The organism is Aquibacillus kalidii (genome assembly GCF_014280935.1).
Taxonomy (GTDB): domain Bacteria; phylum Bacillota; class Bacilli; order Bacillales; family Amphibacillaceae; genus Aquibacillus_D; species Aquibacillus_D kalidii.
In genome coordinates this window covers 57,672-110,348 of record NZ_JACLZI010000046.1, presented here as the reverse complement: position 1 = coordinate 110,348, position 52,677 = coordinate 57,672, and the positions used below count along the sequence as shown (strand labels likewise).

At 35.6% G+C, this 52,677-nt stretch carries 51 protein-coding genes and 2 other annotated features (1 of these 53 cut by a window edge); of the genes, 9 read left to right on the top strand and 42 right to left on the bottom strand.

The window, feature by feature from the left end:
* Nucleotides 1–203 precede the first annotated feature (203 nt).
* Complete coding sequence (locus H7K77_RS13750) at nt 204–689, bottom strand: dUTP diphosphatase (RefSeq protein WP_186578425.1); 486 nt, start codon at nt 687–689, stop codon at nt 204–206.
* Nucleotides 690–811: 122 nt separating this feature from the next.
* On the opposite strand from H7K77_RS13750, the gene H7K77_RS13745 reads away from it, so the two are divergent.
* Nucleotides 812–1,201 carry a sigma-w pathway protein ysdB gene (locus H7K77_RS13745; RefSeq protein WP_186578424.1) on the top strand — a complete coding sequence of 130 codons (390 nt, stop codon included), beginning with the start codon at nt 812–814 and terminating at the stop codon, nt 1,199–1,201.
* A gap of 286 nt (nt 1,202–1,487) precedes the next feature.
* On the opposite strand, the gene H7K77_RS13740 is transcribed toward H7K77_RS13745, so the two are convergent.
* The 17 genes from H7K77_RS13740 to polA all read right to left on the bottom strand — a co-directional run bounded on the left by H7K77_RS13740 (nt 1,488) and on the right by polA (nt 18,227).
* Complete coding sequence (locus tag H7K77_RS13740; RefSeq protein WP_186578423.1) at nt 1,488–2,069, bottom strand: TVP38/TMEM64 family protein; 582 nt, start codon at nt 2,067–2,069, stop codon at nt 1,488–1,490.
* Between the two features lie 67 nt (nt 2,070–2,136).
* Nucleotides 2,137–2,406 (bottom strand): DUF1294 domain-containing protein, encoded by a 270-nt coding sequence (locus H7K77_RS13735; RefSeq protein ID WP_407926438.1) that lies wholly within the window; start codon nt 2,404–2,406, stop codon nt 2,137–2,139.
* A 99-nt stretch (nt 2,407–2,505) separates the two neighbouring features.
* Nucleotides 2,506–2,862 carry a 50S ribosomal protein L20 gene (gene rplT / locus H7K77_RS13730; RefSeq protein WP_186578422.1) on the bottom strand — a complete coding sequence of 119 codons (357 nt, stop codon included), beginning with the start codon at nt 2,860–2,862 and terminating at the stop codon, nt 2,506–2,508.
* Between the two features lie 47 nt (nt 2,863–2,909).
* The gene (rpmI, locus tag H7K77_RS13725; RefSeq protein WP_186578421.1) at nt 2,910–3,104 is read right to left on the bottom strand and encodes a 50S ribosomal protein L35; all 195 of its coding nucleotides are present in this window, start codon (nt 3,102–3,104) and stop codon (nt 2,910–2,912) included.
* 54 nt (nt 3,105–3,158) lie between these two features.
* Complete coding sequence (gene infC, locus H7K77_RS13720) at nt 3,159–3,662, bottom strand: translation initiation factor IF-3 (RefSeq protein WP_186578420.1); 504 nt, start codon at nt 3,660–3,662, stop codon at nt 3,159–3,161.
* Nucleotides 3,663–3,789: 127 nt separating this feature from the next.
* Nucleotides 3,790–3,914: a sequence feature (ribosomal protein L20 leader region), on the bottom strand.
* Nucleotides 3,915–4,088: 174 nt separating this feature from the next.
* A complete protein-coding gene (locus H7K77_RS13715) occupies nt 4,089–5,063 on the bottom strand; it encodes an aldo/keto reductase family protein (protein ID WP_186578419.1) in 975 nt (324 codons plus the stop codon).
* A 92-nt stretch (nt 5,064–5,155) separates the two neighbouring features.
* Nucleotides 5,156–7,105 (bottom strand): threonine--tRNA ligase, encoded by a 1,950-nt coding sequence (gene thrS / locus H7K77_RS13710; RefSeq protein WP_186578418.1) that lies wholly within the window; start codon nt 7,103–7,105, stop codon nt 5,156–5,158.
* Between the two features lie 115 nt (nt 7,106–7,220).
* Nucleotides 7,221–7,474, bottom strand: a binding site (T-box leader).
* Between the two features lie 111 nt (nt 7,475–7,585).
* Nucleotides 7,586–8,434: a sporulation protein YtxC gene (gene ytxC / locus H7K77_RS13705; protein ID WP_186578417.1), complete on the bottom strand. Its 849-nt coding sequence runs from the start codon at nt 8,432–8,434 to the stop codon at nt 7,586–7,588.
* Nucleotides 8,435–9,170: 736 nt separating this feature from the next.
* Complete coding sequence (gene dnaI / locus H7K77_RS13700; protein WP_186578416.1) at nt 9,171–10,106, bottom strand: primosomal protein DnaI; 936 nt, start codon at nt 10,104–10,106, stop codon at nt 9,171–9,173.
* A gap of 26 nt (nt 10,107–10,132) precedes the next feature.
* A complete protein-coding gene (locus H7K77_RS13695) occupies nt 10,133–11,500 on the bottom strand; it encodes a replication initiation and membrane attachment family protein (protein WP_186578415.1) in 1,368 nt (455 codons plus the stop codon).
* Nucleotides 11,501–11,576: 76 nt separating this feature from the next.
* Complete coding sequence (nrdR, locus tag H7K77_RS13690; protein WP_186578414.1) at nt 11,577–12,038, bottom strand: transcriptional regulator NrdR; 462 nt, start codon at nt 12,036–12,038, stop codon at nt 11,577–11,579.
* 37 nt (nt 12,039–12,075) lie between these two features.
* On the bottom strand, nt 12,076–12,465 hold the full coding sequence (locus H7K77_RS13685) for a cytosolic protein (RefSeq protein WP_186578413.1): 390 nt from the start codon (nt 12,463–12,465) through the stop codon (nt 12,076–12,078).
* A 165-nt stretch (nt 12,466–12,630) separates the two neighbouring features.
* Nucleotides 12,631–13,008 (bottom strand): adenosylmethionine decarboxylase, encoded by a 378-nt coding sequence (gene speD, locus H7K77_RS13680; protein WP_328701123.1) that lies wholly within the window; start codon nt 13,006–13,008, stop codon nt 12,631–12,633.
* A 318-nt stretch (nt 13,009–13,326) separates the two neighbouring features.
* Nucleotides 13,327–13,935, bottom strand: coding sequence for a dephospho-CoA kinase (coaE, locus tag H7K77_RS13675; RefSeq protein WP_186578412.1), 609 nt, complete (start codon nt 13,933–13,935; stop codon nt 13,327–13,329).
* An 18-nt stretch (nt 13,936–13,953) separates the two neighbouring features.
* Nucleotides 13,954–14,586 (bottom strand): sporulation membrane protein YtaF, encoded by a 633-nt coding sequence (ytaF, locus tag H7K77_RS13670; protein WP_186578411.1) that lies wholly within the window; start codon nt 14,584–14,586, stop codon nt 13,954–13,956.
* Nucleotides 14,587–14,675: 89 nt separating this feature from the next.
* Nucleotides 14,676–15,500 carry a DNA-formamidopyrimidine glycosylase gene (mutM, locus tag H7K77_RS13665; protein WP_186578410.1) on the bottom strand — a complete coding sequence of 275 codons (825 nt, stop codon included), beginning with the start codon at nt 15,498–15,500 and terminating at the stop codon, nt 14,676–14,678.
* A gap of 87 nt (nt 15,501–15,587) precedes the next feature.
* Entirely contained in the window at nt 15,588–18,227 is a 2,640-nt protein-coding gene (polA, locus tag H7K77_RS13660; protein WP_186578409.1) for a DNA polymerase I, read from the bottom strand.
* A gap of 229 nt (nt 18,228–18,456) precedes the next feature.
* Between polA and H7K77_RS13655 the strand changes: the two genes are divergently transcribed.
* The gene (locus tag H7K77_RS13655) at nt 18,457–18,936 is read left to right on the top strand and encodes a PH domain-containing protein (protein ID WP_186578408.1); all 480 of its coding nucleotides are present in this window, start codon (nt 18,457–18,459) and stop codon (nt 18,934–18,936) included.
* Complete coding sequence (locus H7K77_RS13650; RefSeq protein WP_186578407.1) at nt 18,926–20,365, top strand: PH domain-containing protein; 1,440 nt, start codon at nt 18,926–18,928, stop codon at nt 20,363–20,365. The genes H7K77_RS13655 and H7K77_RS13650 overlap by 11 nt, the downstream gene beginning before the upstream one ends.
* Nucleotides 20,366–20,418: 53 nt before the next feature.
* Here H7K77_RS13650 and hflC read toward each other — a convergent pair whose 3' ends face one another.
* The 8 genes from hflC to H7K77_RS13610 all read right to left on the bottom strand — a co-directional run bounded on the left by hflC (nt 20,419) and on the right by H7K77_RS13610 (nt 29,094).
* Complete coding sequence (hflC, locus tag H7K77_RS13645; RefSeq protein ID WP_186578406.1) at nt 20,419–21,351, bottom strand: protease modulator HflC; 933 nt, start codon at nt 21,349–21,351, stop codon at nt 20,419–20,421.
* Entirely contained in the window at nt 21,344–22,333 is a 990-nt protein-coding gene (gene hflK / locus H7K77_RS13640) for an FtsH protease activity modulator HflK (RefSeq protein ID WP_186578429.1), read from the bottom strand. The genes hflC and hflK overlap by 8 nt, the downstream gene beginning before the upstream one ends.
* Nucleotides 22,334–22,638: 305 nt before the next feature.
* On the bottom strand, nt 22,639–24,018 hold the full coding sequence (gene pnpS / locus H7K77_RS13635) for a two-component system histidine kinase PnpS (protein WP_186578405.1): 1,380 nt from the start codon (nt 24,016–24,018) through the stop codon (nt 22,639–22,641).
* Nucleotides 24,019–24,714: a response regulator transcription factor gene (locus H7K77_RS13630; RefSeq protein WP_186578404.1), complete on the bottom strand. Its 696-nt coding sequence runs from the start codon at nt 24,712–24,714 to the stop codon at nt 24,019–24,021. It abuts the gene before it with no gap.
* Between the two features lie 227 nt (nt 24,715–24,941).
* The gene (mdh, locus tag H7K77_RS13625; protein WP_186578403.1) at nt 24,942–25,877 is read right to left on the bottom strand and encodes a malate dehydrogenase; all 936 of its coding nucleotides are present in this window, start codon (nt 25,875–25,877) and stop codon (nt 24,942–24,944) included.
* An 18-nt stretch (nt 25,878–25,895) separates the two neighbouring features.
* Nucleotides 25,896–27,167, bottom strand: coding sequence for an NADP-dependent isocitrate dehydrogenase (gene icd, locus H7K77_RS13620; RefSeq protein WP_186578402.1), 1,272 nt, complete (start codon nt 27,165–27,167; stop codon nt 25,896–25,898).
* A gap of 87 nt (nt 27,168–27,254) precedes the next feature.
* A complete protein-coding gene (gene citZ, locus H7K77_RS13615) occupies nt 27,255–28,370 on the bottom strand; it encodes a citrate synthase (RefSeq protein WP_186578401.1) in 1,116 nt (371 codons plus the stop codon).
* Between the two features lie 259 nt (nt 28,371–28,629).
* Nucleotides 28,630–29,094, bottom strand: coding sequence for a DUF441 domain-containing protein (locus tag H7K77_RS13610; RefSeq protein WP_186578400.1), 465 nt, complete (start codon nt 29,092–29,094; stop codon nt 28,630–28,632).
* A gap of 88 nt (nt 29,095–29,182) precedes the next feature.
* Here H7K77_RS13610 and ytvI point away from each other — a divergent pair, with 88 nt between their 5' ends.
* A complete protein-coding gene (gene ytvI, locus H7K77_RS13605) occupies nt 29,183–30,301 on the top strand; it encodes a sporulation integral membrane protein YtvI (protein WP_186578399.1) in 1,119 nt (372 codons plus the stop codon).
* A 47-nt stretch (nt 30,302–30,348) separates the two neighbouring features.
* On the opposite strand, the gene H7K77_RS13600 is transcribed toward ytvI, so the two are convergent.
* The 7 genes from H7K77_RS13600 to dnaE form a co-directional block, all read right to left on the bottom strand.
* Nucleotides 30,349–30,741, bottom strand: coding sequence for an FxsA family protein (locus H7K77_RS13600; protein ID WP_186578398.1), 393 nt, complete (start codon nt 30,739–30,741; stop codon nt 30,349–30,351).
* A gap of 218 nt (nt 30,742–30,959) precedes the next feature.
* Nucleotides 30,960–32,720: a pyruvate kinase gene (pyk, locus tag H7K77_RS13595; RefSeq protein WP_186578397.1), complete on the bottom strand. Its 1,761-nt coding sequence runs from the start codon at nt 32,718–32,720 to the stop codon at nt 30,960–30,962.
* A gap of 45 nt (nt 32,721–32,765) precedes the next feature.
* Complete coding sequence (pfkA, locus tag H7K77_RS13590) at nt 32,766–33,725, bottom strand: 6-phosphofructokinase (RefSeq protein WP_186578396.1); 960 nt, start codon at nt 33,723–33,725, stop codon at nt 32,766–32,768.
* 241 nt (nt 33,726–33,966) lie between these two features.
* Nucleotides 33,967–34,920 carry an acetyl-CoA carboxylase carboxyl transferase subunit alpha gene (accA, locus tag H7K77_RS13585; RefSeq protein WP_186578395.1) on the bottom strand — a complete coding sequence of 318 codons (954 nt, stop codon included), beginning with the start codon at nt 34,918–34,920 and terminating at the stop codon, nt 33,967–33,969.
* Nucleotides 34,917–35,777, bottom strand: coding sequence for an acetyl-CoA carboxylase, carboxyltransferase subunit beta (accD, locus tag H7K77_RS13580; RefSeq protein WP_186578394.1), 861 nt, complete (start codon nt 35,775–35,777; stop codon nt 34,917–34,919). Before accD ends, accA begins: the two co-directional genes overlap by 4 nt.
* Before the next feature lie 117 nt (nt 35,778–35,894).
* The gene (locus H7K77_RS13575; RefSeq protein WP_186578393.1) at nt 35,895–36,494 is read right to left on the bottom strand and encodes a FadR/GntR family transcriptional regulator; all 600 of its coding nucleotides are present in this window, start codon (nt 36,492–36,494) and stop codon (nt 35,895–35,897) included.
* Nucleotides 36,495–36,850: 356 nt separating this feature from the next.
* Complete coding sequence (dnaE, locus tag H7K77_RS13570) at nt 36,851–40,183, bottom strand: DNA polymerase III subunit alpha (RefSeq protein ID WP_186578392.1); 3,333 nt, start codon at nt 40,181–40,183, stop codon at nt 36,851–36,853.
* A gap of 674 nt (nt 40,184–40,857) precedes the next feature.
* Between dnaE and H7K77_RS13565 the strand changes: the two genes are divergently transcribed.
* The 3 genes from H7K77_RS13565 (at nt 40,858) to H7K77_RS13555 (ending at nt 42,020) form a co-directional block, all read left to right on the top strand.
* Nucleotides 40,858–41,190, top strand: coding sequence for a YtrH family sporulation protein (locus H7K77_RS13565; protein ID WP_186578391.1), 333 nt, complete (start codon nt 40,858–40,860; stop codon nt 41,188–41,190).
* The gene (gene ytrI / locus H7K77_RS13560; protein WP_186578390.1) at nt 41,190–41,711 is read left to right on the top strand and encodes a sporulation membrane protein YtrI; all 522 of its coding nucleotides are present in this window, start codon (nt 41,190–41,192) and stop codon (nt 41,709–41,711) included. The genes H7K77_RS13565 and ytrI overlap by 1 nt, the downstream gene beginning before the upstream one ends.
* A gap of 120 nt (nt 41,712–41,831) precedes the next feature.
* A complete protein-coding gene (locus tag H7K77_RS13555; protein ID WP_222599365.1) occupies nt 41,832–42,020 on the top strand; it encodes a hypothetical protein in 189 nt (62 codons plus the stop codon).
* A 71-nt stretch (nt 42,021–42,091) separates the two neighbouring features.
* On the opposite strand, the gene H7K77_RS13550 is transcribed toward H7K77_RS13555, so the two are convergent.
* Complete coding sequence (locus H7K77_RS13550; protein WP_186578388.1) at nt 42,092–43,039, bottom strand: DHH family phosphoesterase; 948 nt, start codon at nt 43,037–43,039, stop codon at nt 42,092–42,094.
* 162 nt (nt 43,040–43,201) lie between these two features.
* Between H7K77_RS13550 and H7K77_RS13545 the strand changes: the two genes are divergently transcribed.
* The gene (locus H7K77_RS13545; protein WP_186578387.1) at nt 43,202–43,501 is read left to right on the top strand and encodes a YtpI family protein; all 300 of its coding nucleotides are present in this window, start codon (nt 43,202–43,204) and stop codon (nt 43,499–43,501) included.
* Nucleotides 43,502–43,801: 300 nt separating this feature from the next.
* On the opposite strand, the gene H7K77_RS13540 is transcribed toward H7K77_RS13545, so the two are convergent.
* From H7K77_RS13540 to H7K77_RS13510, 7 genes are all read right to left on the bottom strand, one after another.
* Entirely contained in the window at nt 43,802–45,115 is a 1,314-nt protein-coding gene (locus tag H7K77_RS13540) for a DRTGG domain-containing protein (protein ID WP_186578386.1), read from the bottom strand.
* A gap of 493 nt (nt 45,116–45,608) precedes the next feature.
* On the bottom strand, nt 45,609–46,289 hold the full coding sequence (locus H7K77_RS13535) for a metal-dependent hydrolase (protein ID WP_186578385.1): 681 nt from the start codon (nt 46,287–46,289) through the stop codon (nt 45,609–45,611).
* 111 nt (nt 46,290–46,400) lie between these two features.
* The gene (locus H7K77_RS13530; protein WP_186578428.1) at nt 46,401–47,942 is read right to left on the bottom strand and encodes a polyamine aminopropyltransferase; all 1,542 of its coding nucleotides are present in this window, start codon (nt 47,940–47,942) and stop codon (nt 46,401–46,403) included.
* Between the two features lie 115 nt (nt 47,943–48,057).
* The gene (locus H7K77_RS13525) at nt 48,058–48,453 is read right to left on the bottom strand and encodes a DUF350 domain-containing protein (RefSeq protein WP_186578384.1); all 396 of its coding nucleotides are present in this window, start codon (nt 48,451–48,453) and stop codon (nt 48,058–48,060) included.
* Nucleotides 48,454–48,468: 15 nt separating this feature from the next.
* Complete coding sequence (locus tag H7K77_RS13520; RefSeq protein WP_186578383.1) at nt 48,469–49,152, bottom strand: DUF4247 domain-containing protein; 684 nt, start codon at nt 49,150–49,152, stop codon at nt 48,469–48,471.
* A 144-nt stretch (nt 49,153–49,296) separates the two neighbouring features.
* The gene (locus H7K77_RS13515; protein WP_186578382.1) at nt 49,297–49,965 is read right to left on the bottom strand and encodes a PspA/IM30 family protein; all 669 of its coding nucleotides are present in this window, start codon (nt 49,963–49,965) and stop codon (nt 49,297–49,299) included.
* A 15-nt stretch (nt 49,966–49,980) separates the two neighbouring features.
* Nucleotides 49,981–50,490 (bottom strand): DUF4178 domain-containing protein, encoded by a 510-nt coding sequence (locus H7K77_RS13510; protein ID WP_186578381.1) that lies wholly within the window; start codon nt 50,488–50,490, stop codon nt 49,981–49,983.
* 177 nt (nt 50,491–50,667) lie between these two features.
* On the opposite strand from H7K77_RS13510, the gene H7K77_RS13505 reads away from it, so the two are divergent.
* Entirely contained in the window at nt 50,668–51,762 is a 1,095-nt protein-coding gene (locus H7K77_RS13505; RefSeq protein WP_186578380.1) for a M24 family metallopeptidase, read from the top strand.
* A gap of 346 nt (nt 51,763–52,108) precedes the next feature.
* Here H7K77_RS13505 and ald read toward each other — a convergent pair whose 3' ends face one another.
* Nucleotides 52,109–52,677 carry the 3' portion of an alanine dehydrogenase gene (ald, locus tag H7K77_RS13500; RefSeq protein ID WP_186578379.1) on the bottom strand. Its footprint extends 547 nt past the window's final position, so only the last 569 of its 1,116 coding nucleotides appear in the window; its start codon lies off the right edge, out of view; the stop codon is at nt 52,109–52,111.

Sequence of the window (52,677 nt, the reverse complement as noted above, 5' to 3'; positions counted from 1 at the left end):
TAGAGAACCCAAAAGAATTCGCTATGTTAGAGGGCTCCTAACGTCGCGAAATTAGAGAACCCAAAAGAATTCGCTATGTTAGAGGGCTCCTAACGTTGCGAAGTTAGAGAACCCAAAAGAATTCGCTATGTTAGATCGCCTATCCTATTTATTACTGCAGAGTTTATAGAAATTGCGTCATAAATTAATTCTCTCCTATTAGTTCAATACCCGCTATCTTGTCTTTCAAAGTTTACTTTATTTTTTTCATAATAAGCATCTTTAACATTATCTTCAGAGAAACCTAAAGCGTTCCCTAATCCAATATATGTATAAATTAGTTCCTTGTAGCTTTCTTTACTTTGATCATGCTTAAATGCTATTATTTTTTCAAATACTATATTAAAGAGGTTTGTAAGGTCTTTTGTTTTTTCAACCCATTTTGATGGTAAATGATCGTATTGTTTATCCAATCCAATCGATAAAATGAAGTGAAGCCCATCCACATATTCTTCTAAAATAACCGACTGTGGACTTGCTGGTTTTGTGCTCCAAAATTTAAAACATTTCGTTTCATTTGCTAATTCTCCAACCTCTACAAGTAAGGCTAAAATTTTCCTGTCAAAAAGTTCTTCCGACTTTAATTGATGGTTTTCTTGAATATAGTTGTCCAATTTTTGTTGCATATTAAATAGTTCTAGCCAATCCATTATTCTCACCTTTTCTTTTTTTAAAATAATTATAACATTTATTATAAAATATTTTGAAACCTAACTAACTCCATATACGTATCTAAGTAGAGAAACTATGTGGAACAGGGAGACGGTATCGTATGATAGTCCTTATATTTAGATTATTAATCATCATTGCTATGGTTGTTTTATTGTATACAGCCTATAAGTACGTTATGAATCCAAAACGGAAGCTCGAGGTTGCACAAGAGAAAAAAGCTTTTTATTTTCTTGATGATCCTGAAAATATTAAAAAGAATTTTTTGATGACTTACAAAGGGTTTGTTTTCGAAGGCGAAAAATATCTTGGCACAACAGAAAACTCTTTCGATGTTGTAACAATTAGTATTTTTGCCCATAATTCTGATAAGTTAAAAGGGTTAGAAAGAAATGACCTTTATTTTTTGGAAGAGGAAATCCTCATACGTTATCCATATGCAAAAATCGAATGGAGATATCCTATCAATAAATTAGTTATTACGCAAATTTAGTGTCTTTATTTTGATAATTAGAGAGGGAAGTTCGTGGAATTCTGGATTCCTATAATAGTTGGAATACTTTCAGTTATAGGTTTACTTAGTGCCTCTCATTTTTACTACCAATCAGAAGAATACGATACGAAATATACTAACAAATAAATCTTATTTTGTAATTTGAAATATAAAATAGTTAAGTTGGTCCAACTGACTGGAGCGGAAATCACTATCGACAACTCAAAATTTATATATGCTAAAAAAAGTTTGGAGTTAAACATTAACTCCAAACTTTTTATGTTAGTTATGCACCTGTTTTTTCTACTTGGAAGAAATCCTCCCACTTCATACTAATCTCTTTTCTTCTTAATAAGTAAATAATCGGTAATAACGCTAGCAGGAGCACCCCTGCAACTACTGGTGAAAAACTAGAAATCCAATTTCCAATCGTAGTGTACACAACCGCTAATGGTATGTTAGCCAAGAAAGAAGATCGCATATATGTCTTAAAGTCAGCCGAAACTTCTAATAAACATAAAGATAACAGATGAAAGTGAATAAAAGGAACTAACCGCAATAAAGCAACCTGAGAAGTTGTTAATTCAGCGTTCTTCCCTATTAATTTATGTTTCATTTTCACTAGTTTCTCTGTTGTTTTCGGCATCCATTTAGTCATCCGAAAAAACAGAAAGCTAGAAAGAGTAATACCAATAACGGAATAGAGAGTACCCGCAACAGCACCAAAGATAGCGCCACCCGTGATGCAAATAAAAACTACGGGAAGAAAGAACAAAGGCCTAACTAAATGCATGCCAATAAATAAAAGCGGTGCGAACAACCCACCAGTTTCAATTATTGCCATCATATAAGTACTCATATATTCCATAGATAGCCTCCTTCATAGATGTCTTCTCTAAAATGTATGACAAGAGACGAGCTATTATGACAAACAATTAAAAATAGTACTGAATAACTAAATACATGTATATAACACTTATTAAGGGAAAAAGGAATTTAAAGCTCGTATGTTTTGTTTTATGTCTAAAGTGAACCATTCCAATCCACCCACCAAACGCTCCACCAACTAAAGCAAATAGCCATAATGTCTTTTCTGGAATTCGCCATGCTCCCCTTTTGGCCTTACTTTTATCCATTCCCATCAATGTATATGTAGCCAAATTAACAAATAGAAGATAAATAACTAGGATTATTTCAATTGACACTTAACAGCCTCCTAATAACTGATCTATATAATCTATATGAATATCTATATCTATCAAAAAAAGAGCCACTTCACAAGAAATGGCTCTTTTAAAAATACTTTATTTTAATGCAGCTTTAGCTTTGTCTGCAAGTTGTGCAAATGCTTGCTCATCATTGATAGCAAGTTCTGAAAGCATCTTACGGTTAACTTCGATACCCGCTAATTTAAGACCGTGCATTAAACGGCTGTATGAAAGATCGTTTAAACGTGCAGCAGCATTGATACGTGCGATCCAAAGTTTACGGAAATCACGTTTTTTGTTTCTGCGGTCACGATAAGCATATTGACCTGATTTGATAACTTGTTGTTTTGCTACTTTAAATAGAGCATGTTTTGAACCATAGTAACCTTTAGCTAGCTTTAAAATACGTTTACGACGTCTGCGTGTAACTGTTCCACCTTTAACACGTGGCATAGTAATTCCCTCCTAGTATATATCAACGAAATATTCGTGTAAGTTTATTATTTTGGTAGCATTTGTTTGATACGTTTGTAGTCACCTGCAGAAACGATTGCTGATTTACGTAATTTACGTTTTTGCTTTGTAGACTTGTTAGCAAATAAGTGACTAGTATATGCATGGGAACGTTTCACTTTCCCAGAACCTGTTTTTTTGAAGCGTTTAGCAGTACCACTATGTGTTTTCATTTTTGGCATGAATAGTTCCTCCTTGTTAGCTATAAACTTTTTAGCAATGTTATGCTTAGTTCCTTACTTTTCGTTCACTGGTGCAAGCATTAAGAACATACTACGACCTTCCATCTTCGGTTTTTGTTCAACCGTTGACAGATCTTTACACTCTTCAGCCATACGTTCTAATACCTTTTGACCTAGTTCTTTATGGGTAATCGCACGTCCGCGGAAACGAATAGATACTTTAACTTTGTCACCTTTTTCAAGAAACTTTCTTGCATTACGTAACTTTGTATTAAAGTCATGTTCTTCAATTCCTGGGCTAAGACGAACTTCTTTAACGTTGATGATCTTTTGCTTTTTACGTGCTTCTTTGTCTTTCTTCTGTTGTTCAAAGCGGAATTTACCATAGTCCATAATACGACATACTGGCGGTTTCGCATTTGGTGCAACAAGTACTAGATCTAAATTTCGTGTTTGAGCAATTTCCAACGCATCTTGACGTGATTTAACACCAAGTTGATCCCCATTTGAATCAATGAGACGTACTTCACGAGCTCGAATTTTCTCATTGACGTTCATATCTTTGCTAATAATCAGCCACCTCCGTAAATTTTTAAAAGCGCAATTATCAATGATCGCCTTTTAATATGAATGACATATTACAGTTACAGCCTTACGCAAGGCCAAGACAAGTTAAGAGTTTTAACACATAAAAAAAGTGTCGGTACACATACTGCACCCACACACAACTCCAGTTAAAATTCGGAATAGTAACCTGCCAACTGCATGTAGCGTCAATCAGGTGAGAAGCGGGTGCTTCTACTTGCCTCGAAGATCATATTCAATTTCACTTAAACTAGAATAACATGATTGAACAATACTGTCAACCAAGCTTCTCTTATACAATATGATTAATTTATCACGAATGTTAAAAATAAACAAGTATTATTTATATTTTAAAAAAAGTGGCGAAAAACTTATCGCCACTCTCGTTCATACATTGTCCTATCTTGCGGGATGAAAATCTTTAATATCTTCGAGTATAGCTTCAATTACGTTTAAGGTTTCAGTTGATAGTTCAATATCAACCGCTTTAACATTTTCTTCGATTTGGGACGGTCTACTTGCTCCAATAATAGCGGAGCTAACGCCTGGTTGACGCAATATCCACGCAAGTGCCAACTGTGATAAGGAGACTCCAAGATCCTGAGCAACCTTCCCTAACCTTTCAACAGTTACTAACACTCTTTCTTCAAAATAACTATTAATTACAAAGTTCGTATCATCGTTTGCTGCACGACTTTCGCTTGGAATATTAGTATTTGGTTTATACTTTCCTGTTAAAACCCCTTGAGCTAATGGTGAAAATACGATTTGACCAAGACCGTGTTGTTCTGAGATAGGTAGTACTTCCTCTTCTATATACCTTTCTATCATATTGTAAATTGGTTGATTAGAGATTAGTGGATGTAATCTTAAATCCTTGCTTATTCCAACCGCCTTTTCGATTTGAGCTCCAGTCCATTCACTCACACCTGCATACAGAATTTTCCCTTGTTTGACCAAGTCATCTAATGCATATAGTGTTTCTTCTACTGGTACTTCAGTATCGAATCGGTGGCACTGATATAAATCAATATAGTTCATATCTAAGCGCTTTAGACTAGCGTCACATTGTTCTATAATATGTTTTCTAGATAACCCACGGTCATTAGGACCCTCCCCCATCGGAAAAAAAACTTTAGTGGCAACCACATAACTACTTCGATCATAAGTTTTTAAAGCATTCCCTAATACTTCTTCTGCTTTTCCACTTTCATAGGCATTAGCTGTATCAAAAAAATTAATTCCAAGTTCATATGCTTTTCTTATACAATCTTCTGCAGTATTATGTTCAACCGATTTGCCGTAAGTTAGCCAACTTCCTAACGCTATTTCACTAACCTTTAACCCACTAGTTCCTATTCTTCTGTATTTCATTAAATTCCCTCCTAGGTATTGAAAAGGCATACATTTCTAAATTAGTTTAGCAAAAAAAGTTCTTCCTATCTATTAGGAAGAACTTTATAACCTTACTTTTTACGTAAAACTTTATTTTTAATTTCTGCTTCTATCTCTGAAACGAAATCAGATAAAGGTTTTGTTTCAGAATCTTTTTCACCATAACGACGAACATTCACTCCGTTGTTTTCGATTTCCTTATCCCCAACAACTAAAGCAAATGGAATCTTTTGTACTTGGGTTTCGCGAATCTTATAACCGATTTTCTCATCTCTTTCGTCGACTTCAACACGAACTCCATGAAGGCGTAACTCATCTTCCACCTTCTTAGCATAGTCCAAATGCACCTCTGCTGAAACAGGTATTATTTTAGCTTGTACAGGCGCTAACCAAGTTGGGAAGGCACCTTTATATTCCTCAATTAAAAAGGCAACAAATCGTTCCATAGTAGATACAACACCACGGTGAATAACTACTGGGCGGTGTTCTTTTCCATCTTCTCCAATGTAGGTTAAATCAAAACGCTCAGGTAAGTGGAAGTCAAGTTGAACAGTTGATAAAGTCTCATCTTTACCAAGTGCTGTTTTTACTTGTACGTCAAGCTTCGGACCATAAAATGCTGCTTCTCCTTCAGCTTCCACATAATCTAATTCCATATCCTCCATCGTTTCTTTTAGCATTGCTTGTGCTTTTTCCCACATTTCATCATTATCCACATATTTTTCAGTATCCTCAGGATCACGATACGAAAGTCGGAAGTAATAATCATCAATACCAAAATCTTTATATACATTTTGAACAAGCTCAACAACACGGATAAACTCGTCTTTTAATTGATCAGGTCTAGCAAATATATGAGCATCATTTAATGTCATAGCACGCACTCGTTGCAAACCAGCAAGCGCTCCAGACATCTCATGACGATGCATCGTCCCTAGTTCAGCAATTCGAACTGGGAGATTACGATAACTGTGTAATTCATTTTTAAATACCATCATATGGTGAGGGCAGTTCATTGGTCTCAAAACCAAATCTTCATTATCCATTTCCATTGTTGGGAACATATCATCTTTGTAATGATCCCAGTGTCCACTTGTTTTGTATAAATCAACACTACCTAATACTGGTGTATAGACATGGTTATAACCCAAACGCTCTTCTAAATCAACGATATATCGCTCGATTGTGCGACGAATGGAGGCACCTTTAGGCAACCAAAGTGGAAGACCTTGTCCTACTTTTTGGGAAACAGTAAACAACTGGAGCTCCTTACCCAATTTACGGTGATCGCGTTCTTTCGCCTCTTCACGTAAACGGAGATATTCATCTAGTTGACCTTTTTTCTCAAAGGCTGTTCCATAAATACGTTGCAACATCTTGTTCTTACTATCACCACGCCAGTAGGCACCAGAGATACTTAGAAGCTTGAATACTTTTATTTTACTAGTTGAGGGTACATGGACACCTCGACATAAATCAAAGAAATCTCCTTGCTCATATATAGTTACTGTCTCATCTTGAGGAATAGCATCTAATAACTCGAGCTTTAGTTCATCCCCAATCTCCTCATACATTGCTTTTGCCTCATCTCGAGTTACCTCTTTACGGACAATTTCAAGGTTCTCGTCTACAATTCTTTGCATTTCTTTTTCAATTCGTGGTAAATCCTCTGGTGTAATAGATTCTTCCATATCGATGTCATAATAAAACCCATTTTCTATCGTTGGACCAACACCCAATTTTACATTCGGGTATAAACGTTTAACGGCTTGTGCCATTAAATGTGCAGTAGAATGACGCATAATTTCTACGCCCTCTTCATTTTTTACGGTTATGATTTCAATTTCTCCATCACCTGGTAGTGGGGTCCGTAAATCATAAGCGTCACCATTTAATTTAATCGCTAATGCTTGCTTTTTTAATCCTGGTGATATAGATGCAGCTATATCTTCACCTGTAGTACCTTGTGGAAAATCCTTTTTAGTACCGTCCGGAAAAGTAATGACTAGTTGATTTGACATGTGTAATTCCTCCTTATATATTTCTAGGTTTAATTAGTGTGATAGACAGATGAAAGGTCAATACATAATGAAAAATTAACCATATAAAAAAGCACCCATCCTCTCTGCCTTGTCGCAAAGGGACGAGCGCTTTACTCGTGGTTCCACCCTAATTCCCGTTTATATTTAGTAAGAATTACTATAATAATAAACGGCTCATTAATAAATCCATAACGAAGATTAATCGCCACAAACTACTAACAGAACGTGTTCGAATGCAGAGTTCAGAGGTGGTAATCAAACGGTGGATAATCAGGAAGCTTGCAGCCAAATGACTTCCCTCTCTATTGATCCCTTCCGATATGATCTTGTCCTCATCCATACCTTTAATTTAAATTAATATATGAACGTTATTATAGCGATTAACTAAATAAAAATCAAGCAAACCTTGTCTTTTTTTAAGACATTAAGAAATATCGAATGAAAGGTTGCTATATAACATTAAACATAACTTTTCGGTATTAAAAAAGGAAATTTATCCATTGATTCAAATGTTACTCTTTCTTGAAACACATTAATCACTGTTAGGGTTTTGGCTTCTGAAGGACATTCACCGTAAATTTTAATTTGTTTAGGTGCCATTGCAATTAACGGAGTAAGGTTTACTTCTGTTTCATCTAAACCTACTATGTAAAGCGGTTCTTTTTGTATTAACGTTTTTATTTCAGATTCTGTAAACGCCTTTCCATCCTCCCTGAAAAAGCGAAAGTTGGTGCCTTGCAACACATGCACCACTTGTTCTTTAATCTGCCTTCTTGTAACAAACTCACGTAAAGACTGGATAAATGATTGATGCTCTTCCTCTCGCTTAAATTCATCAATGGCTAGTCCCACTACATCAACTAATTCTTTCTGATAAGCTTGTAAACGGAACTTAACAATCGAATCAAAATGAGTAATGGACTCTTTTTTATCCATCTCAAATAATTCAAATAAAAGACTTCTTGGTTCCTTGTCTTTTAAAATCTGCCCTAAGTCTTCATCTTCACCTGAAATGATCGATTGCGAGAGTTCCGCAATACGTTGAATTTCTTCTTTATTTTTGTAGTAATAATAATTTTGTATGATGTGATGGATCATCTGAATTTCTCTATAATAAACAAATACATCAATCATCGCCTTTTTAATTGCTAGTTGTTGTTTCTCTGTCCTCAAACCTCCGTGAACAACAATTTTATCCCCCCATTTTTCATTTGTTTTCCATGAAATACTTAAGTCCTTATTGTAATGTAATAACTGTTCATGAAAAGTCTGTGCTTCTTTTTGATTTTCAAAATATACTTCTAGCAATACATATCACCCTCACCACGCTCAAACTGTTACATTATATGGGAGAGAGTGTAAAAAAATGTGCTTTCTATCTAAAATAATACTCGATAGAGCCCTACTAGATTCATTCACCTCCTATAACTAATTGACAGCAATACGATTGAAACAGTAAGTGCAAGGAAATTAACTAAAATACTATTTAAGTATACTTTGTTGTTTTTTATTACATAGTTGAGATAAAATCACTAGTAACTGTATTCTATAATTAATTGAGTGCAAATGCGATGCTGTGGAAAAATACTCGCTTTCCGTGGGGAACGCTTCAGCTTCCTCGCTCGCAAAGAACACTCGCTGTGGGGTCTTCAGACTGTTCCTTTCCCACAGGAGTCTCGCATTTTTCCACAGCTTAACATGATCCTCCTCTCTAGTCAGCAGGGTCTAAGAAGTGTTAATTACATAGGTTTTAACAACTCATAACAATGAGAAAAATTTATATAGCGTAGGCAGAATACGGAGACTTCTGTGGGAACAGCACGCGTCCGAAGACCCCGGAAGAAGCGTTCTTTGCTGATGAGGAGGCTGAGGCCGTGCCCACGAAAAGCGGAGTATTCTGCCGAAGCGAGTGATCGCACCCATCAAATAAGTAAATATAAGAAAATTACTACTGGTGATTCTATAGATATTGCGTCATAAGTAGCAATTTTTAGAAAAAAAAGCCACTAAAAAAGAACCAATGTAACGATACATTGGTTCTTTCCTATAAGTCTCTTCGGTTAATACCAAATAAGGAAACTTCCTTACTCACTTGTTTAATTCTCTCAATAATTCTTCCTGCTTTTACTTCTTCCGTATCACCTCTTGTGGAGGTAGCTAAATGGTGCTCTAGTTGTTTTAGGCTATAATTTGAAGTGAAAAATACAGGTAATCTTTCCATCATTCTATATTGTAAAATGGATCCTAATATCTCGTCACGGAACCATGCTGACAAAGATTCAGCACCGATATCATCAATCATCAATACTTGTACTTTTTTAAATTCTTCCATTTTCTTATTAACAGAATCATCCTTAAGAGATGACTTCATCTCCCTAACAAATTCAGGCATATATATGAGCATAGTAGAAATTCTTTTTTCAGCAAGTTTATTGGCAATTGCCCCAAGAAGATACGTTTTGCCGACACCAAATGGTCCATAGAAGTAGAGACCTTTTTCAAATTGTTCTGAACTAATATTTTGAATATAGGATGCTGCTTCTCGAATGGCTTCATAACGTGTTTCCTCGTGACGATCTAGATTATCAAAACTAGCCTCTAGTATATCTTTCGGCATGTAAAGACTTTTAACCAATGATTGCCTTCTATTTTGATCTTCGTGTATTTCTTTTTTATAACATTTTTCATAAGCCAAATGAACATCATTTGACTCTACAGATAAATGTGGGGTATATCCTGGTAAGATATTTATACATTTTTCCAAGGAAGGGCAGTCTGCACAATTTTTAGACTGTGTTTTGTATTCGTAAAATTTCATCAAATTCCTATTAATATCCTGGTCAGACATTTCTGGATTCTCTCTTAAAATACCCTCTATCTCAGGATCATGAATTAACGCATTTTTAATCTTATTATAATTTTCCTGGAAATTCTTATTATCACGCATCCACTTTTTTAAAGATTCCTGAATTGATTCCATCATTCACCCTCCCTTTATTTACATGATCAAATATTGTTTAAATTATTTAAAAGTGCCTCAATATCCTCTTTTGATTCCTTATTAGTATTTTTCACTGACGACTTCTGTGAGCCCTCCTGTTTCTTTCTTTCACTAAACCAATCTGGAATAACTTCTTTTTTAGTTGGCTTCTTATAATAGGATTGTTTTTTGTTCGTATTCGTTCCCCATTCTTGGTATTTATTGTTCTCGGATTTTGCTAAAGCCATTGCTTGGCGAACTGTCGTAACATTCTTTCTAGCCCAGTGGCTCGCAATTTTCTCTAGATAAGATTTAGTAAGTTTCATATTTGTTTTTAATAGAACATAATGGATTAATACATTCATAACACCAGGATTAAGACCTTGCTGACTCATAACATCACTTACTACTTTTAAATCCTGCGTGGATGCTGAATTTCCACCACCAAGATCTTCTAACAACTGTCTAGGTGATATTTGTTCAAGCATCTTAATAAATTGGTCCTGTTTCGATAATGGCTTTTCTGTATTTTCTTTTTGATCCGAGTAATCACTTCTACGATCGACTAACTTAACCGTAGACTTCTGTTGTCTAGACTGAAATAAATCTAGACAGGCAGTCTTAAACTCTGTTTTATTTAAATCATTTTCATCTGAAACAGCCCATAGAACCGCTTTTTCAATATCCTGATCAGTCAAGTTGTAAAGAGCAATCATCTGTTCCATTAACTTCAAATTCGCTGCTGTTAATATTCTCTTGGAAGGTAGCATCCGTTGAGTTAACATTTGCTCCAGCCAGTTATAATCTATTGTTCCGTTTAAATTAGGCCCTTTGTTTACATCTTCATTCTTATTTTGATTAGTCTGAATCGGTGCCGAATTAGTATGCGTCTCGAATACATCATTGAAGTTTGCCGTCACATTTTCTCCAGTAATCTTGCCAGGAACTTTCGTATGAAAAAGATTAAAAACTTGATTGAATTTATCGTCACCCAGGTGATGATATAGTAATTGTGACAGCATACCATCCTCAAAAAACTCAGCTGGTGTAAAAGGTCTCTTTAATTTATATAAAAAGGTTTGCTGATGATCTATTTCCTGGATGTAGGACTCTAACAAACCTATTGCTTCCAATTTTAATCGAGCTTTATAGATAACATCTAAAGGTAAAGACAAATAATTCATTAACATATGATGTGTTTGTGGAATTTCTGAATGTTTTTTTAGCTGAAATTCACTTAATAATGTCTGATATAAAGATACTGCATGTGCACCAATTAAGGGCTGATATAAATGTGTTAATGATTGGAAATAAGAGGTTGAGATTTCTCCATAGAAAGAGATGCAAAATCCATCTACAGGCAGTAACTTTCCTATATGTTGTTGGTTGTCCATTTCCAATCCCCTTTCCCATTTTCAAAAAATGATTTGTAAAGTAAAAAAGAGCCGATATTTAATCGGCATCGATTTTTTATTTCTTATCAGTTCTGATTAAATCTTTTAATTCATCAAGAAAAACACTTAGGTCTTTAAATTGCCTATATACAGATGCAAACCGCACGTAGGCAACCTCGTCTACAGCAGAAAGGCGATCCATTACCATTTCACCTATTTCTTTACTCTGTATCTCAGAAGTTCCTCGGTTACGCAATTCTCTTTCTACTTCAATTGCAATAGACTCTATTTGTTCTATTGCTACTGGTCGTTTTTCACAAGCCTTTATTAACCCTCTCATCAGCTTGTCCCTACTAAATTCTTCTCTTGTCCCCTCTTTTTTAACTACAATCAAAGGAACCTCTTCAATCCGTTCAAATGTTGTAAAACGAAAGGTGCAATCTTCACACTCTCTTCTCCGTCTTATTGAACGGCCATCTTCAATCGGTCTAGAATCCAAAACCTTTGTATTTTTATATTGACAATTTGGACAACGCATCTATAATCAGTCCTTTATTTCTCCAGTAGTCACGGTTTTATGGCGTACCAATATATTCCAGTTCTTTTTTAAAATCTTCATAAATCTTACTAATTAATTTATGGCTATAGCCTAAATCAAAAGGGATCGATGACTCCGTTGTTATCGATAAATCAATCGCTGTACGAAATGGTTTAACCATTATAATGGTAACAATAACAAACGCTTTTTTCCCGCCACCTTTATAGTTCACACTTATTTCTCCATGTTCTTTAGAAACCGCTATAATCTGACAAGACTGCGATTTTCTAAAGTAGCCTTCCACTACTTCAAATGCCTTGTCCTTTGTCGTTTTAAAATAATGTGTTTGAAGCTTAGAATCCCAGTGTTTATCTTTTGTTTCAGAATGATTATTAAAATATTTATTAAAAAAGTCGCCAACAGCCATGTATCCAAGCACCCCACTATAATTAGTATAACCGTATTTAATCTTACAATTATTTTAACACGTTTTCCTAGAAAACGATATGTTAAACCTATTCTTTATATATAGAATGTAATCAAATTAATGAATTTAAAAAAGCCCTCGCTACCGATCAGCAAGGGCTAAATGTCATAATGCTTTGAATTTATTAATATCAACGGGACCAATTCCTCGAGGTACTTCTACTTTATCACATTTTTTAGATTCCAGTTCATCTGCTATATGCTGAGTTGCCACATTTGGGTCAATAATGTCTCCACACGTATAAACATCTATACTAGCGTAACCATGTTCTGGAAAACTATGAATTGTTAAGTGGGACTCAGAGATTATTACAACACCACTTACACCATATGGTGCAAATTTATGAAAAGCAACCTCACGAATCTCGGCACCAGCTTTTAGTGCTGCATTTACAAAAATCTGTTCAATCAATCCCATATTATTCAACTTTTCAGTATTACAGTCCCACATCTCAGCAATAACATGTCTACCCATTGTATCCACTATAGAACCCCCTTTAAAGATTGCTTTTTTTGAAAATAATGCTGGAGTTGCCACGAGTAAGTTAGTTCACAAATGCGCGTATTTATTCAAAAGTTTTCTTGGATAAAGGATTTGCTCGTTCATATGCAAAATGATATGCTTTACCACGATTTATACTTATTGTGGAAAGAAGTACACAGATTTCCCCTAAGTCCCATTCTTATTATGAGATTTACTAATTGGTTTATCCAGAAAAATAAGATTTCTATGTAGAAATAAGTAAAGCTTGTACAGCAATAAAACAGAAAAAGTTAAATCCCTCCTGTTTTTAGATCGTCATCAGCTATTGTCTAGTACATTCCAACGCTTTAAAATTTGTACTAGTTGGTTACCTGAGCTTTCTATTGTATAGCTATTATCAATAACGGCATCAGCCCATTCTGCTTTCTGTTTTACAGGTATTTGTGAACGGATTCTACTTGTTGCGTCTTGAATTGTTGAGTCATCCCTCTCCATTAATCTCTTGAGTTGTATTTTTTCATCAACATAGATAACCACAGTTTTATCAACTAAGTATGTTAATTTACTTTCAAACAGCAAAGGGATATCTAACACTACTGCTTTGTTACCTTGATCTACATAGTCTTGTTTTTGTCTAATCATTTCTTCCCTAACGGCCGGGTGAACAATGCTGTTTAATTTCTTGCGACTTCTCTCATCCGAAAAAACAATTTTCCCTAAGTGCTTCCTATTAATTGTCTTGTCCTCATTTAAGATAGATTCACCAAACTCTTTGACGACTTGTTGATAGGCCGTCCGCCCAACTTCAACGACTTCTCTCGCGATAATATCTGCATCAACTACCGGGATATTAAAACCTGAAAACATTTTTGCTACTGTACTTTTACCACTTGCAATACTGCCAGTCAAACCTATTATTATTGCCATACTACCAACACCTTTATGCTAAATCATCTTCATTATTCCAATAACAATTAATATAATTCCTGGTAAAAAGGATAATCGTTGTAACCAGCTCCAGTAGGACAATAAATAGCCACTTTTTAAACCTAGAAATAGAAATAAACCAGTTGTGAGCCCGATTCCACCAGCTGCAAACATAGGAGTAAAGCCTAGCAGTGCTGCCCCAATACCTGCACTAAACGAATCTAGAGACAAAGCAAACCCTAATAGAAATGCTTCAATACCAGTAATTTTCCCTGATTTATCAATATCCGCTACCATTGGTTTCTTCAAAATTTCAATTACGATACCCAGTGATTTAATTTCAAATTTAATGATTCTTGGTTTACCATCATGCTTGGATTTATCGGTTTTAAAGAATTGAATGATAACCCAAACTCCCACAGCTATTAGCAGCCATGCTCCCACGGCTTCTGCTATTTCAAATGATAGAAAGGTTGACATAAATCTGCCAATCTCCATCGCCATGTAAAATGTGACCGTTGAAATAAGTGCAATTACCAAAATAGACTGAATTGGTAAGATCATCTTTCTTAAACCATATGTGAAAGCGACCATGAAACTATCTAAACTAACCGCAATAGCTAACAAGAGAAATGTAAAAATTTCAGCCATATTAATTGCTCCCTTTCCATTCTTTTTCGTATCTCATTATATGGAAGGAGCCATTATTTGTGCTTATAAAAAGTGGCTGATACTGTATCCTAACTCTGACAGTTTAAACAAACGTGTGTACCTCTTCCTGCTACTTTCATTTTAGTAATAGGATTTCCACACTTCTGACATGGTTTGTTTTCTTGGCCATAGGCGTAAAGCTGTTGTTGAAACATTCCAATTTGACCTTGACTATTAACATAAGAACGGATTGTTGTTCCACCCTGTTCTACCGCTTCAGCCAGAGTCTCAATTGAAAAAGCTTGAATCCTTTCAACCTCTTCTATTGATAAATCACTCCCTTTTCTTGTCGGAAGTACGCCTGCTTTAAATAGCGTTTCATCAACATAGATATTTCCTAATCCTGCTACAACACTTTGATCAAGTAAAATGCTTTTTATATTACGTTCACTTTTATGAATTTTATTATAAAAAGTGTCAATAGAGAAATCACTCTCGAATGGATCTGGACCTAGCTGGTTTAATGGCTTGTCCAACATCTCCTTGCCTTTTTCAAAGACATGCATGGTACCAAATTTTCTTACATCATTATATCGAAGCTCACTTTTATCCTCAAAGTGAAAAATGACGTGAGTATGTTTTAGGATCGGGTCAGAATGGTGAAACACTCCATACTTCCCCTCCATCCTTAAATGTGATACCAATACATAATGAGAAAGATCAAATAAAAGGAACTTCCCTTTTCTTCTTATATCCAGTATGGTTTCCCCGACAAGTAAATGCTTAAACTCTTCGATATCATCAGGCTGTTTTATAATTTTAGACCATAAAACAGATACCTCTTTGATTGTTTTGTTTACTACTAAGTGTTTAAGTGTCTTTCGGATAGTTTCCACTTCAGGTAATTCAGGCATATTAATTCTCCTATAAATATATCTATCCCCTTAACATTTCCGGAAAAGGGAATAGATATGAAAGAATGATTAAAAAACTATTCATTTTTATTTAGCGTCATACCAGGTTTCCCCGTATGAGTAGTCTACTTTTAACGGAACGGAAAGCTCTATTGCACTTTCCATTGCTAATGGTACAATTTCTTTTAACTTTTCTAATTCTTCTGGAGGTGCTTCTAAGATCAATTCATCATGAACTTGTAAAAGCATGCGAGCTTGTAATTTTTCTTCTTTAAGTTTGTGATGTAAATTAATCATCGCTAATTTAATAATATCAGCAGCACTACCTTGAATAGGGGTATTCATTGCTGTTCGTTCAGCAAAGCTTCTCACATTAAAGTTTCTACTTGTAATATCAGGCAAATAGCGTCTTCTGTTCATGATCGTTGATACATAACCATTTTGCTTTGCTTCCTGAACAATATCTTCCATATATTGCCTAACTCCTGGATAACTATCCAAGTATCTGTCAATAAACTTCTTAGCCTCTTTTCTTGTAATACCGAGACTTTGAGACAAGCCATAATCACTAATCCCGTAAACAATACCAAAATTTACAGCCTTTGCTTGCCTACGCATATTAGAAGTTATTTCTTCTGCATCAACATGAAAAACATCCATTGCTGTCCTTGTATGAATATCCATATCGTTGTTAAATGCCTCTTGAAGTTTTTCATCTTTTGCAATATGAGCTAAGACCCTAAGCTCTATTTGGGAATAATCTGCAGCAAATATTACCCATTCCTCTTCAGTAGTCGTAAACGCTTGTCTAATCTTTTTACCTTCTTCCAAACGGATTGGAATGTTCTGTAAATTAGGATCAATTGAACTAAGTCGACCTGTTTGAGTTAAAGCCTGATTAAACCTAGTATGGATTTTTTGGTTATCCTTATGAACAACCTTTAATAACCCCTCAATGTACGTGGATTGCAGCTTACCTAGTTGTCTATACATTAAGATCTTAGGAATAATTTCATGACTGCCTTGTAACTGCTCTAATATGTCTGCAGAGGTTGAGTAACCAGTTTTTGTTTTCTTAATTACCGGTAATCCTAATTTTTCAAAAAGGATTGGTCCTAACTGTTTAGGCGAATTCAAATTAAATTTTTCTTCTGCTAATTCATATACCTCATCTTCAATTGTTTGGAGACGTTCCTTTAATTCTTCTCCCATATTTTTCAGACGCTCTACATCTACTTTTACCCCTGTTGCTTCCATTTCTCCGAGAATGAGCGCTAAAGGTAACTCCAATTCCTGAAGTAATGTCAACTGTTCGTTTTCTGTAAGCTCCTTCTCCACTTTCTCTTTCAGTGCAAAAATCATCATTGTTTTTCGCACTACATGATCAATTAACTTATCTTGATCAGGTAATTTCATTTTTGCGCCTTTTCCGTACACTTCCTCATCAAACAATACTTGTTTGTATCCCATACGATGACTAATCGCTGGAATATCAAAATGGTTCTCAGAAGGATCAATTAAATAAGCAGCTAACAATAAATCAAAGACAATTCCCTGCATATGAATATCGTGTTTCAATAATGCAACCGTTACTTTCTTAGCATCGAACACATACTTTTTCTGTCCTGGATCTTCTGCCCACTTTTTAAAAGAATCAGATTGAACAGCAACATCCGTTGGGATAAAATATTTCTTTTCCCCATTTACAACTGCAATTGCTTCAACGGAAGAAAGGTGATAATTGTCTCCTAGAATTTCCAACTCAATTGCTTCCATTCCAGTAAACATCTCATTTGTTACTGTATCTACTACTTCAACTTCTATATCTTCGAGTTCTTCTTGTTCTTCAGCTTCAATCGATACTTCCCCTGCTATTCTGGTCAATAATGATTGAAAACCAAGTTCCTTAAAGATGGAACTTACTTGATTAGCTTCATAGCCTTGATACGCTATATCATCTAAGCCTATCTCGATAGGGGATTCACACTCTATTGTTACTAACTCCTTACTCATAAAGGCTTCCTCTTTATGCGTTTCAAGCTTCTCCTTTAATTTCTTACCACTCACTTGGTCTAAATTATCATAGAGGTTTTCTAATGTTTGATATTCTTTTAAAAGTTTAACAGCAGTCTTTTCTCCAACTCCTGGTACACCAGGAATGTTGTCGGAATTATCTCCCATTAGTGCTTTCATATGTATGATTTGCTCCGGTCTTACTTCCATCTTTTGTTCCATGAACGTCGGCGTATAGGTATCGACTTCACTAATACCCTTTCTTGTTAAAGCTACTTTCACCTTATCGGAAACTAATTGGAGTAAGTCTTTATCACCTGAAATGACCTGAACATCCCAACCGTCCTGTTCCCCTCGTTTAGCAAGAGTACCAATGATATCATCTGCCTCGTATTCCTTTAGTTGATAATGCTTAATTTGGAATGCATCTAACACTTCCTTCAATAAGGGGAACTGCTCAGAAAGTTCAGAAGGAGTTTTTTGTCTACCTCCCTTATATTCTTGATAGGTCTTATGTCGGAATGTGGTTTTTCCGGCATCAAACGCCACTAAAATGTGGGAGGGTTTCTCATCTTCCAGTATCCTTAGCAACATTGTTGTAAAGCCATATACTGCATTCGTATAAACACCTTTATCATTGTTTAAAAGGGGTAATGCAAAAAAAGCACGATAAGCGATACTATTTCCATCTATTAAGACTAATTTTTCTGCCATTCTCATACACTCCTCTTTATATCCACTAATCATAATTTAGTTTCAGGCACATTAATAATTATTTCATTTTCCTATTCTATTTTACCATGTTTAGTTACTAGATGAAAAAAACAGCATTTTTTGTTAATTTTTATAGTTATCAGGAGATACTCTTTGTTATGATAATGATATTACTGAGGTAAATTTTTCTTACCACTTTTAACTATTCAAAAAGAGAGGGTGCAAGTGTATGAGACTTCCACCAAATAAGCGTATCAATGAAAGTGCTATTAAAGCTTGGAGATTATTTGCCACTTTAATAGCTGTCATTCCTCTAGCTGTAACTGTGGCCTTATTCATACTGGCATATTATTTTGATTTTTCAGTCTGGATCGGGATAGTTGCGCTTCTTATAAGCTTAATGGAGTCTATCATAACGATTATTGTTATACCAAGGTTACGTTGGAATCGATGGCGTTATCAAATTTTTGACGAAGAAATATACATTCAACATGGTATCTTGATTGTTTCCCAAACACTTATCCCCATGATTCGTGTACAGCACGTTGATACCAAACAAGGACCTATTCTAAAGAGGTATGGCCTAGCTAGTTTAACAATCTATACAGCAGCAACTACTCACGAAATTCCAGCATTATCATTGGAAGAAGCCTCAGAACTACGTGATTTGATTTCTGAACGTGCAAGGGTGGAACAAGATGATGTTTGAACCAAAACGATTACATCCAACCGCTATATTATTTTTTGGAATCAAAACATTAAGACAATCACTAGTCGGTCTTTTGCCAGTCATTATTTTAGCTCTTAATGATGGGTTCGTTTTATACACAATACTCGGCATACTTTTCATCCTGATCGTAGTAGTGGGGCAGAGCTTTCTATCTTGGTATCGATTTACCTACACACTAGAAGAAGATCAATTATTAATGGAACAAGGTGTATTAATACGAAAAAAAAGAACCATCTCCAAACATCGAATTCAGTCCATTGACCTAACACAAACAGTTGTTCATCGTATCTTTGGACTTACTAAGGTGCAGATTGAAACAGCTGGTAGTGATAGTAAAACAGATGCGGCCTTAAGTTCCTTGACACTTGAAGACGGAAAGTGGTTGCATGATCAATTAAAAATAAAACAAGAATCAGAAACATCAGCTATTACAAGCCTAGAAAATTCAGAGCAGGACAGTTATCCAAAACGAGTAATATCATTGAAAAGCTTAATAATAGCAGGTTCGACTTCAGGAAGTTTTGGAGTACTAATTAGTTTGGTAGCTCTACTTACTTTTGATTTAGATAGTTTTGTTCCTGAATCTTTTTACAATAAGGCAACTACCTGGTTTATTGGGCTGGCAATGGAAATGATGGTTTTACTTTCATTGCTCTCGATACTATCTGTGTGGATTCTAGGAATTTTCTCAACTGTAATAAAATATGGTAACTTTTCAATTACTCGGTACGATAGGGAATTGTTTATTACTCGTGGGCTACTTGAAAAAAAGCAAACAACAATTCCTCTTAATAGAATTCAAGCTGTTGGGATAAAAGAATCCTTAATTAGACAGCCATTTGGTTTCGCAACCCTTTATGTGGAAATTGCTGGTGGAGAAATTAATAAAAACGGAGATGCTCAGACTCTCCTATTTCCAATGTTAAAAAAACAGTCTATTCCAACTTTTTTAAAAGAGATCTTGCCTGAATATCAAAATGTCCCGAACCAATTTTCACCTGTTTCTAAGCGTTCTCTACCCTATTACCTTTTAAAAATGATCTGGTTACCAATGCTAGCAATTATTGTTGGAATTATTTTTGTACCTAACTGGATTTATATCCCTGGAATTGCATTGGTTGGTGCAGCACTAATAGGATTCTCTCAATATAAAACAAATGGTGTCCATTTATCGAAAGAGCAACTCACGATTCAGTTTCGCTTATTAACCAAAGAAACTGTCCTACTAAAACAACAACGAATCCAAGCGTTTGAGCAGAATCAACACCTTTTATATAAATGGCATAGATTGGCAAACATGAAGCTTTCTGTGTTAAACAATTTCACGGGTAGACATTACACCATACCAGGCTTAGAAATGAATCTAGTAAATGAATTAGCAAATTGGTTTTCTTACAAAAAAGAATAACACACCGTTAAAAAAGCTTCCTGTCCATTAATGACAGGAAGCTTTTCTTTTAGCTATTCAAAATAACCTAGCAAAAGGTCAGTGTATGGGGAGCCCTGTGGTAATATGATAGTTGTTTCCCCATCAATTGTTTTCTTGTAGGACTCAAGTGTTCGATACAATTGATAAAAATCTTCATCCTGTTTAAAGGAATTATTGTATATCTTCGCTGCTTCTGTTTCCCCTTGGGCTCGAATTTCTTCCGCTTCTGCATTTGCTTTTGAAAGCATTTCTTTTACATCACGATCCGTCTGGGCAATTATTCTATTCTTTTCTGCTTCCCCTTGAGATAAATATTCCTGGGCTTTTGATTCTCGTTCTGATATCATTCGTTGGAAAACGGATTGTTCGTTTTCATCTGGTAAATCTGTACGTTTGATACGAACATCATCCACTTGAATCCCGTAGTTATCCCGTGATAATAAGTCATTTACTCTTTTTGTTACTCGTGAGTTTAAATCTCCACGAGTACTTCCCTCTTCATTAATAATTTCATCGTAATTCATAGCACCTAATTCAGAACGAATGACAGAGAATATAAATTCACCCATTCTTGATTCAGCGTTAATTTCTGTTCTTGCATTGGCAATCATCGCAGCAGGATCTGTAATTTCCCATACCGCATAATTATCAATAATCATTCGTTTTTTGTCTAGTGTATTAATCTCTTTCTCTGTGACATCATAAACAATTTTTTTGTTTGGTAACGTAGTGACTGAATGCAAAATTGGGACTCTAAATTTTAACCCAGGATCTTTTTCATAACGTATGACCTCACCAAACTGTCTAACTACTTTATATTCGCCTTCTTTGACTACAAACATGCTACTTATAATTAGAAAAACCAATACGATAAATCCAAGTATTGTAATACCTATTTTTGTATATCGTTTGATATCTTTATTTGAACTATTTTTATTCATATCAAATACGTTTTCATCACTCATTAGATTCACCTTCTTCCGCATTCTTAGAAGTATCCTCTGTTACAGGTGGAACTGTTTTTACTGTTTCTGAATTGGCATTAGGATTAAGCGGTAAATACTTTAATGTATTTCCATCATCATTCATAATATAAATATTTGCTCCAGGTAGTACCTGATCCAACGTTTCTAGAACCAAACGTTGTTTTGTAATAGCTGGACTATTCTTATAAGCATTATAAAGTGCATTAAATTCTGCAACATTACCTCTGGCTATTTCAATTCTTTCTACTTTATCTCCTTCAGCACGGGAAATAATCGCATCCTTCTCACCTAGCGCTTCTTCTGTTTGTTGATTTTGATACTTTTCTGCTTCATTTTTCTTCGTGTTCATCGTTTCCCTAGCATCCGTTACTTTCATAAATGCTTGCCTAACTTCTTCATTTGGTAGATCTACTTCCTGAAGTTTAACATCTTGAATAGAGATTCCTATTTCATAGTCCTCTATTAAACTAACTAATAGATCACGAACTTCATTTTCTATTTCTGCTTTCCCGTCTGTTAATGCTTCATCTATTGTAGATGACCCAATGACACTACGTAGGGATGACGAAGTTGCGTTATAAAGTATTGTTTGTGGATCAACTGATTCAAATAAATACTTAGATGGCTCTGTAATTTTCCATTGAACAACTAAATCAGCCTGTACTATATTCTCATCACCAGTTATCATCTGAATCTTATCGGCGTTTTTTTTATCACCTTGGGCAAAACCAAAATCTAAACTAAAGGTTTCCTTTGATAATTTTTCTACTTCTTGGACTGGCCATGGTAATTTAAAATGAAGTCCTGGATCGGTAATGCCTTCTTCAGCCTCACCGAATGTTAAAATAACAGCTTGCTCTGATTCATCAACAGTAAACCAACTTGTTAATCCGACAATCCCTAAAATTGCTACACCAACAATAATGGCAACCCATGAATATATCTGCTTTAATGTCACAATTGCTCCCCCTTTTTTTCTCGGTAATTGTAATACGATTGTAACAGAAAAAAGGTTTCAATAATTAAAAAGTAACCATGTTTTTGAGAGTTTATTGTAATAATGACAGTTTCATAACATATCCTTCGCTATAAAAAGAAACTACTAATCTAAAGAGAAGTGTACTTTTATCATTAAGTCATGTCCTAATCGATAACCTAATAAAAATACAAGCAAAAAAAGCACTCAAAGATTGTTCCTATTGCTTCCTTTGAGTGCTTTTACCTATTGGATTGTTCCGTGAGCATTGTCTTTTTGAATTAAAGTAGCTACATACTGTTTTTGGGTAAAGTAACAATAAAGGAGCTCCCTTTATCTAGCTCACTCTTAATCTCAATACTCCCCTTATGAGCTTCTATAATATGTTTTACAATGGCTAACCCTAAACCAGTACCTCCTGTGTTTCGGCTCCTAGCTCTATCCACACGATAAAATCGTTCGAATATTCTACTTTGAAACTCCTCAGGGATCCCAATTCCAGTATCAGATACAATTATCTTTACTGTGTTAGCTGTACTATTCACCTTAAGATCAACCTGTCCATTATTCGGTGTATAGTTTATAGCATTATTAATTAAATTAATAAATACTTGCTTCAAACGACCTTGATCGCCTACCAGCTTTATCTCATCGCCAAGGGATGCTTTAAAAGTAATTTCCTTTTTCGAAGCCTGTTGTTTAGTTATTGGAAGTAATCCTTCTAACAGTTCTTTAATGTCAACAACTTCTGTTCGTAACCGTAGTTCTTCTTTTTCAAGTTTGGAAAGTTCTAATAAATCATAAACTAGTGCTTGTAGCCTTTCACTTTCCGATAGGATGATGGACAAAAATTGATTCCTTAGCTTTTCCTCATCCATCGCACCATCTAGCAATGTTTCAGCAAACCCTCTAATTGAGGTAATCGGAGTTTTTAATTCATGGGAAACATTAGCTACAAAATCTTTACGCATCTGCTCTAAGCGTTTTAATTCGGTTATATCATGAAATACAAGAACAGCACCTTTTAAATCATTTGATTCATTAAAGATAGGTGCTCCTACTATTTCTACAAATCGCTTCTCTACTTTCATGGATATGGTAAAGGAGTCCTTCACCTTTTCTTCATATAGAAATGCTTCTTGCACAGCTTTATGTATGTTCTCCTGTTCCAACACTTCATAGTATAAATAACCAATGTAATCCTTGGCCTCTTGCCCGAACATGTTTAGAAATTTTCTGTTAATTAAATGTACGTAACCTTTCTCATCAATTAACATTAATCCACTTTCCATGTTATCGATAACTGTTTTTAATTGACTACCCTGCATCTTCTCATGAACGTTCATTTCCTGTAAACTTCTGGCCAAAACGTTAATAGAGTTACTTAATTGTCCTGCTTCACCATAGTTATTTACATATGTTCTTGCCTTATAGTTACCTTTTACTAATTCTCTAGCAACCATGGAAACAGAACGAACAGGCTTTATATAATTTATGTAAAGATTATGTAAGAGAATAAAAAAAGTAGTAAGTCCGCCAACTAAGCAAAGTATTACAACAATTTGTTCATTCCCTTCAACCATAGGAGACAGAACAAAACCTATTAATATAAATACACTTAGTATTATGGCGATATAGATCAATAAAAAGCTAGATTTCTTGGAACCCATTTAGAAGGGTGCCTCCATTTTATATCCTAGTCCCCGTATAGTTTTTATATATACTGGGTGCTTCGTATCTGGTTCAATTTTCTCTCGTAAGTGACTAACATGAACATCTACTATCCTAGTATCTCCTACAAAGTCATAATTCCAAACAGCACTTAAAAGCTGATCTCTAGATAACACTTTCCCTTTATGCTTAGCTAGATAAAGCAATAATTCAAATTCCTTGCGCGTAAACGATAACGTTTGGTCTTTTATAGAAGCCTCATATTGGTCAGGATATATGGTTAGTTCTGAAATTTTAATAATAGACTTATCAAGAATGTTCTCACGTTTGTTAGTCCTTCTAAGAATTGCCTTAATTCGTGCTACTACCTCTTTTGGACTAAATGGTTTAGTTAAATAATCATCAGCCCCAAGCTCTAACCCTAACACTTTATCAAACTCGTCATCTTTTGCAGTTAGCATTAAAATAGGGGTATCGATTTGCCGTTGCCTTAATTGCTTACATACTTCTGTTCCTTCTAGTTCAGGTAACATTAGGTCGAGTACAATAATATCAAAGTTTTCTGAAGTTGCTTTCTCTAGACCCTCCATCCCTGTATAGGCAACCTCTGTTTGAAAGCCTGCTTTCTCAATATTATATTGAAGCAACGTTACAATTGATTGTTCATCGTCAACAATTAATACCTTCTGATTCATTTAAACACCTCATTGTCTATTCTAATTTCATCATACATTGTGTATTGTTTAATGTGAATAGATAGATAGAATAAAATCATCCTATAAAATGTAAATTTTTCTTTACATTCTATTATCTTTTCTATTTTTACTATTCGATAAAACTGTATTTCTCCAAAAAATAGAGCCATAATAAAATTAGAAAAGCACTTGTCACTATAATAGATGACAAGTGCTTAGCATGAAGATTAAAGGTTTTTCAACACATTTTTAACAGACTTTGCTGATTTCTCTAGCGCTTCTTTTTCTTCAGCTGTTAAATCAAGTTCAATAATTTCCTCTAGACCGTTTCCACCTATAATTGTTGGTACACCTAAATAGATATCAGAGTATCCATAATCCCCCTCTAAATAAGCAATAGAAGGTAGCACTCTTCGCTGATCTTTTAAGATAGCTTCTACCATTACAGTCAATGACGCTGCTGGAGCATAGTAGGCACTACCGTTTCCCAAAAGACTAACTATTTCTCCTCCACCATTTCTAGTTCGATCGACAATTTGGTTTAGACGCTCTTTGGAAATTAACCTTTCTATAGGAATCCCACCAACAGAGGAATAACGTATTAGCGGGACCATATCGTCACCATGCCCACCTAAAACAAAGCCAGTGATATCCTTTACAGATATATTTAACTCCTCTGAAACAAACGTACGAAATCTGGCAGTATCCAAAACTCCTGATTGACCGATAACACGGTTTTTAGGAAAACCTGATCCTTTAAATACAGTATAAGTCATTGCGTCAACTGGATTAGTTAATACAATTATAATTGTATCAGGCGAATGTTTTACGATGTCCTTTGTGATGCTTTTCATAATTGTTGCATTCGTATTAACTAGATCATCGCGATTCATTCCAGGCTTGCGTGCAACACCAGCAGTTATAATGACGATATCTGAATCTTTCGTATCCTCATATTTTGCTGTTCCAGTAATCTTCGCATCGAATCCTTGAACAGGACTAGCTTCTAGCATATCCAAAGCTTTACCTTTAGTTTGATCTTCCATTTCAGGAATATCGACTAACACAACATCAGCTAACTCCTTCTGTGCAATCATTAAAGCAGTTGTTGCTCCCGTAAAGCCTCCACCAATAACTGAAACCTTTTTCCTGTTTATAGACATAAGATAAACTTCATCCCCTTAGTCCATATTTTTAATAAGTTCGTCACCGAATTCAGATGTTTTAACTTCCGTTGCACCCTCCATCATTCTAGCAAAGTCATAAGTTACTACTTTTGAACCAATTGTTTTATCCATTGATTTTGTAATTAATTCAGCAGCTTCTCTCCATCCAAGGTGTTCTAGCATTAATACTCCTGAAAGGATGACAGAAGATGGGTTAACTTTATCTAATCCTGCATATTTAGGAGCTGTACCATGTGTTGCTTCAAAAATGGCATGACCCGTTTCGTAGTTGATATTCGCTCCAGGAGCAATACCAATTCCACCTACTTGAGCAGCTAGTGCATCAGAAATGTAATCACCATTTAAGTTCATAGTTGCTACAACATCAAATTCACGCGGACGAGTTAGGATTTGTTGTAAGAAAATATCTGCAATTGCGTCTTTAATGATAATTTTCCCAGCATCCTCTGCAGCCTTTTGTGCTTGATCTGCAGCTTCACGCCCTTTGTCCTCTACAATCTTATCATATTCAGCCCAAGTAAATACTTTATCTCCATACTCTTCTTCAGCCAGTTCGTAACCCCAGTTTTTAAATGAGCCTTCTGTAAATTTCATGATGTTACCTTTGTGTACAAGCGTCACACTTTTACGTCCCTCATTAATTGCATAATCAATTGCAGCACGAACTAAACGCTTTGTACCTTCTGCTGATACAGGTTTCACACCAATACCAGAAGTTTCAGGAAAACGGATGTTATGTACTCCCATTTCATTTTGAAGAAAATCAATCACTTTCTTCACTTCAGCAGAACCTTGTTGCCATTCAATCCCTGCATAGATATCTTCCGTATTCTCACGGAAAATAACCATATCAGTGTCTTCTGGTCGCTTTACAGGTGAAGGTACACCATCAAAATAACGAACTGGGCGAAGACATGTAAATAAATCTAATTCTTGACGTAGTGCAACGTTTAGAGATCTAATACCACCACCAATTGGTGTTGTCAAAGGACCTTTTATTGCAATCTTATAGTCACGAATAGTATCCAACGTTTCGCTTGGTAACCATTCACCCGTCTTGTCAAAAGCCTTTTGACCTGCATAAACTTCTGTCCATTCAATAGCTTTTTCACCATTATAAGCTTTTTCAACAGCAGCCTCTAATACTCTTTTTGATGCCGCCCAAATATCTGGGCCTGTTCCATCACCTTCAATAAATGGAATAACTGGTTTATTTGGTACGTTAAGAACCCCATTGTCTACTGTAATTTTCTCACCATTTGCCATTATAATATGTCCTCCCTATTCTTTATTCAATCAATACTAGTTTTATATAACTTAAATTTCTACAGTATCATTACTTATAGAAATTTTTTAACGTTGTTCAACTGGAACATAAACTTGATCCTTAGGTCCTACATACTCTGCACGAGGACGAATCAAACGATTGTTATCATATTGCTCTAAAATATGTGCTAACCAGCCAGAAAAACGACTCATAGCAAAGATAGGTGTAAATAAGTCATGTTTGATTCCAAGGCTGTGATAAACAGAAGCGGAGTAAAAGTCAACATTAGCTGGTAATCCTTTTTCTGCTTTAATATAGTCCTCGATCGCAACAGACATTTCATACCACTTTGATTGTCCAGTAATATTGGTAAGCTCTTTAGACATTTTTTTCAAGTGCTTTGCACGTGGATCTCCTTTACGATATACACGGTGCCCCATTCCCATTATTTTATCTTTATTAGCTAATTTTTCTTGAATATATGGGATAGCATTATCTACTTCGCCAATTTCAGTCAGCATCTTCATTACACGTTCGTTGGCTCCACCATGCAATGGCCCCTTAAGTGCCCCAATAGCAGCAGTAATGCCAGAATACACGTCTGATAACGTAGCAACACATACACGAGAGGTAAATGTTGATGCATTTAATTCGTGGTCAGCATGTAATACTAAAGCCTTGTTAATTGCCTCTACTTCAATATCCTTTGGCATATCACCATTTAGCATATAAAGGAAGTTTGTAGCATAACTAACATCTTTTTTGGGAGATATAGGTTCTTTACCGTCTCGAATTCGTGAAAATGCTGTTACAACTGTTGCTATTTTTGCTTGAAGTCTTATTGCTTTACGTAGATTAGCCTCTGGATTCATTTCATCTGCTTCAGAGTCAAATAATCCTAATAGAGAAACCGCTGTTCTTAAAGCAGCCATTGGATGGACAGATTTAAGATCATAAGACTGAAAATGATCAATCACTGCTTTCGGGATTTCCATATTGGAAGCTAATTCACTTCTAAAGTCGCTTAATTCTTGTTCATTTGGAAGTCTTTTATTCCATAACAAGAACACTACTTCTTCAAAACTAGAATTTTCAGCAAGATCATCAATCTTATAACCAACGTATGTCAATTGATCATCGATAATAGAACTAATTGACGATTCTGTAGCAATAACCCCTTCTAGTCCTTTAGTTGTTGACATTGCATCCCTCTCCTTTTCTTTTCCTAGTCTCTAGTAATCAACTTTGACCTATGTTGTTAGATGATTACTAGTTCACATATATAAGGTCAAAAGCATAAGGCACCCAACAAACTATTTTATGCTTCTGATCATCCCCATTGTCAATTATAAACAATTAAGAATTGTTAGTAAAATGAAAACGATTAAATTTTATGATGATTTACCATAAATGGTAATAGTTATTTCTTAAAAAGAATAGACTAGCTTAGCTAATTTTTTGTTAGGCAATAAACATATCGACTAGTTTCATAACCATATAGGCGATGCCTGCTCCAATAAGGGGACCAACTGCTACACCGTGGAAAAATACAACTGCTAATATGGTTCCCATCACTAAAGCGGTTGTAATATGAGGATCATCAGCAAGAAGGGTTAACCCATTCTTTGCAATGAGGGCCACAAAGATCCCAGCTCCTAATGCTATCCAACCATAATAGGATTTAACACTTTGTAAAAGATCTTTAAAACCTATCTCTCCTGTGGCAATCGGAACTAGTACTGCAATAGTTATAACGGTTACGCCTAGGCTAATACCTTTGTCCTGCAAATAGGGAAATACTTTATCATCGAGTCTGAAAAGTTTAATACCTAGTAAAACGTATACTGCAATCATAATTGATTGGTTTTTCCCTATATAACCTAATAAGAAAAGTAACAGTAAAAATATAGTTGATTGATTAAACATATGTATGCCTCCAAGTAAGCCTTCTTAATAGTACCACATAATCTTTCCACTTGAAAAATATATATATTTATAGGGGGTGAAATAAGGAATGTCACTAAAACACGTATATCGTTTGATTCGATTCATTATTGTACTAGCAGTAATTACTGTTTCGTTAATTTGCTTATACTACTTAGCTAGATACACCTATCCATTTATATTTGCATTATTGATTGCTTTTATTATGAATCCGTTTGTTAATACGTTAGAAGAAAAAGCTAACTTCAACCGTGCTTTTGCTGTATTCCTTTCCTTATTACTAGTAATAACAACCATCATTGGAATACTGACGCTTTTTGTTGTGGAACTCATTAATGGAACTACCTATTTAGCCGACCACATTCCAAGTAATTTTAAAAGTCTAATCCTATTTTTACAGGAATTAATTTCAGAAAAAATTACGCCCTTGTACGAGAAACTTGCCAACATGATAACTAGGCTAGACAAAACGCAACAAGATCTTGTTGTCGACCATCTACAAGGAATGGGACAAGACATAGCTTCAACAGGTGCTGATGTGATTCAAAATTTATTACAAAGTATCCCTTCTACACTGAAAATTTTACCTAGTTACGTCACTACGCTATTATTTTCCCTACTAGGTACATTTTTTATCAGTAAAGATTGGTACAAGTTAAAAAATACATTCATTAAAATAATGCCAAGACAAGTATCCGTTTCTAGCGGTGATGTGTTAAGAGGGTTGAAGGCAGCTTTTTTCGGGTTTATTAAAGCACAATTTACCCTAATAACCATTACAGCTATTATTGTGCTCATAGGGTTACTAGTTTTAAAGGTAAAGTACGCCGTAACGATAGCAATTATTATTGGAATTGTAGATTTACTACCATACTTAGGGACAGGTATCATTTTTGTTCCTTGGATTCTTTATTCTTTTTTCACAGGAGATTATCATTTATCAATAGGATTGACTATTTTATTTATGACGGTCATTATTCAAAGACAATTAATGGAGCCCAAGGTTTTATCCACTAACATTGGGTTACACCCTCTGGCAACACTTATTTCTTTATTTGTTGGCTTTCAAATTGCTGGTTTTGTTGGACTCTTATTTGGCCCAATAGCGCTTGTTGTAATTAATACATTAATTAAGACAGGCATCGTTAATCAGTTGTTTTTATATGTAAAAGGCGATGGTCCTAACTAATCATAAAAATCAGGGTAACCAATTGTTATAATTAGTTACCCTTCAAATTACCTGCGAAAAATAGTAATTGTTCCTCGATCCAACATTCTCCGTAAATTCTTTTGCATCCAAACTTTTATCAATTTCCTTGAAGGAGGTGCAAGCAATAAAAAACCAATTAAATCTGTTATAAATCCAGGTGTAAGTAAAACAACTCCACCAATAAGAATACAAATCCCATTAAAAATTTCCTCTTGGGGAATTTGTCCATAAGATAAAGCCTGTCTAGCCTTATTTAGGGTTTCTAATCCTTGTTGCTTCGCCAACCAAGCCCCAATGACACCGGTTAGAATAATTAAACCAACTACCCACCAAGGACCTATCTGACCTCCAGCCCAAACAAGTATTCCAATTTCTAAAGCTGGAACAATTAAAACAAATAACAAAATCCAACGAAACATAACGCTATCTCCCTTTATAAAGAAATGTAGCTTACTATTACAAATAAAACTAATAGAATTAGTTTATCATATTACACCATAACTATCAGTTCTGGATTTCGTTTCAAAAAATCCTATATTTTTTAAGAGTCTATAGATATTGAGATAAAAGCAGCAATATTTAGAATAGAGCCAAAAAAAGAAGAAGGAGGTTATCCTTCTTCTTCTGGTCTTTCTAATTATAATACACTTGCATGTCCTACGTAGATATCACCTTTGTTAGCATCAATCGTAATATCTTGACCAGTTTGAACTAAGTCAACAGCTTTCTCTACACCAACAATAACCGGAATCCCTAAACTTAATCCGACAACTGCAGCATGAGATGTTAGGCCGCCCTCTTCAGTGATCAGTGCACTAGCTTTTTCAATTGCAGGCATCATGTCCTTATCTGTTCCATAAGTTACAATAATATCGTCTTGCTTTACTTGAGCAAGTGCTTCTTCAGCGTTTTTTACAACAACTGCTCTTCCATAGGCACTTCCTTTTCCGACACCTTGTCCCTTAGCAAGAACATCACCAATAATGTGAATTTTCATAAGGTTAGTTGTACCACTTTCACCAACTGGCACACCAGCAGTTATAATAACACGGTCACCCCTCTTGAAGCATCCATTAGATAAACCACGATCTATCGCTTCATCTAATACATCATCAGTAGAAAGTGCTAGCTTACCTGTGATTGTTTCGACACCCCAAACAAGTGACAATCTTCTGCTAACTTGTTCATCAAAGGTAACTGCAATAATTGGAGCTTCTGGACGATATTTAGAAATCATTCTTGCTGTATGACCACTAACTGTAGGTGTAAGAATTGCATCTACATTTAAATTCATAGCAGAGTGATTCACAGATTGACTAATAGCGTCAGTTATTGTCATGTCTGTTGATTTTGAGCGAACATCCAAAATAGCTTTATGATTTAAAGCAGTTTCAGCTTTTGTTGCAATATTACTCATCGTACGAACAGCTTCTACAGGATAGTCACCAGCAGCAGTTTCACCTGAAAGCATTATGGCATCTGAACCGTCAAAAATCGCATTAGCAACGTCTGATGCTTCTGCACGAGTAGGTCTTGGGTTTCTTTGCATAGAGTCTAACATTTGCGTAGCTGTAATAACTGGTTTTCCAGCATTGTTACACTTGCGAATCATATCTTTTTGAACAAGTGGTACATCTTCAGGTGGAATTTCAACACCAAGATCTCCCCTTGCTACCATTAACCCATCACTCACCTGAAGGATCGCATCTAAATTGTCAACACCTTCACGGTTTTCAATTTTAGGAATAATATTGATATGTGTTGCATTATTTTCTTCTAATAATCCTCTAATTTCTAATACATCAGAAGAACGTCTTACAAATGAAGCAGCAATAAAGTCTACTCCTTGTTCAATTCCAAACTTAATATCCTGTGCATCCTTTTCAGTAATTCCAGGTAAGTTAACACTTACATTCGGGACGTTTACACCCTTCTTATTCTTAAGTAACCCAGAATTTAAGGCAGTAGTTTTCAATTCTTTTTTGTCTTTAAGAATTTCTGTTACTTCTAATTCAATTAGACCATCATCTAACAATAATTTCGATCCAACGTGAACATCTTCAATAAGTTGAGGATATGTAACCGAGATTCTTTCATTTGTTCCTTCAATATCCTCCATAGAAACAAACACAGTATCCCCTTTGTTAAGCTGTGCTTGTCCATCTTTCAATACGCCAGTTCTAATTTCAGGACCTTTCGTATCTAATAAAATAGCTACTGTCTTCCCAACCTTTTTAGCAGCTTCTCTTATATTCTTAATTCGTGCACCATGCTCTTCAAAGTCACCATGTGAAAAATTCAATCGTGCGACATTCATCCCATTTTCAATTAATTGGACTAATTTTTCAACTGATTCTGAAGCTGGCCCTATTGTACAAACAATCTTAGTTCTTCTCATTTCATTTTTCCTCCTTAAACAATAACAACAACATCCATTTTTTATTTATATAGATAATTCGTTAGACAATTTATACATATTTAGATCTATCTCATGTGGATGAGTTAGAATCTCAATAATATCATGATCTACAAGTTTATTTTGTTGGATACCAACCATTCTACCTGCCTTACCCTCAATAAGTAAATCAACTGCTCTGGCTCCTAAACGACTTGCTAGTACGCGATCAAATCCGGATGGGGAACCACCACGTTGAATATGTCCAAGCACAGTAACACGTGTGTCCATGTCTGTAGCGTCTTTAATTCTTTGACCATATTCCATACCATTTCCTACACCTTCAGCTAGTATGATAATACTATGTTTTTTACCTCTAGCTTGACCACGCTTTAGTTTATTGATAACATCTTCAAAATCATCTGGACGTTCTGGAATCAAAATACTTTCCGCTCCATCTGCAAGCCCAGCCCACAGCGCTAAATCCCCAGCATTGCGCCCCATAACTTCAACCACATATGTACGTTCGTGGGATGTTGCTGTATCTCTAATTTTATCAATAGCGTCAATAATAGTATTTAATGCAGTATCGAATCCAATCGTGTAGTCAGTACCTGGGATATCATTATCAATTGTACCTGGAACTCCAATACACGGATAACCTTTTTTTGTTAGTTTTTCCGCACCTCGAAATGATCCATCTCCACCAATGACAATTAACCCTTCAATACCAAATTTATTTAATTGTTCAATAGCTTTTTCTTGCCCTTGTTCTGTTTTAAACTCTTCGGATCTAGCAGAATAAAGAATCGTTCCGCCTCGTTGAATAATATCTCCAACTGAGCCGAGTTCCATCTTTTTTATATTACCTTCCATCAACCCTTGGTAGCCGTTATAAATACCGAATACTTCCATGTCGTGGAAAATTGCTTTCCTTACAACAGCTCTTACTGCAGCGTTCATCCCTGGAGAATCTCCACCACTAGTTAAAACACCAATTCTCTTCATATCGTTCACCTCTAAACTTTAAGATTTTCCCCTTATTCTGTGTTCTCCCCATAAAGAGTATAACCTAAACATGTTGAATTCCAATACTGATTATACATGAAACGATTTCGAATCTCACCCCTAAATATGACAATTTTGGAGCATTTGAGATAAAAATATAGTTACCCTTGCCAAAAAAACGTTATGACAAGGGTAATGGTTAATAAAATCACCCAAAAAAAGAGTCAAAAAAAATTACAAATTAATTACTAAAATGACCAATTTGTTTGTATTTTTCCCATCTTTTTTCAAGTAATTCTTCTATTTTTAATTGTTTATATTTTTCTAATGAATTTTCAATAGTTTTATCAATGTACTCAGCTTGTTGTGCCGGATCTCGATGTGCACCACCCCTTGGTTCCGGGATAACTTCATCAATAATCTGCAATCTCTTCAAATCATAAGAAGTGATTTTTAAAGATTCAGCTGCCTGTTGGGCTCGATTAGAATCTTTCCATAATAAAGCTGCGGCACCCTCTGGTGAGATTACCGAATAAGTAGAATTCTCAAGCATATGAATTTGATCACCAATACCTAAGGCAAGTGCACCACCGCTACCACCTTCACCTATTACGATACATATGATAGGAACTTTAAAGCTAGCCATCTCCATTAGATTTCTTGCGATAGCCTCACTTTGGCCACGTTCTTCCGCGGCTTTACCTGGATAGGCACCTTTTGTATCAATAAATGTAATAATAGGACGGTTAAACTTATCAGCTTGCTTCATATGTCTTAGGGCCTTACGATACCCTTCTGGATGTGGACTACCAAAATTTCTTTTGATATTATCTTTTGTATTTTTCCCTCTTTGATGACCGATTACGGTAACAGGTTCTCCTTTATACTTAGCAATTCCTGCAACAATCGCTTCATCATCTGCAAACAAACGGTCTCCATGAAATTCAATAAAATCAGTAAATAAATGGTCGATATAATCAAGTGTGGTTGGTCTTTCTGGATGTCTTGCTATCTGAACCCGATCCCATGGTTTTAACTTCCCATAGATATCTTTCTCCAGGTTGGCTAGTCTACTCTCTAATGTAGATATTTCATTACTAAGATCTATTTCACTATCTTTGGTAAGGTTCTTTAATTCGTCTATTTTTTCTCTTAATTCAATCACAGGCTTTTCAAATGGCAACGCATGCTTCATTGTCTTCCCCCCACTGATTGATGTATGTCTAAAATAGTTGTTAGTGTAGCCTTCATTTCATTCCTCGGTATCACCTTATCTAACTGCCCGTGCTTCAACTGAAATTCTGCGGTTTGAAAATCATCTGGTAGTTTCTCTCTTATGGTTTGTTCAATGATACGCCTTCCAGCAAACCCAATTAAGGCACCTGGTTCGGCAAAGTTGTAGTCTCCTAGGGAAGCAAAACTAGCAGACACTCCACCAGTTGTAGGGTTAGTCATAATCGATATGTATAGACCACCCGCTTCATTAAGGCGTTGAATCGCAACAGATGTCTTACTCATTTGCATTAAGCTTAAAACACCTTCTTGCATTCTTGCTCCACCTGAAGCAGTAAATACGATAATAGGAATAGATTCAGTACGAGCATTCTCAATTGCTCTAGCTATCTTTTCTCCTACTACTGATCCCATGCTTCCCATTCTAAAGCGAGCATCCATTACTGCAATAGCGGTCGGAAAGCCATTAAGTGTCCCTTTTCCTGTTACTACAGCTTCATTCAAACCTGTTTTGTCTCTATCCTTCTCCAACTTATTTTCATAGTCAGGAAATTGTAATGGATTTTTAGATAATAAATGCTTGTCCCATTCCGTAAAGGAGTCTTCATCTAATAAGCCCTTAATGCGGTCATATGCCGGTAACTGATGATGGTGCCCACACTCTGGACAAACATTCAGATTCTTTTTCATCTCTTTTCGATAAAAGATCTTTTGACAACCATCGCATTTTTGCATTAAGCCTTCCGGTACATCCTGTTTTGCCTCTTTCCTAGGAATTGAAGCATACTTTTTCTTTTTTCCAAAAATATCTTTAAGCAAGGTTGTTCCTCCTTTTAAACGAAAACATTAGAAAACTTTAGAATATGCACAACCACGAGTATCGAAATCTCATATTTGAGATCCTTTTCTCTAATCCTGAAGTTGTTTAGTTTCTTTTTATTCTTTTTGATACAGGTTATCGATTTGGTCAACATGATTATTACTTAGTAATTCTATAACATTGAAATAGAAATTTTTATCATACGTTGTTCCCTCGATAGTATAGGAGAATTCCTCCATTAGCTGCCAGACTTTCTGCATTAAATCATTTCCACTATAGGTAAATATTGAGGAAAAAAAATCAAAATGTCTTTTTCTGTCATCAAGTTTATCATCATTGATAATTAATAACAATTTGTCTATTTTCACGTGCGAGCGAATCATTGCTAGTTTAATTGCTTCCTTTTCCATTATCCGTTTTGCTTCAAAGATATTGGATTGAATAGTAGGTTCTTGAAAAATATAAGCTGATAACAGCTCGATCATATGGTAAGGTCGATACGATCCGAGAAACGTTCCTTCCCCATGACGTGTTTCAATTAATCCTAACAATTCCAAAGCTCTCAAGGCTTCACGCACAGAAGATCTTCCAGCATTTAACCTTTCAGATAATTCCCTTTCTGAAGGGAGACGGTCTCCAGGCTTTAATGCATTTTTTTTTATAAGGTGTTGAATTTCAGCTAATACTTCTTCATAGACCTTCGCTTTTATTGACATAAAAGGTACTTGTCACTCCTTTGGATCTAGCAGGTCCTGTAGCACCCGAAAGCTTGATGAATATTAGTAGTTTGGTTCATACTAACTCTATTCCTTTCAAGCTTTATTTCGTTCAAAACAACAATTGGTCTGACCACTTTATTCATTATAACAGATGGTTTTTTTGTGTAAAGTTTAGAGCACATTCTCTCTAGTTTATGCTATATACCAACGAAAAAATGTCAGTAGATTTGCAGAAACTAGGGATAGAATCCTTCGACAACTAACAAAAATCTATGTAGAGGCTACTATTGCTGATAGTTAGCTTCATACAATAAAAAAAGCATAACGTCCAATTTCTTTCGGACGTTGATGCTTCATTTTTTTAGAACCACTTGATCTTTTCCAAAAGTGGCAATTAATTTCTTCATACAAGTATGATTTCGATTTAAATAATACTTGCTTGATAATCGATATGTTGCTTTCTTATTTTCTTGAAAAACGATAATTGGAGTATTGCCTGGGAATTCTTCCGCTATTTCTTTAATAATAGTAAGTGCTTGTTGTTCCATGTCTGCCTTAACTTTAATAAAAATTCGTTCATCCGTAGTCTCCAGCAAATTTTGTTCATCAAAAGGGGAAATTTCTGAAATCAATAATTGAACTCGATTATTTCTTTCTTCGGGCTTTCCTTTAATGAACACCATTACTTCTTCTTTTAGCCATCTGTTAATTTGACGATACGTTTCAGGAAAAATGACAGCCTCTCTCTCATCAGTCTCGTCTGACAGTGTGACAAAAGCCATTGGTTCTCCCCGCTTTGTACGGATCGTTTTAATATTTTGGATAACAGCACTCGTTGCTATGTTGTTTTTCCCAATAAATTTAGTCAGTTCTAGTAAACTTAGATAGCCATTCCTCCGAAGTGTGTCCCTATATTCCGTTAGAGGATGACTGGAAATGTATAATCCTGTTAGTTCTTTCTCAAATTGTAATTGCTTTATTTGTGTAAACGCTTCTGTCTCGAAGTATGTTACGTCAAATTCTACGGCTTTCTGGAAAAGAGAAGGTTGATCGTCAAATTCACTAAACAATTCCCCCTGTTCCAATGCTTGGTCAAGGGAACTTAATAAACTAGCACGATTAGAATAGGTCTCATCAAAAGCACCTGCTAGGATGAGTGATTCGATGACTGGACGGTTAACTATATTTAAGGGTACACGTAAACAGAAATCAAATAAATGCTTAAACGGACCTTGTTTCCTTGCTCGGATTATTTCCCGGATAACTTGATGTCCTATCCCCTTGATTAGTAATAACCCCATCCTTAGATTACCTTTTTCAACTGTAAACTTACCAAAGCTTTTATTAATGGAAGGTGGTAACAAAGTTATACCTAATTCACGTGCTTCCCTTATATATAAATGAATTTTGTCTTGTTGTCCCGTAATAGAGCTTAAAGCCTCAGCTAGAAAGTGTGCTGGAAAATGGGTTTTTAGATATGCTAATTGATAAGCAATCATGCTATAAGCTACAGCATGACTTCGATTAAATCCATAGTTTGAGAAGCGAACAATCCAATTAAATACTTCGTCTGCTACTTCCTTAGTGTACCCCTTCGCTATACAGCCTTCTATAAAACGTTGCTGTTCCTGCACAATGGCACCCTTTGATTTTTTACTGACAGCCCTTCTTAACGTGTCGGCTTGGCCTAAAGAAAAACCTGCCATCTTACTAGCAATTTGCATTATTTGTTCCTGGTAAACAAGAACGCCATACGTATTTTTCAATATAGGCTGTAAATCTTGATGTGGATACTCTACTGACGCTTTCCCTAGTTTCCGGTCGATATAGAGTGGAATGAATTCCATTGGACCAGGACGATACAGTGCATTAACAGCTACCACATCTTCAAAATCGTTAGGCACTAATTTGGTTAACACATTTTGCATACCTTGAGATTCTAATTGAAAAACCCCATTCGTCCTTCCTTGCTGTAACAATTTAAATGTACGCTGATCATCTAATGGAATATTTTTTAACCCAATTTTAATCGTTTCTTTTTTGTTTATAGAGGTAATAATTTTCTCCATTAAGGTCAGATTTCTTAGCCCTAAGAAGTCCATTTTTAATAACCCAATCGATTCCAAGTCCTTCATTGCAAATTGTGTGAGATAAATCTCACCGTGAGATCTGGTTACAGGTACGTGATTTGTCAATGGTTGTTCACTAATTACAACCCCTGCAGCGTGAGTCGAAATATTTCGTGGCAACCCTTCTAGCTTTGCTGCAATCTTAAATAACATCTGTAGTTTCTTTGATTGTTTTACATAGGATGTTAGCGCACTTGATTCTTTTACACTTTGCACAATCGTTTTGGAACTTTGAGAAGGAATTTCTTTAAGAATGAAGGTTGCATCCTGATCGTCAATATCCATCGTTTTAATAAGTTCTCTTAATATAGAGCGCGAAGCAAAAGTCCCAAACGTAATGATCTGAGCAACATGGTCTGGTCCATATTTATTTTTCACATATTCTATCACTTCATCTCGCCTTTGATCAGAGAAATCGATATCTATATCTGGCATTGATATCCGTTCTGGATTAAGAAAACGTTCGAATAGCAAATTGTAACGAATTGGATCAATATCTGTAATTCCTAAAATGTATGCTACTAACGAGCCTGCTGCAGATCCTCTACCCGGTCCTACCATGATGCCTTCCTCTTTCGCATAGCGAATAAAATCCCAAACGATAAGGAAATAATCACTAAATCCCATAGAGTCTATAATATCCAACTCATAATGTAAGCGTTGTGAAACATCTAAAACAGGTTGGTTGTACCTTTCATGTAAGAAGGAATGACACAGTTGCTTCAGAAAGCTTGAAGCTGTTTCACCTTGCGGAACAGGATAGTTCGGTAGCATTCTTTGCTCAAAATTTAGTTTTACCTTACACTGCGCTGCAATCCATTCAGAGGTCTCAATACATTCTGGCCACCAGGCTAGTCGCTTTCTTACTTCTTTTTCATCTGCTAAATGTTGTTCTTTAGGACCTGACACAGTATCAGCATTCCACTTTGTTCCAGTTCGAATCGCCTGCAAGCATTCATATGCCATTTGGTCTGATTCCAATATGTACCTAACATCACTTATAGCTGTGACAGAGATGTCCTCCTGACTACAAACAGTTTTTAATTCCTTCTCTATTTGTCGTTCTTCCCCACTAATACCTAAATAGAAATCTACCTGTTCCGTCAAAAAGGACCATTTTTCTAAGTGCTGCTTTACTCTATCTATATAATGATTGTTTAGCCATTCATAAACTGGACTGTCCAATAGTGGTAACACGATGATTATATCTGTTAAATAGATGGAAAGATCCTCTCTCGTAAGGCTTCCTTCTTGTAATTGGATATGTGAACTTAGTTTTATTAGTTGTTGATACCCAATGTTACTTTTAGCATATAATATTACCTTTTCTGTCTCGGATTCATCTATTTGCATATCTACAATTAACCCTATGATTGGGTTAATCTTCTTTTGCATGCATGCTCGGTAAAAGGATACAGCACCATACATAACATTTTCGTCTGTTAATGCTAAACTTTTAAATCCAAGCTCTTCTGCACGCTCCACTAGCTTATCAATTGAAACAGAGCTTTTCATTAAACTATATCCACTTCTTACTTGTAAGTGACTATATCCCATATCTTCCCCACCTTGTATGATTTAACTTAAAGGTTACTTTCTGATTATTATATTATAAGGCACTTCCCATGCATTACAATGTTACTTTCTTAATGACACAGTTGAGAGAAACTCTCTAATAACTGTATTCTTTAATTAACTGAGTGCAAGGGCGCAAAGATGATTACTCAAGTAGTCCCCTCGCTCGCTGTGGGGTTTTCAGACTGTTCCTTTCCCACAGGAGTCTCGCATTTTCCCTCTGCTTAGTATAACTTTCTTTTCTAGTGAAAAAAGTCGGATTCGTTGATATATTGGTATTTCGTATCACTATACAAATTTAGAATTTCTCAATTAGCGTAGGCAGAATACGTAGACTTCTGTGGGAACAGCACGCGTCCGAAGACCCCGGAAGAGCGTTCTTTGCTCTGAGGAGGCTGAGGCCGTGCCCACGAAAAGCGGAGTATTCTGCCGAAGCGAGTTATAGTACTCATCCAAAGAATTAGTTATTACTGGAGAGTCTATGTGTACTCTGACAAAAGGATCAATTAATTCTAGATCTATCTTCTAACTTACTATTATAGCGGAATTATCACTGACATTAAAATGGTTAACATAACTAGTCCAACATTTTCATAAATTTAATAGAGAAAATTCATTTGAAGTGGGATTAGCTTAAATGAAAAGGAGAGGGAAACATGGAAGAACGGTTTATTTCCTCGATGATTCAGTGTTATTTTATTGCACTTGGTGTCGTATTTGGGGGATCGATTATTGGCAGCATTGGTGCATTTGCTACAGGAGAACCTCCCTTCACCCTCATGGGTAGAATAGCCAAAAGCCTGCGTATATGGGCTATAGTAGCTGCTATTGGTGGTACATTTGACGCTATATCTAAGTTTGAAAGAGGGATATTTGAAGGCTCTACACTGGATATGGTCAAACAAATCCTATTAATAATTACCGCTATGGGAGGAGTTCAAACAGCTCTTTTAGTTATTCAGTGGTTTATTCAGGAGGAGATTGAGTAATGCATATCCCTCCCTATTATAAAAAGGAAAGTTGGCAACGTTTTTTTGCTGGGACATTCTTCGGGGGTATTATTGCCTTCATTGTTTTTATATACATGTATGGCCAATTGTATGAGAATTGGGTAGAAGAGAACATCAATTTACGCGCTAGAGTAAACGAATTAGAAACAAATAATAAAGTATTAGAGGAAAATAAAAAGGAAGCAGATAAACAATCTCAACAGCAGCTGTCTATCGATGAAATCACTATTTCTATTCAAAACCTAAAGGAGCTTAAATTAGAAAAAGACAGCCTAATGAAACACCAACTTGAGCAAGCAATAAAGGAAGAAATTATACATATTATTGGTCAGGATGTTCAATCAGTTGCAGACAACTATCAATTACTTATTTCTACAATCGAAAACAAAACATATAAAATTGATAACCTATCTGAATTCACTTATAGTGCTACAGTAAATCGCTTGTTTCTGACACCTTCGTTTGTCCAAATTCATGTTGAGTTATCCATATCCAAATAGATTTGAAACTTTTTTGAATTTTTATCTACAACCGTACAAATTGATGTGATATTTAATATAATTAAAGTAGATGAAAAACGCTTTCATTTATCGAAAGGGTGTGAAATGACTATGTTTATCATGAGTCGAAGTCAAATGGCGAGAGAGCAAATTAGTCGGCTTCAAAAAGGATTCTCAGCCTATGCGGAATCAGAAGATCTCGTAAGGCTTATTAAACGAGAAATCGAGATAATGGAACTCCCTGTTATTTGTGAAGAAACCGAGATTGGTTACTGGTTTTTCCCGGCCAGTCCAAACCAGAAGCATTAACATTTTTAATCTGCCTTCTCTATGTACAAAGGGACGTGCCATAATGGAATGGTACGTCCCTTTTTTTAACTTCATACTCTATAATCTAGACAAACTTGTTCTAAGTCAGCAATTAACTGTTGCATTTCAGCCCAATTATAAATAGTTGCACCAGAAGCTAAGGGATGTCCTCCACCGTTATATTTAGCTGCTACCTCATTAATAACAGGACCTTTTGATCTTAAACGAACACGTATCAATTCTTCTTCTTCTACAAAAATAGCCCAGGCGCGAATACCATCTATGTCTCCCAGTACCCCCACTAGAGAGCTGGTTTCGGATGCAGTTATTTGAAACTCTTTCAGTTTATCTTTCGTAATCTTTACAGAACTAACACCTGCTTCGGATATTTCAAAGTTTTGTAATATGTAACCTTTAAGTCTGGCTATGTTTTGTTTTGTATTGTACATTTGTTCGTATAGTTCTGTCCTATTGAAATTATAGGTAACTAAATCTGATGCATAACGAAATGTCTTTTCCGTACTACTAGGAAATAGGAATCTGCCTGTGTCACCAACTATCCCACTATAAAGTAAACTAGCAGCCTCGTCGTTACACTTTAACCCCATACTTTTACCATGAAGAAACAGTTCATAAATCATCTCACTTGTTGAACTAGCCTCTGTATTAACCCAGCTGACATCTCCATATGTATCTACATTAGGATGATGATCTATTTTAATAAGTTCTTTCCCAAAAGAAAATCTATCATCTGATATGCGTGCCTGATTAGCTGTATCACAGACAATTACCAGTGCATTACGATACGTTTCTTCTTTAATTTGGTCCATAATTGCTAAAAAAGATAAAGATGGGTCTTCATCCCCTACGGTATAGACATTCTTATATGGGAATGAGTGTTGGATGATTTTCGCTAGTCCTACTTGAGAACCATAAGCATCTGGATCGGGACGAACATGACGATGAATAATAATCGTATCATATTCTTTAATTTTATTAACTATAGTATCTAATACCATAACAAGGTAACACTCCTTTTTGTACTTCCTAGTTAATAGGACTATCCGCTCACATTTTTTGCTGATCTGTTTAAGGATACCTTAAATTAGTGGTAATTTCCTAGCAAAACTTCTTAAAAAAAGCTACAATGAATAAAGTGTTAAATAGATAGGAGAATTTAAATGATTGTTTTCCCAATTGTCATCATTATATCCATTGTCATGTGGGTCTACTACAAAGTCTCGATTACAAAATCGACAGATCAACTCTATCAGGTTTACCAAAACGCTAAAGGTCGGGTTTGTTTAGGTGTCTTTTTAATATTCTTCTGGATAAACCAATACCTTTATTATCAAACTAGTATATCACTTTATATTGCGATCGCATTCTTAATTTTAGGTGGTATCCAATTATACAGCGGCTATAAAAGAACCATTCACTATGCTCAAGAGTTGAAAAAGAGAAAGGCATCCGTTTCGTGATAATTAGTACCCTATCTTTGGGTACTTTTTTGTTTACTTATATTTTTAAACTAAACAGATTCTTTTAATTCTGTATAATATGCTTACCCGATCAAGATTTCGCTATAAAAATAGGCTCCATGTTGGTTTAATTGATTACATTTCTTACTCTTACTGACATGACTATTATAGTAGTTTTAGATCTAATAACTATTTGATCCGTAGAATCAACAGTTAATGGTCAGTTAGGAGCTTGTGAAAGTACGGAGCTTTGGATACGACTACCTAAACTGAAGTCATTTATGTATGAAAAAGGCTTTGTCATCGATCTATTAATTGAGCCATTAAAACAGCTTTACTAACTAGTAATTTTTCAGAGTACACCTCAACATCGACTTTGGCCGATTTTCGGCCTACTTCTAATAATCTAGGTCGGATCTCAATTGTACTTTCTAATTGAACAGGCTTAATAAAGTAGACAGAAATATTTTCAACTACTAAGTCCCCTTTTTTAGATTGTCGCAATGACCTACTTGCTGCTTCTGTTACAAAAGAAACAAGAACGCCATAGGAAAGAGTCCCTAACTGATTGGTCATTTGGGGTGATACCTCTGAACGATAATAGAATTGATTGTTGTCATCTTTAAGCGCTTCTAGTCTACTCGTTACAATATCATCTATCGTTTCCCCGACTTGTGGTTGTCTCTGTATATGTTGTAACGCCTTTAGAACATCCTGTCTAGAGATCAATCCCTCTAATCGATGATGATTATTAACCACAGGCATAATCTCAATACCTTCCCACACCATCATATGGGCAGCATATGCCAACGATGTTTCCTTTACAACCGTCATTGGATTTTTAGTCATAACCTTATCGATCGTTAAAAACTTATCTTTGCCAATTACATCTTTTGATGTGACCATACCAGTTACACGGTTATTATCATCAACTACTGGGTATCTGCTATGCGTTGTTTGTTCATTCAACTCATACCAACGGGATAAGAAATCCTTAGTCGTTAATGAGTAAGTTTCTTCTATAGGTGTAAAAATATCACTCACTAATACGATTTCTTTTTTGATTAATTGATCATATATTGCACGGTTAATCATCGCAGCTACTGTAAAGGTATCGTAACTAGTCGAGATAATCGGGAGCTTTTTCTCATCAGCCAATCTTTTCACATGTTCATCCGTATCAAAGCCACCAGTAATTAACACGGCTGCTTCTTCTTCCAATGCAAGTTTATGCGCTTCGACTCTGTTACCAACGATTAATAAAGAATCACGTTCTGTATAACGCATCATTGCTTCTAATTTCATGGCGCCAATAACAAACTTATTTAATGTTTTGTATAGACCTTCTCTACCACCAAGAACCTGCCCGTCCACAATGCTAACAATTTCAGCAAACGTTAGATGCTCAAAATTCTCTTTCTTCTTCCGTTCAATCCTTATTGTTCCTACTCTTTCAATTGTACTAACTAACCCTTGATTTTCTGCTTCCTTAATTGCACGGTATGCGGTACCCTCACTTACATTTAATTCTTTGGCAATTTGCCTTACTGAAATTTTGTTTCCAACTTTTAGCGATTCTATAAATAGTAATATCTGTTCATGTTTGGTTGCCAAGTCTAGTCACCAATCTTTCCATCTGTACTAATGGTATTCTCTTTATTGTTATTATACAGATGTCTTAAGATTGTATCAATTTTTTCCAAAAACTATTGGCATATGAGACTAATTTTTTATCTCACAGATTAACCTTAATGTCTATAATTACACCTAAGGAACGCATAAATTCAATAAATAAAGCAGATAGAAGAAACATAAAATCTAACTAGATTCTCGGATCCATCCAATTAAATCATACAGAAAAATATAGTCATGAAGATGAAAAAAGATGACTGTTACATAATATTTACTATTCTGTTATGTTATTTTATAATAAAATCTTTCTTTTCTATTGTTGCTTTGAAAACAATACTATAAAAAATACAACGTATGTAATTTTCTTTATTGCATTTTTTACATCCGGTAGACTTCCTCTTATCTTAAAGAACGAACATGCGTGATTAGCCAAATAAAAAGACCAGGGAGCAACAATCCCTGATCCTATATTGACTTAGAGTTCAATCATTTCCCCAGGTTTAAGAGCAATACCTTTTCCAGGCTTAACTTGGCTAGCAAAAGCTTCTCCGTCCTGTTCAATTAAAGGAAAAGTATTATAATGCATTGGTACAACTGTCTTTGCGCTTATCCACTCAGCAGCTAATAAGGCATCCTCAGGTCCCATTGTGAAATTATCTCCTATTGGTAGAAAAGCTAAATCAATATCATTCCTATCCCCAATTAATTTCAGATCAGAAAATAATGCTGTATCACCAGCATGATAGATCGTCTTTCCTTCTGTCATTAGTAGAATTCCAGCAGGCATACCACCATAAATTTTATTCCCATCTTCGTCTACAAATAAGGAACCGTGAAATGCTGGTGTTAATTTCACTTTCCCAAAATCAAACTGGTGGGCTCCCCCAATATGCATTGGATGGGTCTTTAGTCCACGCGATTCTAAGTAAATGGCTAATTCATTGGGTGCTACTACTAATGCACCGGTCCGTTTTGCAATATCAATTGTGTCACCAACATGATCGTTATGCCCATGTGTTAACAGAATAACATCTGGCATTACTTTATTAGCCTCTAAGTCACATGTTCCATTTCCTGTAATAAATGGGTCAATTAAAATCACATGTTCATTAGTTTCAACTCGAACTACAGATTGTCCATGAAAAGATACCTTCACTACGCTCGCTCCTTTACTATCATAGCTATTACCTAATTATAGGTACTCCTAGATATTCTATACCCTCCTCTAGCGTAGTTTTAACATTAAAAAAGGAAAATCATTAGTATCCTAATAATTTTCCCATGAGTTTTCATATATTCCGATTAGTCTCGGATCTATTAACGTATTTGGCTTTAATTCTTTTATACTCCCATTTTTGGTTGTGATAATGCTATCTTCGTCTTTTCCGAATTTTGTTAAGCCAACCAACATATCTGTGCTTAGAAAACGGGTTGGAACAGCTATATTTAGTTTAGATAGGGTTATATCATTGCGACTTGCAAATACAAATCCCCAATTCCCAAAACTCGGAACATCAACATGTAGGTTTTCTACATGTAGTCCTGTAGATTCAATTGTTTTAGATATGGTCCAATACACTTCGGTAGCAAATACTGGACTAGTAGATTGAACCATCATCGCCCCCTCAGGTTTTAGATGATTTCTTGCGAGGGAGTAAAACTCTTTTGTATATAGTTTATTAAGACTTTCATCATTCGGATCAGGTAAGTCAACTAAAATAACGTCATACCATTTTTGACTATTCTCCAGGAACTTAAAGGCATCTTGATTTAAAACCGTAACCCTCTCATCTTTTAATGATCCATCATTTAATTCTAGTAGATGTGGATTATGATTCGCTAGATCGATAACCGCCGGGTCTAGGTCAACCAAAGTAATTTGTTTAACGTCGTTATACTTTAAAACTTCCTTTACAGCAATCCCATCTCCACCACCGAGAATTAATATGTTGTCATGGTTCGATGCTTGTGCCATGGCTGGATGAACTAGTAATTCATGATATCGATATTCGTCAAAAGAGCTAAATTGTAAACCACCGTTCAAATATAACCTTACGTCATTACGATCTTTAGTAACAACAATCTTTTGGTACTGACTTTCTTCCATATGAATAATTGGGTCCTTGTACAATTTCTGTTCAAATGTTTGCGCCATCGACTCCCCAAAAAATAAACCAAACAGTAATAGTGACCCGATGATTACTCCTACTACTGCATGAAGCTTACTATTTGCTATTTCTTTTCTAAACAACCAAAGGACCACTAGTGCTACAGCAAGATTAATACATCCAACAAAAAAAGCTGTATTGACCATTCCTAGTTGTGGCCTTAAGAAAAATACAAATAAAAGCCCACCGATCAATCCACCAGCATAGTCTGAAAAAAGCACACGTGCGGTACTTCTATTTAAAGACACACCAATTTCGTTCGCCTTCCGAATTAAAATCGGTAGTTCTACACCTGTTAATCCCCCAACAATTAAAGTGATGCCATATAAAAACAATGCATCAGTTCCTGCTGATGAATAGGCTGTTATGCCAAACATAGCGAAACTTGAAAATCCACCAACAAGCGCAACAAAGAATTCTATGTATATAAAGGAGATTAACAGATTTTTTAATACCTTTTCACTTAAACTAGCACCTATCCCCATACCTGTTAGAAATAAGGAAATAGTCAGGGTATACTGTTTAACCCCATCGCCTAAGATATACGATCCTAGTGCCCCAAACAATACCTCAAAAATGATTCCACAAATTGATACGATTCCAGATGCCCAATATATAAAATGACTTTGTCTGACTTTCATTTGATCCAAACCATATCACTCCGATAATTTTCTGTTAAATTGTTATTAAAACATGTAAAAAGGAAGGTCTGACCCTACAATCATATGGGTCAGACCTAATTAAAGTCTATATTTCTTATGTAATGGAAGCTCCAATTACAAAGGCTAGACCTATTGATACGGCTAACGAAACAATACCAACTGCTACATTATTTTGTTTAATTTGCTCCTCCACAGAGAATTTTCTCGTAAAAGCTTCAAATAACAAGTATGCAATCATTTGTAAAACTACTCCATAAGCACCCCAGATGAGCGTTTCCCAAACAGTAATACTATTGTAAATAGCAAAAGAAAGAATAATACATATCCCGATAATTTTACCCGCAATTGATAAAGCAACCGCTTGATTCCCATTAGAGATTTCTTCCCAGTCCTTATACTTTCTCGTAATCCATTCAAAAATGACAAGTCCAATGAACACAACAATAATTGCAATAACGAAATAAACAAATGTTGAAATAAACTGTTCCATTATTAATAACCTCCTTTATTTTCCTGCACTAGGGCCACCGCCGCGAACAGAAGACATTCCCCTATTCGTGTTTAAGCCACCACTATTATATTTCTTGGTTGTAGAATATCCTCCATAACAGCTTCCATCTGCGCACTTTGACTTACGTTTCTTAGCCCAATCATCTACATCAAGTACATCGTCTAAGATCTTAAGGGCAAAGTAGGTTTGGAGAAAACTAGGCGAATAGTTATCTCGAACAAATTGGTCACTTGCCACTTCAATAAGTGTAGAATCAGGATCTTCTTCACTTTGTTTAATCGTCACGAAATGATCTGGATAGATCAAGACCTGTTGATTATCAATTAACTCACTCTGTTGCTTAGGTTCAACTGTGCTCGTTAAAGTGGAAACAAGTTCAGAAACAGTGAATTTATTAGTAGCATAAACAATTGCAATGTTATTTTCTCCTTTTACTGTCTCTAAAAGGTTAAAATTATCACCTATGATAGTAGAAATATCGTTCGTACTTGAATTTCTTATCTGGCTTTTCATCTCATCTTTTGTTGGTTCATCAGGTAAATTTTGCACAGAGACAGATGGCTCTGAAACATCACCCTGAAATTCCTCGAAATCTGCAAATGGGTCTGAACTACCACATGCTGATAAGATCGCTAGTAACAATGTGAAAGTAATCCCAGCGAGTACTTTTTTTATCACCTTTACTCCCCCTTTCTACTCCTATTCACAAATATAAACCCTTGTGGTGAAACAAGGGTTTATTTTCATACAGTTCCCTATACTTAAAAGGTATGCACTCATTCTACCATAAAATGCCACCAATTATTTAAAAATCTGAAACGGTTATTCTTTACCCATTTTCTTTTTCAGGGCTGCTAATTCATCATCGACACTATCTTTTTCTAGTTCTTCAAATTCATCATCCAAGGTTCTACTTGCAGCAGAAAGGTCTTCACTTGTGTCAGCTTCCGCTTCAAATTGAAGTACTTTTTCTTCCATGCGTTCAAACCCTCGTTTTGAATCATCATTACCAATTGAAGACATAGTACGGTTCATCTTCGTTCTAGTTTTCGCTGATTCTGCACGTGCTTTTAGTGAATCCTTCTTCAATTTCATGTCTTGATATTCTTTTTTCATCTCATCAAGCTTTTCACGAAGTACATCTGCATCTTTTTTGGCTCTTTCCCAAGATTCTTTTAGCGTGTTAGCTTGCTGTTCATGGTCTTTTTTATCCTGTAAGGCGCGTCGAGCAAGATCTTCATTACCTGATTCGATAGCCTTTTCTGCTTGCTCTTGTCTTTTATCTACTAATGCTTGGGAATCCTCATATTTTCTTTTTAACATTTTTTCATTCGCAATTTGTTTTGCGACTGCACTTTCAACTTCTCTTATATCTGACTCCATATCTCTCATAAACTGATCTAGCATTTTAACCGGATCTTCAGCCTTATCTAACATAGCATTCAATTCTGAACTAACAACCGTTTTTACTCGACTAAATAACTTAAACATTCCTATTCCTCCTTATTAATTAGAACCTGCAATAATTTTTAATTCATAAGCCTCAATTGAATAACCAAGACTTGCTTCAATTTCAGTACCCCAATATTCTAAACTGATAAATTGTTCTTCGTCATCATCACAATACTCAGCATATTCCATCATCATGCCGTTAATATTTTTACTTCTTCCTTCCCCTACTACTCTCGCCTCACCTTCCTCATCAAGATAAAATACTTTTCCTTCATAGTTTAGCTTCTTAGGGAAGACGCCTTCAATCGGTAATTGTATTTTCTTATATATACCTAACTCTAACTCATCATCCATTTCTGCAGATAGCCATAATGTGTTGTTACCTTCCAGAAGTTGATAAGCTATCCACTCGTAGGAGCCTTGCCGGTATGTTATCTTTCCAATCACTTCATAATCACCTAGATCGTAAACTACAATATCACCGACCTCGATCGATAATGGCGTTCTTTCTTTTATTTCTGGTTTTGATTGTTGCTTGGAAAAAAGTTTGGAGAAAAACCCCACTAGTGCACCTCTTTTCTAAAATCCTTTTCAAATAAGAATACGATATGAAGATGAAAAAGTTTCATTTTTATTAATTTTTTTCTGTATTTTAATCTTAACAAAAACAAACGCCGTTCACCATGTATGTGTCTATATTTGCTATACTAGTTGCAAACAAATAATAAAGGTGGATACATAATGGACAGATTCAATCGACTTCATAAAGAAATGAAACAAGCAAAAATAGATAGCCTTTTCATCACCTCAAAAGCTAACATCTATTATTTCACTAATTTTTATACAGAACCACACGAAAGACTTGTTGCTGTTTACGTAGATCTTTCGGGAAATTCATTGTTAATCTTACCTGAAATGGAAAAAGAAAGTGCAATAGCATCAGGTTGGAAGGGAGATCTTTTACCATATAATGATCAAGATAATCCATGGCATATGTTCGAGAAATACTTAAGTGTATCTAACCGCTCACTAGATTCCTTGGGTATTGAAAAAGATCATGTAACCGTAGAGCGCTATGAACAGATTACAAATCTCTTTGTAAATGCTAACATAGTGGACGCAAAAGAAACGTTAGCAAACCTACGTGTGGTAAAAGACAAACAGGAACTTGATATATTAAAGCAAGCTGCTGCATTCGCTGATCTTGGTGTAAAAACTGGAATTGAGGCCATTGAAGAAGGCAAAAGTGAATTAGAAATACTTGCTAAAATAGAGTATGCCTTAAAAAAACAAGGAATTCGAGAAATGTCTTTCTCTACTATGGTGCTTACCGGAAAGAAAACCGCATCACCACATGGGCACCCAGGACTTGAAAAGGTTTCAAAAGGCGACCTTGTCTTATTTGATCTTGGGGTTATTTTCCAGGGGTATTGTTCTGATATAACAAGAACAGTTGCATTTAAAACTGTTAATGAACAACAAAGAAACATTTATAATACTGTGTTAACAGCCCAACAAAAAGCAATAGAAGCTGCTTCGATTGGTAGACCAATGAACCATTTGGATTATGCTGCTCGAAATTACATTACTGAACAAGGATATGGAGAGTATTTCACACATCGAATTGGTCATGGTATTGGAATTGATGTACATGAATACCCTTCCTTAAATGCTACTAATGAATTGCCTTTAAAAGCGGGAATGAGTTTTACCATTGAACCAGGCATTTATGTCCCTAATATTGGTGGGGTAAGAATAGAAGATGAGATATTCATGTCTGAAAAAGGGGCTCAACTTTTAACAAACTATCCTAAGGAATTACAAATAATTGGCTAACATTAGAAAACAAGGCTAGATATTCCAAGCCTTGTTTTCTTTTCTTTAGGGAACTGCGTCTCCCAGTAATGCTGTTTAGCAGGTTACCTCGACACAAAGGGGACAAAGAAGCATAGTCAAAGGAATTTCCCCGACTTAGGTCGGACACGGAAATCAGGTAATTTTCCCCCATGGTTGTAGCATTCCACATAGGGATATAGGTGCATTATTTACTTTCGGTGTTCAAAAAACATAACGATTAGGAACAATTAGAACAGCTATTTCCGTCGATATAATAAATTGTTATAGTTCAGCTCGATTAGAGAACTACTTAGAACCTATATTACAGAATCAACCATAGAGATATCTATTTTATTAGTTTATCTAGCTTTTCATATGGTAGCTGATGGGCGTCAGCTACAGCTTTATACGTTACAAAGCCATCTATCGTATTAATCCCTTTTGCCAATGCAGCATTATCTTTACAAGCTTGTTGATACCCTTTATTTGCTATTTGTAGAGCATAAGGGACTGTAACATTAGTTAAACCAATTGTCGATGTACGCGGGACTGCCCCTGGCATGTTTGCGACAGCATAGTGAAGAACGCCATGTTTCGTATAGGTCGGATTATCGTGTGTTGTAATTCTATCTGTTGTTTCAAAGACCCCACCTTGATCGATGGCAACATCTACAATTACTGCTCCATCAGGCATTGCCTTGACCATATCTTGAGATACTAGTTTTGGCGCCTTTGCTCCTGGAATCAACACGGCCCCTATCACAAGATCAGACTCTTTAAGCTCTGTTTCTAATGTAACAGGATTCGAAATTAAAGTTTGAATACTAGACCCAAAAAGATCATCAAGTTGTCTCAAACGCTCCGGGTTAACATCTATGATGGAAACATCTGCCCCCAATCCGATTGCAACCTTAG

Excerpts from the sequence above, each read along its gene's own strand:
- H7K77_RS13750 (WP_186578425.1), bottom strand. The coding sequence starts at position 689 with ATGGATTGGCTAGAACTATTTAATATGCAACAAAAATTGGACAACTAT.
- H7K77_RS13745 (WP_186578424.1), top strand. The coding sequence starts at position 812 with ATGATAGTCCTTATATTTAGATTATTAATCATCATTGCTATGGTTGTT.
- H7K77_RS13740 (WP_186578423.1), bottom strand. The coding sequence starts at position 2,069 with ATGGAATATATGAGTACTTATATGATGGCAATAATTGAAACTGGTGGG.
- rplT (WP_186578422.1), bottom strand. The coding sequence starts at position 2,862 with ATGCCACGTGTTAAAGGTGGAACAGTTACACGCAGACGTCGTAAACGT.
- rpmI (WP_186578421.1), bottom strand. The coding sequence starts at position 3,104 with ATGCCAAAAATGAAAACACATAGTGGTACTGCTAAACGCTTCAAAAAA.
- infC (WP_186578420.1), bottom strand. The coding sequence starts at position 3,662 with ATGAACGTCAATGAGAAAATTCGAGCTCGTGAAGTACGTCTCATTGAT.
- H7K77_RS13715 (WP_186578419.1), bottom strand. The coding sequence starts at position 5,063 with ATGAAATACAGAAGAATAGGAACTAGTGGGTTAAAGGTTAGTGAAATA.
- thrS (WP_186578418.1), bottom strand. The coding sequence starts at position 7,105 with ATGTCAAATCAACTAGTCATTACTTTTCCGGACGGTACTAAAAAGGAT.
- dnaI (WP_186578416.1), bottom strand. The coding sequence starts at position 10,106 with ATGGAATCAATTCAGGAATCTTTAAAAAAGTGGATGCGTGATAATAAG.
- H7K77_RS13695 (WP_186578415.1), bottom strand. The coding sequence starts at position 11,500 with ATGGACAACCAACAACATATAGGAAAGTTACTGCCTGTAGATGGATTT.
- nrdR (WP_186578414.1), bottom strand. The coding sequence starts at position 12,038 with ATGCGTTGTCCAAATTGTCAATATAAAAATACAAAGGTTTTGGATTCT.
- H7K77_RS13685 (WP_186578413.1), bottom strand. The coding sequence starts at position 12,465 with ATGGCTGTTGGCGACTTTTTTAATAAATATTTTAATAATCATTCTGAA.
- coaE (WP_186578412.1), bottom strand. The coding sequence starts at position 13,935 with ATGGCAATAATAATAGGTTTGACTGGCAGTATTGCAAGTGGTAAAAGT.
- ytaF (WP_186578411.1), bottom strand. The coding sequence starts at position 14,586 with ATGGCTGAAATTTTTACATTTCTCTTGTTAGCTATTGCGGTTAGTTTA.
- mutM (WP_186578410.1), bottom strand. The coding sequence starts at position 15,500 with ATGCCTGAATTACCTGAAGTGGAAACTATCCGAAAGACACTTAAACAC.
- polA (WP_186578409.1), bottom strand. The coding sequence starts at position 18,227 with ATGGCAGAAAAATTAGTCTTAATAGATGGAAATAGTATCGCTTATCGT.
- H7K77_RS13655 (WP_186578408.1), top strand. The coding sequence starts at position 18,457 with ATGAGACTTCCACCAAATAAGCGTATCAATGAAAGTGCTATTAAAGCT.
- H7K77_RS13650 (WP_186578407.1), top strand. The coding sequence starts at position 18,926 with ATGATGTTTGAACCAAAACGATTACATCCAACCGCTATATTATTTTTT.
- hflC (WP_186578406.1), bottom strand. The coding sequence starts at position 21,351 with ATGAGTGATGAAAACGTATTTGATATGAATAAAAATAGTTCAAATAAA.
- pnpS (WP_186578405.1), bottom strand. The coding sequence starts at position 24,018 with ATGGGTTCCAAGAAATCTAGCTTTTTATTGATCTATATCGCCATAATA.
- H7K77_RS13630 (WP_186578404.1), bottom strand. The coding sequence starts at position 24,714 with ATGAATCAGAAGGTATTAATTGTTGACGATGAACAATCAATTGTAACG.
- mdh (WP_186578403.1), bottom strand. The coding sequence starts at position 25,877 with ATGTCTATAAACAGGAAAAAGGTTTCAGTTATTGGTGGAGGCTTTACG.
- icd (WP_186578402.1), bottom strand. The coding sequence starts at position 27,167 with ATGGCAAATGGTGAGAAAATTACAGTAGACAATGGGGTTCTTAACGTA.
- citZ (WP_186578401.1), bottom strand. The coding sequence starts at position 28,370 with ATGTCAACAACTAAAGGACTAGAAGGGGTTATTGCTACAGAATCGTCA.
- H7K77_RS13610 (WP_186578400.1), bottom strand. The coding sequence starts at position 29,094 with ATGTTTAATCAATCAACTATATTTTTACTGTTACTTTTCTTATTAGGT.
- ytvI (WP_186578399.1), top strand. The coding sequence starts at position 29,183 with ATGTCACTAAAACACGTATATCGTTTGATTCGATTCATTATTGTACTA.
- H7K77_RS13600 (WP_186578398.1), bottom strand. The coding sequence starts at position 30,741 with ATGTTTCGTTGGATTTTGTTATTTGTTTTAATTGTTCCAGCTTTAGAA.
- pyk (WP_186578397.1), bottom strand. The coding sequence starts at position 32,720 with ATGAGAAGAACTAAGATTGTTTGTACAATAGGGCCAGCTTCAGAATCA.
- pfkA (WP_186578396.1), bottom strand. The coding sequence starts at position 33,725 with ATGAAGAGAATTGGTGTTTTAACTAGTGGTGGAGATTCTCCAGGGATG.
- accA (WP_186578395.1), bottom strand. The coding sequence starts at position 34,920 with ATGAAGCATGCGTTGCCATTTGAAAAGCCTGTGATTGAATTAAGAGAA.
- H7K77_RS13575 (WP_186578393.1), bottom strand. The coding sequence starts at position 36,494 with ATGTCAATAAAAGCGAAGGTCTATGAAGAAGTATTAGCTGAAATTCAA.
- dnaE (WP_186578392.1), bottom strand. The coding sequence starts at position 40,183 with ATGGGATATAGTCACTTACAAGTAAGAAGTGGATATAGTTTAATGAAA.
- H7K77_RS13565 (WP_186578391.1), top strand. The coding sequence starts at position 40,858 with ATGGAAGAACGGTTTATTTCCTCGATGATTCAGTGTTATTTTATTGCA.
- ytrI (WP_186578390.1), top strand. The coding sequence starts at position 41,190 with ATGCATATCCCTCCCTATTATAAAAAGGAAAGTTGGCAACGTTTTTTT.
- H7K77_RS13555 (WP_222599365.1), top strand. The coding sequence starts at position 41,832 with ATGAGTCGAAGTCAAATGGCGAGAGAGCAAATTAGTCGGCTTCAAAAA.
- H7K77_RS13550 (WP_186578388.1), bottom strand. The coding sequence starts at position 43,039 with ATGGTATTAGATACTATAGTTAATAAAATTAAAGAATATGATACGATT.
- H7K77_RS13545 (WP_186578387.1), top strand. The coding sequence starts at position 43,202 with ATGATTGTTTTCCCAATTGTCATCATTATATCCATTGTCATGTGGGTC.
- H7K77_RS13530 (WP_186578428.1), bottom strand. The coding sequence starts at position 47,942 with ATGAAAGTCAGACAAAGTCATTTTATATATTGGGCATCTGGAATCGTA.
- H7K77_RS13525 (WP_186578384.1), bottom strand. The coding sequence starts at position 48,453 with ATGGAACAGTTTATTTCAACATTTGTTTATTTCGTTATTGCAATTATT.
- H7K77_RS13515 (WP_186578382.1), bottom strand. The coding sequence starts at position 49,965 with ATGTTTAAGTTATTTAGTCGAGTAAAAACGGTTGTTAGTTCAGAATTG.
- H7K77_RS13505 (WP_186578380.1), top strand. The coding sequence starts at position 50,668 with ATGGACAGATTCAATCGACTTCATAAAGAAATGAAACAAGCAAAAATA.